Here is a 57,671-nt window from a genome sequence, read left to right on the forward strand (position 1 = left end):
GGCAGGACGCCGGGTTAGCCGCGCTGGGCCAAGGATGGCCCATCGCGGCGGCCCACGGATTCAAGCCTTCGTTACGGCACACCGAGCCTAAGCGAGGTGCCGAGTGTTGGGGCAAGAGCGTTTTGCTTACTTTTGCGCTGTTCAAAAGTGAGCCGCCGTAAGGGCGGAACCAATATCAGCCATCACCGCAGCAACGGATATGTACACAACACACCAGCCCCCCATCACCCCGGCAACGGAATCACCCTCAACCCCCTCACCGACTTATAAGAAAAACTCGAATAAATCTCCTTAACGCAAGGCAACGTCTGCAACACCTCCCGCGCAAACTCCCCAAACGATTCCAGATCCTTCGCCACCACTTCCAATAAGAAATCATACCGCCCCGACACGTTATGACACGCCACAATCTCAGGAATCTCCAACAACCGCTGCTCAAACGCCCGGGCAATCTCCTGGGTATGACTCTCCATCATGATGCTGACAAACGCCGTCACCCCATACCCCAGCGCCTTGGGCGACAGAATCGCCTGATACCCGCTGATCACCCCACTCTCTTCCAGGTTCCGCACCCGCCGCCAGCACGGCGAGGTGGTCAGGGACACGCGGTCGGCCAATTCGGCCACCGTGAGACGGGCATTGCCTTGAAGCGCGTTTAAAAGGGCTTTGTCGGTACGGTCCAGACTGACGGGCATAACGTGCCTCTATTCTTTATTTTTATAAGATTTTCATCCCAGGACGCGGGAATTAGTAGCAAATATTGCAAAGTTCATCTGTGGTTATGAGCATAGCATTGTAGGAAATAAGGAGCGTCCGACATGAACAATAAACACAATGCATTCGGCTTTTCCACCCGCGCCATCCACCACGGCTATGACCCAAAAGACCATCACGGCGCACTCGTCCCTCCGATTTACCTGTCAGCCACCTTTGCTTTCCCAACCGCCGAATACGGCGCCGCCTGTTTTGCCGGTGAAGCGAGCGGCCACTTCTATACGCGCATTTCCAACCCAACCCTGGCGCTGCTGGAATCACGCATGGCCACCTTGGAAAACGGCGAGGCCGCAGTGGCGTTCAGTTCCGGCATGGGCGCAATCGCCGCGACGTTCTGGACCCTGCTGCGCCCTGGCGATGAAGTGATCGTCAGCCAGACCCTGTACGGCTGCACCTTTGCCCTGCTTCACCATGGCATCGGCGAATTCGGTATCAAGGTGCGGCATGTCGACCTGACTGATCTGGCGGCCCTGCAAGCCGCATTTAGCCCCGCCACCCGCATGATCTACTGCGAGACCCCGGCCAACCCCAACCTGCGACTGGTGGATATCGCTGCCGTGGCCGCCCTCGCCCACGAGCAGCCGAACGTCACCCTGGTGGTCGACAACACCTACTGCACGCCCTACCTGCAACGCCCCCTCGACCTGGGCGCCGATGTGGTGGTGCATTCGGCCACCAAGTACCTCAGCGGCCACGGCGATATCACGGCGGGCATTGCGGTGAGTAGCCAGGCACTGGCCCAGCGCATTCGCCTGCAGGGCCTCAAGGACTTGACTGGGGCGGTGATGTCGCCCCAGGACGCTTCGCTGTTGATGCGCGGCCTCAAGACCCTTGCCCTGCGCATGGACCGTCATTGCAGCAATGCCCAGGCCGTGGCCGAAGCCCTGCAGGCGCATCCCGCCGTGCAGTCGGTGACGTACCCGGGACTGCGCTCTTTCCCGCAGTACGAACTGGCGACACAGCTGATGAAACTACCCGGTGGCATGATTGCCTTCGAGCTCAAGGGCGGCATCGAAACCGGTCGGCGCTTCATGAATGCGCTCAAGCTGTTCACCCGGGCGGTCAGCCTGGGTGATGCCGAGTCACTGGCGCAGCACCCGGCGAGCATGACCCACTCCACCTACACCCCGCAGGAACGTGCAGCGCACGGTATCAGCGAAGGGTTGGTGCGCTTGTCGGTGGGGCTTGAGGATGTGGCCGACCTGTTGGCGGATGTGCAGCAGGCACTCGCCAAGTGCACGCCTACCCTCACACGTCCTTCTAAGCTTGTGAGTTTTTAATCCGATTATTTAAGATTGGATCCCCTTCCCGTCGCCAGGCTGTACTAGCATAGGTCCGGCGGGAAGGACTATCACGGTAGGTTATTCGCATTGGCTTGCACCTTAATCCCCGCTGCTATAAAGCCGAATACCTGCACGCCTCATGGACGAAATGATGAACTCACAGCTGTTCCCTCATATTGGCAAAGTCATCGCCAGCACCGGCAGCCGCCATTTCCCACGCATGCTGCATGACCTGATCCTCACCCAACTGGCGGTGGACGCCACTCATATCACGCAATTGCAGGTCAGCGCCGACGGGCAAACCCGCCGCAAGATCAGCCCGGTCTACACCGATTCGGTTGAGGCGTTGGGCGACGAACAACCGGCCGCACAATTGCACCTCACCCGCCGCAAGGATGACGTGCGCTACGTCTTGTCGGTGTATCGCTCGCACCAGTCCGAAAGCTTTTCGCCCCAGGAGCGCAGCATGTTGCAGGACTTCTCCACCTTGCTGCTGCCCATGGTGGAAAAGCACATCGCCGCGATCCAACCGTGCCGTCAGGACAGCGACGCGGTGGTGCTGGAAAACCAGGGCCTCGAAACCCTGCGCAGGCGCATCGAAGAACGGTTGGTACAGTCGGGGCTGACCCTATCCAACCGTGAGCTTGAGGTGTGCGTGGGCCTGCTCGCCGGGCGGACCGCGCCGGAGTTGGCGGAGCAGTTGGCGTTGAAGGTCAACACCATCGAGAGCTACCTGAAGCGCGCGTCGATCAAACTGGGAATCAGCGGGCGGCATTCGTTGTTGCGATGGATGTATGCCACTGAGGACAACACAGGCTTTTAAGACATACCTGTTCAAAATGTGGGAGCGGGCTTGCTCGCGAATGCAGTGTGTCAGTCAACAGATTCATTGGCTGAACTACCGCATTCGCGAGCAAGCCCGCTGCCACATTTAATCTCTATTGGCTGACAAACCTCAATCTCTGGCAAGCGCCTCGATCGGGTCCAGCCGCGCCGCATTCCTGGCCGGTACAAAGCCAAACACAATGCCGATCAACGTCGAACAGGCAAACGCCGTGATGATCGAGCCCAGGGAAAACACCATCTCCCATTCCTTCACAAACAACGAAAACAGAAAGCCCAGGGCATAGGACAGCGAGATCCCGATCAGCCCGCCGATCAAACACACCATCACCGCCTCCACCAGGAACTGCTGGCGGATATCCGACTGCCGCGCCCCTACCGCCATGCGAATGCCGATCTCACGGGTGCGCTCGGTGACAGACACCAGCATGATGTTCATCACGCCAATGCCCCCCACCAGCAACGAGATCACCGCGATCAACGACAGCAGCAACGCCAGGGAGCGACTGGTTTTCTGCACGGTCTGCATGATGCTGTCGAGGTTGTTGGTAAAGAAGTCCTTGGTGCCGTGGCGTTGCAGCATGAGTTTGTTGACGTTGTCTTCGACCACCTTGCTCGGCTGGCCGTCCTTGATGCGCACGGTGATGCTGTCCAGATGGCGCTGCCCCAGCAAGCGCCCTGCCGCTGTTTCATAGGGCACCCACACGTTCAGCGCCTTGCTGGCGGCGAACATGTTCTTGTTATCAGCGGTGACCCCAATCACGGTACACGGCAGGTTACCCACCAGGATCACCTGGCCCAGCGGGTCGACGTTCGGGCCGAACAGTCGGTGACGCGTGTTGTGGTCGATCACCACCACCTGGGCCTGGCGCCGCGCATCGCTTTCGCTGAAGGCGATACCGGCTTCGAGCTTCAAGCCCTTCACTTTGAAATAGCGGTCACTCACCCCATTGACCTGCGCATCCAGGTCGATATTGCCAAAGCGCAGCAACAGGTTGCGGCCCACCACCGGCGTAGCACTGTCGACGTAATACAACTGATTCAACGCGTCCACATCCGAAGGCATCAAGGTCTCGATGGCCGAGGCGCGGCTATCGCCAAAACTGGTGCCGGAAAAAATGTCGATGGTGTTGCTGCCGATCGCCTGAATGTCCTTGAGCACATAACGCTTGGCGCCTTCACCGATGGCCGAGATCGACACCACCGAAGTAATGCCGATAACGATACCGAGCATGGTCAACAACGTGCGCATGCGGTGAGACACCAGCGCGACCCAGGCCATGTTGAAGGCCTCCTTGAACAACCCCAGGCTCGCCACCAATCGCCGGGCGCCACTGCGTTTTGGCTCGATGGGCGTTTCGCTGGGCAACTCCAGGCCAGCACTCTCATTGGCCTTGTCGCTGACAATCTCGCCATCACTGACCTCGACGATGCGCTGGGCGTTCGCCGCGACCTTGGGGTCATGGGTGACGATAATCACCGTGTGCCCCGCCGCGTGCAGCTCGGCGAGGATGCGCATCACCTCTTTGCCACTGTGGGTGTCGAGGGCGCCGGTGGGTTCGTCGGCGAGGATCACTTCGCCGCCGTTCATCAAGGCACGGGCGATACTCACCCGTTGCTGCTGGCCACCGGAGAGCTGGCTGGGACGGTGGGTGGTGTGACCGGACAAGCCCAGCCGCGCGAGCAACTCCCGTGCGCGGCTGTGGCGTTGGGTTTCCGGTGTGCCGGCGTAGATCGCTGGCATTTCCACGTTGTGCAAGGCACTCAGATGCGCCAGCAAGTGGTAGCGCTGGAAGATAAAACCGAAGTAATCACGGCGCAGTTCGGCCAACTGCTCATCCCCCAGGGAACGGGTTTCGATGCCGTTGATCTTGTAGCTGCCGGCCGTGGCGTAATCCAGGCCGCCGAGGATGTTCATCAGGGTCGATTTGCCTGAGCCTGAGGCGCCGATGATCGCGACCATTTCCCCAGCATGAATCGTCAGGTCGATGCCCTTGAGCGCGATGAATTCACGCTCGCCGGCCATGAAGCTACGGGTGATGCCCTTGAGTTCCAGCAGTGGCTGAGTCATCCGTCAGTTCCCCGCCACAGCGGGCGTGGCGTCGCCGATCACCACTTTGTCGCCTTCGGCCAGGCCTTCGAGGATCTGCACCTTGACGTTGTTGTTGATCCCGGTCTTCACCTCCCGCGACACTGCCTTGCCTTTCGCGTCCAGCACCCGCAACGAGTAACTGCCGTCGTTGTTGCGCGCCCCCAGTGCCGCCACCGGTACCATCAGCGCGGCCTCGGCGGTGTCGAGCACGATACGTACCTGGGCGGTCATGGCGATGCGCAGACGGTGGTCGGGGTTAGGCACATCGAACAACGCGTTGTAGAACACTGCAGTGTTCTGCTTCGGCGTGCCGGCGGTCTGGGTTTCCAGGAAATTCTGTGGCGCCGGTTCCGTGCCGCGCAGCTTGGCGTAGTAACGCTTGTCGGCCTCGCCGAGGATGGTGAAGTAGACCTGCTGGCCGGGGCTGATGTGAATCACATCCGCCTCGGAGACCTGGGCCTTGACGGTCATGGTGTCCAGGTCCGCCAGCTTGAGCAGCACCGGCGCCAGTTGGTTGGCGATGACGGTCTGGCCTTCCTGAGTGACGATGCCCACCACATCGCCATCGATGGGCGCGACGATGCGGGTGTAAGCCAGGTTGACCTTGGCGGTGTCGATCTGGATGTGGGCGCTTTTTATCTGCGCGTCCAGGGACAGCAAGTTGGCCTGTTGCACCTGGAAGGTGGATTCGGCATCTTCGAAGTCTTGGCGGGAGACTGACTCGTCAATCTGCAGGCCTTTGTAGCGTTCGTATACGGACTTGGCCTGCTTGAGCTGCGCCGCTGTGGCGCGGCGTTGGGCCTGGAGGTTTTCTTCGTCGACCTGGGCTTTGCGCAGGGTGTTTTGCAGGATCAATGGGTCGATTTCGGCTAGCCATTGACCCTTTTTGACCTTGTCGCCGACTTTGACCTTGAGGGATTTCAATTGGCCGGAGACTTGGGCGCCGACGTCGACCTGTTTGATGCCTTCGAGCAGGCCGGTGGCGAGGACGGCGTTTTCGATGTTGCCGCGTTCGGCGGTGGCGGTGAGGTATTGCGGTGCGTCGGCGGGAGCTTGGACCGTGTAGATGATCAAGCCTATGGCGATGGCCAGTGTGGCGAGCATTCCTAGTTTGCGTAACTTTGACTTTTCCATGGGTGGCCTTTGGTCGTTTACATATCCGTTATTTAGGTAACGGCTGATATGGGTTCCGCCCTTACGGCGGGTCACTTTTGAAAAGAGCCCAAAAGTAACCAAAAGGCTCTTGCCCCAACACTCGGTGCCTCGCCTAGGCTCGGCATGCCCTCACTCCGGCTTGAATCCGTGGGCCGCCGCGATGGGCCATCCTTGGCCCAGCGCAGCTAACCCGGCGTCCTGCCGGGTTACCCACGGATTCAAGCCTGCGTTCGGCCAGCGTGTTTGACGGGGCGCCTAAGATCAAAATCAAAAGCACAGCGGCCTGACAGCCGGCTTGAGTGGTTAAAGCAAATGCAACAGCAAACACGGACCCTGTAGGAGCCGGCTTGCCGGCGATGGTCGTTAACGATGATGCAGTACATCTGGATAAATGCGGCGCTCTCGGGTTTTTCGCCGGCAAGCCGGCTCCTACAGAAGACGAAAAGCGTATCCACGATGCGAAGCGAGTCGCTTTTGATCTTGCTCTTGATCTTCGGCGCCCCGTAAAACCACGCTGGCCGAACGCAGGCTTTGGAGCGTGGGTAACCCGGCAGGACGCCGGGTTAGCCGCGCTGGGCCAGGGATGGCCCATCGCGGCGGCCCACGCTCCAAAGCCGGAGTGAGGGCACACCGAGCCTAGGCGAGGTGCCGAGTGGTGGGGCGAAGACCTTTTGGTTACTTTTGGGGCGTTTGCCAAAAGTGACCCGCTGTAAGAGCGGAACCCAAAGTAGCCGTTACCGCAGGAATGGATATGTACTCGACATACAGCCCTCAAGACACCACCTCCCCAACAACAACCCCATCCACCCACCAACGCGCCAACCCAACCACATTGGGCGCCTTGAGCAACGTAAAGTGATTCCCCCCGCCATACCAAACCTGCAACCCACTCCCCTGCCGCCGCCACCCCTCAACCATCTCCCCCTGCTCCCGCTGATTCCCCGCCGCATCCAACGCCGGATCCTCAGCCAGCACCAACCTCACCACCCCGTTAAAGCGCAAACCAGGCCGATACCGCGTGCGCAACGCCGCCGCATAAGTCCGCGCCGGCCCATCCATCGCATCCACAGCCGACCGCCCCGGCAACAGACCAACGCCGACCATCCCTGCATGCAACTGCCGCCGCTGCGCCACCTCATCACTCCCGGCAAAATTCTCCAGATCTATCCCCAGCGATTGCCCCGCCGACAACTGCATCGCCTCAATCAACCGCACCAACGCCGCCGTCGTCGTATAAGGCCTAACGGCGCGCTCCGGAGACTCACTGTCAATCACCGTCAACGAAGCCACCTCCCGCCCCGCCGCCTGCAACCGCAACGCCATCTCCAGCGCAACCCAGCCCCCAAACGAATGCCCCACCAAATGTACCGGCCCCTGCGGACACTCCTGCTCCAACGCCTTCAAGTAACAAGCCGCCGCCGCTTCCACCTGGCTATGGGGCACCGCCTCACCGTCCAAGCCGCGCGGCTGCAAACCAAACAACGGCCAATCGCGTCCCAACGCCTCACTCAAACCGATAAACCCGGTAACGCTGTCCCCCGCCCCCGGCACACAGAACACCGGCGCAGACCCTGCCCGGCCACTCTGAATCCGCAGCAAGGGCTGATGCGGGGCCTGAACCTGCGGCGTGCATGTCACCAAGGCCTCAGCCATCGCCTGGCCCAATGCCTGGATGTGCGGCGCCTGCATCATGCTCTGGTGATCCCCCGGCACCGCCACCTGGCGCAATTGCCCCGGCGCCAACACCTCATTCCACCCCAAGGTTTCACTGCGCCGCGACAACTCGGTCGGCCGCTCACACGCACTGAACAGATGCACCGCGATCGGCAACGGAAACAGGCTGTAATGCGCCAGCGCATGCCCGTGCCCCACTTCCCGCTCGATGTAGTTCAAGAGGTCCGCGTCCGTCGCCGCTGCCATTTGCGCGTGCAGCACACCTTCATTGCGACAACGTTGCAGCAGGCCTGCAAAGTCCAGCTGTCCAACCTGCGCCTCCAACTGCCCAAGGCTCGCCAACTCATCCACACCTCCCTGTGTTTTCCAGTACGCCGTGCACTGCAACAGCAAGTGCCGCTTGAGCGCGTCCGGCCCGCTCCAGCGCGCCTTGCCCTGGTCAGTCATGCGCGGCAGGTAGCTGTCGATCAAACCGAGAAACTCCACCGGTTCATCCAGCCCCAGCAGTTGCATCGCCACTTCATAGGCCAGCACCCCGCCAAACGACCAGCCGGCAACCCGGTAAGGCCCATGGGGTTGAATGCCTCGGATCAACCCGACCAGCCGCGCAGCCAGACCTTCCATCGTGTTCAGATGCGCGTCGCCGAGCGCCACGCCCGGTAAGCCGTAGATCGGATAGTCACCCGGCAAATGCTGACCCAGCGCCGGGAAGTACACGTCCATGCCGCTGAACTCATGGACCAGAAACAGCGGCGCTTGCGAACCACCCCTGCGCACCGTGATCACCGACGTGTCACGCACCGGCTCATCCGTACGCTGGCGCAGCATCGCGGCAACGGACGCCACACTGGCATGCTGGAACAGCTCAGCCAGGGACACCTGCAACCCCGCGTCTTCCATCAGGTTGACCAGCCGGATCGCCAGCAATGAATGCCCGCCCAACTCGAAGAAGCTGTCATGACGACCGACCTGTTCCAGCTTCAACACCTCGGCCCATAGCTGGGCCAGGGTGTGTTCCAGCCCATCGGCCGGCGCCTCGAACTCACGGCGGTTGAACGTTTCCAGGGCCGGCACCGGCAAGGCCTTGCGGTCGACCTTGCCGTTGGCGGTCAACGGCAGGTGATCCAGCGGCACAAAGGCCGACGGCACCATGTATTCCGGCAATTGGCCTTGCAGATAGGCGCGCACGCTGTCGAGGTCGACAGGCTGATCAGCCCAGGTGAAATAGGCCGCCAAGCGCTTGTCGCCCGGCGCATCTTCGCGAGCCAGCACCACCACGTCCTGGATACCGGGAAAGGTCGCCAGCCGCGCTTCGATCTCGCCCAGCTCGATGCGGAAACCGCGGATCTTCACCTGATCGTCATTGCGCCCGATGCAGTCCAGCAGGCCGTCCGCCGTCCAACGGCCAAGGTCGCCGGTGCGGTACATCAAGGCGTGCAAATTCAACGGATCCTGCACAAACTTTTCAGCGGTCAGATCAGGTCGATTCAGATACCCCAGCGCCACGCCATCCCCGCCGATGCAGATTTCACCGGTCACGCCCACGGGCACCGGCTGCAGGTGCGCATCCAGCACATGAATCTGCGTGTTGGAAATCGGCCGACCAATCGGCACGCTGTCGGCGTCCTCAGCCAGCGCGCGCACCTCATAGGTGGTGGAGTAGGTGGTGGTTTCGGTCGGCCCATAGCAATGCACCAGACGCAACGCGGGCGCCTGGGCCAACAGGTTGCGAAAGGCGGCCGGGTCGGCACGCTCGCCGCCGCACAGGAGGATGCGCAAACCTGCCAGGGCCTGGGGAATCAATTGCACGTACTGGTTAAACAAGGCCGTGGTAACGAACAACACCGTTGCGTCCGCCAAGGCTACGCCTAAGGCTGCAGGATCCAGCAAGGTGGCGTGGTCGATCACCTGCACCTGGCCGCCGTTGAGCAGCGGGCCCCATACGTCCATGGTGCTGGCGTCGAATGCCGGGTTGGAGGCGAAGGCCACGCGGTCGCTGGCATTGAAGTCGGCGTAGCCATTGTTGATCACCAACCGCGTGATGCCGCGATGAGGCACCAACACACCCTTGGGCGTGCCGGTGGAACCGGAGGTGTACATGATGTACGCCACGCTGTCCGAGGACTGCGACAGGTCGGGGTTGTGGCTGGGTTGTGGGTCGAGGACCAAGGTGTCCAGGTCCAACCGCTGTACACCGTAGTCGACGGCAATATCGCTGCGGGTCAACAACCAGGCCGCGCCGCTGTCCTGCACCATGAAGCCCTGGCGTTCGGCGGGTGCGTTGATGTCCAGCGGCACATAGGCGGCGGCGCATTTGAGCACGGCCAGTTGGCTGATCAGCAGGTCCAGGCAGCGCGGCAACAGGATCGCCACGTTATCACTGGGACGCAGCCCAAGGCCCAGCAGGTGATGGGCCAAGCGATTGGCGCGGGTATTCAGCTCGCCATAGCTCAGTGACTGCCCGCCATGCAGCGCCGCCAATGCGCCAGGACGCGCCTGGGCCTGGGCTTCGAACAGGCGTTGCACCGTGTGTTCACGCGGGAATGGTCGCGTGGTGGCGTTGAACTCCAGTAGTTGCTGGCATTCGGCAGCAGGCAGGATTGGCAAGTGGCTGATGCCCATCGCGCTGCCCTGCTCCAACGCCTGCACCACCTGTTCCACGGCAACCTGCAAGTAGCCGCACAACCGGCGCGCGCCCTGCCCCACGATTTTCAGGAAGAAACCGTCGCCCAGGTCATCCACGCTCACTGACAGGCCATAGTTGCTGCGTTCTTCAGCCTTGAGCATCCGAATGCCTTGCCACGCCTCGTTGGCAGCCTGCGGCGCACTGTGACGATAATTGAACAACGTGTCGAACAACGGCGTCGCCGCCGGCACGCCGCTGCAACGCTGGGCCAACGCCAGCGGCGCCTGCTCATGGCTGAGCAATTGACTGAGACGTGCGTGGGTGGCCCGCAGTGCGTCGCGCACCGAGTGCTCACCCAGGTCGACCCGCAGCGGCAAGGTATTGATAAACACACCCATGGCCCGCTCGGCGCCTTCACCGCCTTGCAGGCGGCCGAGCATCACGCTGCCGAACACCACGTTGTCGCGGCCCGAGACCTTGCCCAGCACCTGGGCCCAGGCCAGGTGCATCAGGCTGGCGGCGCTGACGCCGGATTGCCGCGCTTGGGTACGCAGGCGTTGGCTCAATTGCGCATCCAGTGGGCGTTGAATCTGCTCATTTTTGCCCAGTCGTTCGACCTGGGTCGGCTCATCAATATCACCGAGCATTTCGCGGAAGAACGCTTCGTGGTCCTCTGCACCCACGCGGGTCTGGGCCACATAGTTGCGATACGGCACAGCCACGCCCAAGGTGTGTTGAGTGCCCATGAGGAACGCCTGCATCTCCTGTTGCAAAATTTCCAGGGCGATGTGGTCCATCACCAGGTGGTGAAACAGCAACGTGGCACTGTCCGCATTGACCACCAGGCGCATCAACGGGGCTTGCGCCAGCTCGAGCCGCTCCGGCACCACGCCGCGTTCGACACGCAGCGACGCCTCGCGCCACACCACCTGCACCGGTTCTTCCAGGCCGTCCCAATGGAACGACGAACGCAGGATGTCGTGGCGCTGGACCACCGCCTGCAAGGCCAGGGCGAACGCCTCCAGGCGCTGTTGGCTGTCGAATGCAAACTGCGCGCGCAGCACATAGTCGTCAGCACCCTGTACCGCACGATGGTGATACAGCATGCCGGCCTGCAACGGCGCCAACGGGTAGATGTCCTGCACATTGGCTGCGCCGCCTGGAATGCAGGCGACGATACGCTCGATGGATGGCTGATCCAGTTGAACCAACGGCAACATATCCGGCGTGATCGCGGTGCAATCAGCGGCAATGCGATTGGCCGGCACCGCCACTTCCCGACCACCGCCCAAGGCCGCCGCCAAGGCTGACAAGGTCGGCTGGCCGAACAACACCTTCACATCCGCCGACAACCCGAGGCGGCGCATGCGCCCCATCAGGCTCACCGCGAGCAACGAGTGCCCGCCCAATTCGAAGAAGTTGTCGTGACGGCCCACGCGCTCCACGTTGAGTAACTCGGCCCACAGGCTGGCCAAGGCGATTTCCGTGTCGCCCTGGGGCGCTTCGTATTCGCGCACCACCACCGACTCCAGGCCCGGCGCAGGCAAGGCCTTGCGGTCGAGCTTGCCGTTGGGGCTCAGGGGCAAGGTGTCGAGGTGCACGAAAATGGCCGGCACCATGAACTCCGGCAAATGCTGCAACAGGTGCGCGCGCAACGCGTCGATCTCGCTGAACACCCCGGTGTAGTAGGCGATCAAACGATTGTCGCGAGCGATCACAGCGGCTTCGTTGACCGGCGGATAGTCGGTAAGGCGCGACTGGATTTCCCCGAGTTCGATGCGCAGGCCACGGATTTTCACCTGGTCGTCATTGCGTCCCAGGTACTCGATCGTGCCATCCGCCAAGTAGCGGCCCACATCGCCGGTGCGGTACAGGCGACCGTCGGTGAACGGGTCCTTGAGGAAACGCTCGGCGGTCAATTCAGGGCGGTTCAGGTAACCGCGTGCCACTTGCACGCCGCCGATGAACAACTCGCCGACCACACCCAACGGCACCGGCTGCATCTGTGCATCGAGCACGTACATGCGGGTGTTGGCGATCGGTTTGCCGATCGGCGTGTTGTCCGGCGTTACCGGCCCGGCGCAGTTCCACGCGGTCACATCGACGGCGGCTTCGGTCGGGCCATACAGGTTGTGCAGTTCGCTGCCCGGCAATTGTTGCTTGAAGCGCCGCACCAGGCTGCCCGGCAAGGCTTCGCCGCTGCACATCACACGCACCAACCCTTTGGCTTGGCTGACATCGCCATGGGCCAGGAACACGTCCAGCATCGACGGCACGAAGTGCAGCGTGGTGATCTGCTCGGCCGCAATCACGTCGCACAGGTACGCCGGGTCTTTATGGCCGCCAGGACGCGCCATCACCAGGCAAGCGCCGGTGAACAGCGGCCAGAAGAACTCCCACACCGACACGTCGAAGCTGAACGGGGTTTTCTGCAAGACACGATCATGGGCTTGCAAGCCATAGGCGTCCTGCATCCACAACAGGCGGTTGACCACGCCTGGATGGTCGTTGATCACGCCCTTGGGTTGGCCGGTGGAGCCGGAGGTGTAGATCACGTAAGCGCTGACGCCTTCTACACCGGGGTTGTCTTGACGTTGGTGCTGCCAGGTCGGCCGATCCAGATCGACCACCGGCACATCCCCCAACAACCCGCGTGTCGCGCCCTGGGCCAGCACCGCGACCGGCGCGCTGTCCTCCAGCATGTAGGCGATGCGCTCCAGCGGATACGCCGGGTCCAGCGGCACATAGGCGGCACCCGCCTTGAGGATCGCGTACAGGCCGATAACCATATCCAGGCCGCGTTCTACACAGATAGCGACCCGTGAATCGGGCTGAACGCCGATTTCCAGCAGGTGATGTGCCAGCTGATTGGCCTGCGCGTTCAGCTCGGCATAGGTCAATACAAGGTGATCAGCCTTGACGGCGACGGCATCCGGTGTCCGCGCCACCTGCTGTTCGAACATACCGTGCAAGGTCTGGTCGAGGTCGTAGGCCACCTCGGTGGCGTTGAAGTCGAACAGCAAATGCTGACGTTCACGCTCTTCCACCAGCGGCACCTGCTCCAGCACCGCCTGGTCGTTATCGACCATGGCCTGCAACACGCGGGTGAAATAGCCGACGTAACGCTGCACCGTCGACTCATCGAACAGCGCCACCGCGTACTCCAGCGCGCCGATGATCGTGCCCTGCACTTCGCTCAAGTCCAGGGACAGGTCGAACTTGGCAAAATGGCTGTTCTCGACGATGCCTTCCAGGGCCAGGTCGCCCAAGGCCAGGGTCGGCGCGCTGCTGTCCTGCCAGGTCAACAGCGTCTGGAACAGCGGGCTGTGGGCCAGGCTGCGCGGCGGACGGGTAATTTCTACCACCTGCTCAAACGGCAGGTCTTGATGGGCCTGTGCTTCCAGCGCCAGCGCCTTGACCCGCGCCAGCAGCGCCTCGGTGCTCAACTCGCCGGAGGTGTCGATGCGCACGGCCAGGGTGTTGACGAACAGCCCGATCAGCCCTTCCACCTCGCTGCGTGTGCGATTGGCGACGGGAGAGCCGATCACCACGTCCTGCTGCCCGGACAGCCGCGCCAGCAAGGATGCCCAGGCGCTCATCAAGGTCATGTACAAGGTGGTGCCGTGGCGTTGGCTCAAGGCCTTGAGCCCGGCGGTGAGGCGTTCGTCCAGGCGCACCTCGACACTGCTGCCGGCGTAGTCCTGTTGCGCAGGGCGCGGTCGGTCAGTGGGCAAAGTAAGCAAGGCCGGCGCGCCGGCCAGCGCCTGCTGCCAGTAGGTGCTCTGGCGATGCAGCACTTCGCCGCTGAGCCACAGGCGTTGCCATACGGCGAAGTCGCCGTACTGGATCGGCAGCGGCGGCAATGGATCGGGCTGGCCGTGGCTGAAGGCTTGATACAACGCCATCAACTCGCGGGTGAGCACGCCCATGGACCAGCCATCGGAAACGATATGGTGCAGGGTCAGCAGCAGCACATGATGATCGTCGGCCATGACCACCAGGCGCCCGCGCAACAGCGGGCCACGCTCCAGGTCGAACGGCGCCGAAGCCTCGCCGTGGATCAACGCATCCAGCGCCTGCTGGGGTTGCGGGTGGCGGCGCAGGTCCTGCACTTGCAGGGGCAGCACGTCTTCGGCGGGCACGATCAGCACCTGGGCGTCATCGCCATGCTGGGCGAAGCGGCTGCGCAGGGTTTCGTGGCGCGCGACGATACGGGCGAGCGCCCTTTGCAGCGCCTCGACATGCAACTGCCCACGCAAACGCAGGCCGATAGGAATGTTGTAGGCGGTGTTGGCGCCTTCCATCAGCGCCAGGAACCACAGGCGCTGCTGGGCGAAGGACAGCGGCACCTGTTCATCACGATTGGCCGGCAGGATATCCGGCAAGGTGCTGCGGCCGGACCGGGCCAGCACCTCGGCGACGGCCGCCAGTTCGGCATTGGCAAACAAATCGCCGAGCAGCAACTCGACGCCCAGGCGCTGGCGGATCTGCGAGACCATGCGCATCGCCAACAACGAGTGCCCTCCCAGTTCGAAGAAGTGATCGCGACGCCCGACGCGCTCGACGTGCAGCACATCGGCCCAGATGTGCGCCAGCACGCTTTCGATTTCGCCTTCGGGAGCGGCGTATTCGCGGGTAAACACAGCAGCCATGTCCGGCGCCGGCAAGGCCTTGCGGTCAAGCTTGCCGTTGGCAGTCAGGGGCAACGCGTCCAGCTTCACGTAGGCGACCGGCACCATGTAGTCCGGCAGGTGCGCCACCAGATGGGCGCGGATGTCGCCCACAGCCAATGGGTCGAGTTGACGGTTTTCGGTGAAATACGCCACCAGCCGCTCTTCACGCACCAGCACCACGGCTTCCTGGATACCTGCCACTTGGTTGAGCTGGGTTTCGATTTCACCCAGTTCGATGCGCATGCCGCGAATTTTTACCTGGTCATCATTGCGTCCCAGGTACTCGATGTTGCCGTCCGGCAACCAACGCGCCAGGTCGCCAGTGCGGTACATGCGCCCGGCGTTGAACGGGTCTTGCAGGAAGCGTTCGGCAGTGAGTTCCGGGCGGTTCAGGTAACCCCGCGCCACGCCTTTGCCGCCCACGTACAACTCCCCTGCTACGCCCAATGGGACGGGGCGCTGTTGCTCATCGAGCAAGTAAACCGTGGCGTTGGCGATGGGCTTGCCGATATGCAGCGGCTGGCCGGCCTCGACCTTGCCCGAAGTCGCAACCACCGTGGCTTCGGTAGGCCCGTAGTTGTTGATCAAGTCAAAGCGCTGCGCCCGGTTGTACTGGCGCAGGCGATCGCCACCGATCAGCAAGGTGCGCAGTGTCGGGTGTTCGATCTGCTGACTGAAGGCGTACTCGGCCACTGGCGTGGGCAGGAAACACACGTCCAACGGCTGCGCACACCACCAGGCCAACAGCGCGTCGATATCTTCGGCGCCGTCATGGGCCGGGGGCAGATGCAGCGTCGCGCCCACACACAGCGCCGGCCAGACTTCCCAGGCCATTGCATCAAAGCCGAACCCAGCGACACTGGCCGTGTGGCGCCCGGCGCGCAGGTCAAAGGCGTTGCAGTGCCAGTCCACCAGGTTGGCCACGGTGTGATGCTCTACCATCACGCCTTTGGGCAGGCCGGTGGAGCCGGAGGTGTAGATCACATAGGCGAGGTTGGACGGGTTGACCGTTACCTTGGGGTTGCTCGCTGAATGATGCTGCCAGGTGTAGCGGTCAAGGTTGATCACCGGCACTTCAAGGGCCGGCAAGCGCTCGAGCAAGGCATGCTGGGTCAGCACCGCCACCGGGGCGCTGTCGGTCAGCAGGTACGTGAGGCGCTCGGCCGGGTGCGACGGGTCTACCGGCACATAACAGGCGCCGGCCTTGAGGATTGCCAGCAGGCCGGCCAGGGTGTCCAGGCCACGGCGCGCAACGATGGCGACCCGGTCGTCCGGCTTGACCCCCAGCGCCAGCAGGTGATGGGCCAGCAGGTTGGCTTGCTGGTTGAGTTCGGCATAGGTCAGTTGACGGCCCGAATGCACAGCGGCAATCGCGTCCGGCGTGAGCGCGGCCTGGGCTTCGACGCGAGCGTGCAGGGTGGTGTCCTGGGGGAAATCCGCTTGGGTGGTGTTGAAGTGTTCCAGCAGCAAACGCTGTTCATCTACAGGCAGCACCGAGAGCTGGTTGAGCGCGGTGTGTGGCGCCTGCTCCAACGCGGTCACCAAGTTATCCAAGGCGGTTTGCAGGTAGGCACAGACGCGTTGCGGATCGACCTGGGTGGTCGCCAGCAGACGCAGGATAAACCCATCGCCCAGGTCATCCACGCTCAGGGTCAGCGGGTAGTTGGTGCGCTCATCCGAACGCAATGTCTCGATGCCCTGCCACGCCGCCACGGCTTCGCTGCTGGTACCGGTGCCGCTGTGGCGATAGTTGAGCAACGCGCTGAACAACGGCGTCGGCGCCACCACCCCGCTGCACCTTTGCGCCAACGCCAGGGGCGCGTGTTCGTGGCGCAGCAGCGCGGTGAGTCGCGTGTGGGTGGCCTTGACCGCGCTGCGCAGGTCGTCGCCAGCCACGTCCACGCGAAACGGCAAGGTGTTGATGAAAATCCCCAAGGCACGGTCCGTGGCATGCCCGCCTTGCATGCGGCCCATCAGCACGGTGCCGAACACTACTTGGGATTTGCCGGCCAGCACGCTTAGTACCTGGGCCCAGCCCAGGTGGAACAGGCTGGCAACGCTGACGCCCAGCGCTCGAGCCTGGGCGCGCAGGCGCTGGTTGAGTGCGTCCGACAGCGGCCAATCCAGTTCATTGATGTCACGGCCATCGCCCTGCACATCCTGCAAGCCGAAGGGCAAGGTCGGCTCGACCACATCTCCGAGCATCTGCTGGAAAAACGCCTCGTGTTGCTGCTCGCTGACACCCAGCCGCGCCTGCGCAACATAGTTGCGAAACGGCACGGCGTGACCCAGGTGCCCGGCGTGGCCTTGCAGGAACGCCTGCATTTCATGGCGTACCACTTCCAGGGCACTGTGGTCCAGGGCCATGTGATGAAACAGCAGCATCGCGACAATGCGCCCCTGCGCCGGGTCCTTCGCCCAGGCCAGGCGCAGCAGCGGCGCCTGGTTCACGTCCAGCCGGAAATGGCGAGCATCGAACCGCGCGTGCAGTTGGGCAGCAATATCACCGTCAGCCGGGTCCAGTTCCAGCGCCTGTACCGGCAGACGCGCGCTGCGCCACACCACTTGCGACGGCTGTTGCAACCCCTCCCAGACCACGCCGGTGCGCAGGATGTCGTGACGGTCGATCACCCCTTGCAGGGCCAGGGCAAACGCGTCGAAACGCTCGGCGCTGTCGAAGGCGAACTGCGACTGCATCACATAAGGGTCGCCCTGCTCGGTGCTGACGTGGTGAAACAGAATGCCTTCCTGCAGCGGCGCCAGCGGGTAGATGTCCTGGATATTCGCCACGCCGCCGTCGACCGTAGCGACGATGCGGTCGATCTCCTCCTGGCTCAGCTCGGACAGGGTCAACATGGCCGGCGTGATCCGTTCGGCGTTGGCCGGGATGCCATTGGCCGGCACCTCGTTGGCGGCCGAATACTCGCCGGCCTTGATCAGTTCGATCAACGCCGGCTTGTGTTCGCGCAAGGCGGCAAGAATCACCGGATCGCTCAGCGCTTGTTTGTTGCCTAGCACCGACAACTGCTCACCCTTCAGCGCGAGTTGTACGTCCTTGGTTTTCAGCGTCGCCAGCAGTTCGTGAATGCTCACAGGACGATCTCCATTCGTTCAGTCATCGCGGCGTAGCCAGCCAGGGTCGGCTGTTCGAACAACGCACGCACATCGGCTTCCATGCCTTCCTGGCGCAAGCGCCCGATCAAGCTCACGGCGAGCAGCGAGTGCCCGCCCAATTCAAAGAAATTGTCCTGGCGCCCTACCCGCTCCACGCCGAGCAGTTCGGCCCAGAGCTGCGCCAGGAGCATTTCGGTATCGCCCACCGGGGCCTCGTACTCGCGCACGGTCAAGGCTTCGTTGCCCGGCGCCGGCAGCGCCTTGCGGTCGAGCTTGCCGTTGGGGCTCAACGGCAACGCGTCAAGGTGCACGAACAGCGCGGGCACCATGAAGTCCGGCAGGTGTTGCAGCAGGTGTTCGCGCAGGTCCGTTACCCGAACGCCGGTGTAGTAGGCGACGAGCCGGTCATCGCGGGCCACCACCGCGGCTTCGTTGACCTGCGGATGTTCCAGCAGTCGCGCCTGGATCTCGCCCAGCTCGATACGCAGGCCACGGATCTTCACCTGGTCGTCGTTGCGGCCCAAGTACTCGATAGTGCCGTCGGGCAGGTAACGCCCAAGGTCGCCGGTGCGATACAGGCGCCCATCGGTGAACGGGTCCTTGAGGAAACGTTCGGCGGTCAACTCGGGACGATTGAGGTAGCCCCGCGCCACCTGCACGCCGCCGATGAACAACTCGCCCACCACGCCCAGGGGCACCGGCTGCATTTGCCCATCCAACACGTACATGCGGGTGTTGGCGATGGGTTTGCCAATCGGCGTGTTGTCCGGCACGTCCGGGCGCGCGCAGTTCCAGGCGGTCACGTCGACGGCGGCTTCGGTCGGGCCGTACAGGTTGTACAGGCCGATGCCTGGCAGTTGCTGCTTGAAGCGCCTCACAAGACTGCCCGGCAACGCTTCGCCGCTGCACATCACCCGTTGCAGGCCGGCCGCCTGGCTGACATCGCCGTGGGCCAGGAATACGTCGAGCATCGACGGTACAAAATGCAACGTGGTGATCTGTTCAGTGGCGATCACCTCGCACAGATAGGCCGGGTCTTTATGCCCGCCAGGACGCGCCATGACCAGGCAGGCACCCGTGAACAGCGGCCAGAAGAACTCCCACACCGACACGTCGAAGCTGAACGGGGTTTTCTGCAACACCCGGTCGTGGGCCTTGAGGGCGTAGGCGTCCTGCATCCACAACAAGCGGTTGACCACGCCGGGATGGTCGTTGATCACGCCCTTGGGCAGACCGGTGGAGCCGGAGGTGTAGATCACGTAGGCGCTGAGGGCCTGTACGTGGGGATTGTCGATGGCGTGGTGTTGCCAGGTCGGGCGGTCCAGATCGATCACCGGCGCGTCGCCCAGCAAACCACGCGTAGCGCCTTGGGCCAGCACCGCAACAGGCGCGCTGTCTTCCAGCATGTAGGCGATACGTTCCAGCGGATACGCCGGGTCCAGCGGCACATAGGCCGCACCGGCCTTGAGGATCGCGTACAGGCCGACCACCATGTCCAGGCCACGCTCCACGCAGATCGCGACCCGCGAATCGGCTTGAACGCCCATTTCGATCAGGTGATGCGCCAGCTGGTTGGCTTGCGCGTTCAGTTCGGCGTAGGTCAATGCCAGCTCACCTGCCTTGACGGCGATGGCGTCCGGTGTGCGCATCACTTGCGCTTCAAACAGGCCGTGCAGGGTCTGGTCGAGGTCATAGGTCACCTCGGTGGCATTGAAACCCGACAGCAATTGCTGACGCTCCTGAGCCTCCAGCACCGGTAGGCGATTGACCGCCAACTGCGGCGCCTGCTCCAGCGCGTCGACCAGCCCTTGCAAGGTCACCTGCAGGTAACCGCAGAGGCGTTGCGCGCCAATCGACTTCGCGGTCATGGAAGTGAGGCGGAAGCCGTCGCCCTGGTCGTCCACGTTCAGCGTCAACGGGTAGTTGGTGCGCTCCTCGCTGGCCAGGGTCTGGATGCCTTCCCAGGCCTGGGACACCGGCGCCTGCTGGCTGTCGCTGTGGCGATAGTTGAGCATCGCGCTGAACAACGGCTGCGGCGCGGCGACACCGCTGCAACGCTGGGCCAGGGCGAGGGATGCGTGTTCATGCCCGAGCAATGCGGTCAGTCGCGCATGGGTCTGTTTGACCGCCACGCGCACGCCGCTGCCATCAATGTCCACGCGCAGCGGCAAGGTGTTGATGAACATACCCAGCGCGCGATCACTGCCTTTGCCGCCTTGCATGCGCCCCAGCAACACGGTGCCGAACACCACGTTTTCCTGGCCTGAAGTGCTGGCGAGGACTCGCGCCCAGGCCAGGTGGAACAGGCTGGCGGCACTCACGCCGAGTAAACGCGCCTGGGTCCGCAGGCGCTGGTTGAGGGTCGGGGCCAAGTTCAGTTGGACCTCTTCGATGGCATTACCGTCGCCGCGCACGTCCTGCAGGCCGAATGGCAAGGTCGGTTCGCTGATATCACCGAGCATTCCACGGAAGAACTGCTCATGTTCCTCCTCGCTGACACCCAATCGCGCCTGGGCCACGTAGTTGCGGTAAGGCGTCGCGTCACCGGCAGGCTGTGGCAACCCGAGCAGGCTGGCCTGCATCTCGTGGCGCACGCCTTCGAGGGCAGTGTGGTCGAGGGCAATGTGGTGGAACAACAGGATCGCGACCACGCGCTGGTTGGCCGGGTCCGGCGCGTACACCAGGCGTATCAGCGGCGCCTGATTCATCGGCACACGGTACTGGCGCGGGTCGACGCGCTGGTGCAACTGGTCGATTACGTCCGCCTGCACCTGCAAGCGGGCCTTGCGCCACACCACTTGCAGCGGCTGGGCCAGGCCTTCCCAGACTACGGCGGTGCGCAGGATGTCGTGACGGTCGATCACCTGTTGCAGCGCCTGGGCGAAGGCATTCAAGCGGTCGAGACTGTCGAACGCCAGGTGCGATTGCAGCAGGTAAGGGTCGCCCTGCCCTGCGCTGATGTGGTGGTAGAGAATGCCCTCCTGCAGCGGCGCCAGCGGGTAGATGTCCTGCACATTGGCGGCGCCACCGGGCACCTGGGCGACGACGTGGTCGATGGTCGATTGGTCGAGTTGCACCAGGGACAAAAGATCCGGGGTAATACGTTGGCAACCCGCCGGAATACGATTGTCCGGCACCGACACATCGCGCCCACTGCCCACGGCGGCCGCCAGCGCCGCCAGGGTCGGCTGGCTGAACAGCACGCGCACATCGGCACTCAGGCCGACCTGGCGCATGCGTTCGATCAGGCTGACGGCGAGCAACGAATGGCCGCCCAGTTCAAAAAAGTGGTCATGGCGCCCGACCTGCTGCACGTGCAGCACCTCGGCCCAAATACGCGCCAGGGTGCTCTCAACCTCGCCTTGGGGGGCTGCGTACTCGCGAGTCAGCAACGCCGCCTGATCCGGTTCCGGCAACGCCTTGCGGTCGAGCTTGCCGTTGGCAGTCAGGGGCAATGCGTGCAGCTTCACATAGGCGACCGGCACCAGCGCATCCGGCAACTGGGCTTGCAGTTGCGCGCGCAGGGTGTCGATATCCAATGGTTGCTGTTCGGTGAACCAGGCAATCAAGCGCCCTTCGCGCACCAGCACCACTGCCTCACCGACGCCGTCCAGTGCGGCCAGACGGCTTTCGATTTCACCCAGTTCAACCCGCACGCCACGCACTTTCACCTGGTCATCATTACGCCCCAGGTATTCGATATTGCCATCCGGTAACCAGCGCGCCAGGTCGCCTGTGCGGTACATGCGGCCCTCGTTGAACGGGTCTTGCAGGAAGCGTTCGGCGCTCAGGTCCGGACGGTTCAGGTAACCGCGCGCCACGCCGCTGCCGCCGACGTACAACTCGCCCGCCACCCCCACCGGCACCGGACGCAAGTGCGCGTCCAGCAGGTAGACGCTGGCATTGGCGATGGGCTGGCCGATATGCAGCACCTGCCCGGCGCGCACGCGGCCGGAGGTGGCAACTACCGTGGCTTCGGTGGGGCCGTAGTTGTTGATCACTGCAAAGCGGCGTTCCTGGGTGAACTGGCGCAGGCGATCACCGCCAATCAGTAGAATGCGCAACGTGGGGTGTTGCAGGTTCTGGCTGAAGGCGTATTCGGCCACAGGCGTTGGCAGGAAGCTGACGTCCAGTGGTTGCGCCAGCCACCAGGCGAGCAGCTCATCGATGTTTTCATTGCCCACATCGGCCGGTGGCAGATGCAGGGTGGCACCCACGCACAGCGCCGGCCAGACCTCCCAGGCCATCGCATCAAAACCGAAACCGGCGACGCTGCTGGTGTGGCCCGTCGCATCCAGGCCAAAGGCCTCGCAGTGCCAGTGCACCAGGTTTTCCACGGTACGGTGCTCCACCATCACACCTTTGGGCTGGCCGGTGGAACCGGAGGTGTAGATGACATAGGCCAGATGGGCCGGGGTCAGCACGCTGAGTTGCGGATTGTTGACGGCGTGCTGCTGCAAGCGCGGATCGTGCAGGTCGAGGGTGGCAACCCCGCCCAATAGATCGCGAGTACTGGCTTCGGCCAACACCGCCACAGGTGCGCTGTCTTTCAGCAGGTAGGCGATGCGCTCGGCAGGATACGCCGGGTCGACGGGCACGTAACCGGCACCGGCCTTGAGGATGCCGAGCAAGCCCACCAGCATCTGCGGGCCGCGACGGCAGCACAGGGCGACACGATCATCAGGCTGTACGCCCTGTTGCAGCAGATGATGGGCCAACTGGTTGGCACGTGTGTTGAGCTGTTGGTAGGTCAGCGATTCGCCGTCTTGCACCACGGCGATGGCATGAGGTTGGCGCTCGGCCTGGATCTCGAAAGCCCCATGCACCGTGTGGCCCGTGGGGAAATCGCTGGCGGTGGCATTGAACTCGCGCAGTAGGGTTTCGTGCTCCGCTGCCGGCAGGATCGGCAATTGACTGAGTGGGGTCTGGGGTGCGCTTTCCAGCGTCTCGACCAACTGCTCGATGGCGTTATGCATGTAGGCACACAGCCGCTGGGCGCCGATCTGCGGCAGCGCCAATACGGTCAGGCCGAAGCCTTCGCCCAGGTCATCCACACTCAAGGTCAGCGGGTAGTTGCTGCGCTCCTCACCACCGAGCAGTTGCACCCCTTCCCAGATGCCATGGCCGTCGCGAGCCATTTCTCCAGGCGTGCTGTGGCGGTAGTTGAGCAAGGCACTGAACAACGGCGAAGCATTCGCCACGCCGCTGCAACGCTGGGCCAGCGCCAGGGATGCATGTTCGTGGCCAAGCAAGGCGCTCAAGCGCCCATGAGTCGCCTTGACCGCAACCGCAGCCGGCGCGGCTACATTGACCCGCAGCGGCAAGGTGTTGATGAACATGCCCAGCGCACGGTCCGCGCCGTCACCGGCTTGCATGCGGCCCATCAATACGGTGCCGAATACCACGTCGTCACGCCCAGACACCAGACCCAGTACCTGCGCCCAGGCCAGGTGCATCAGGCTCGCCGCGCTGATGCCCAACTGCCGCGCCTGTTCGCGCACCCGCCGGGCCAGGGCTGTATCCACCGGCCATTCGGCTTCTTCGATGTCACGTCCATCGCCCTGTACATCTTGCACACAGAACGGCAGGGTCGGCTCATCCACGTCAGCGAGCATGTCGCGGAAGAACGCTTCGTGCTCCTCCATGCTGACACCCAGGCGCGCCTGGGCCACGTAGTTGCGGAACGGCGCCGCCTCGGGCAAGTCCTGCGCCTGGTTGAACAGGAACGCGCGCATCTCCTGGCCCACTACTTCCATGGCGGTGTGGTCCAGCGCCAGGTGGTGGAACAGCAGGATCGCCGCGACGCGGGTGTGTTGCGGATCCTGGGCGTAAACCATGCGCAGCAGCGGCGCCTGGGTGATATCCAGGCGGTAATGGCGGGCGTCGAAGCGCGCGTGCAATTGTTCGATGACGCCGCCGTCCGCCGGGTCCAAGGCAACCTCCTGGACAACCAGCTGCGCCTGGCGCCACACCACCTGCACCGGGCTGTCCAGCCCTTCCCAGACCACCCCGGTACGCAAGATGTCATGGCGGGCCACCACCTGTTGCAGCGCGCCCATGAACGCGTGCAGGCGCTCGATACTATCGAATGCCATGCGCGATTGCAGCAGGTACGGATCGCCCTGTTCGGCACTGATGTGGTGGTAAAGAATGCCTTCCTGCAACGGCGCCAACGGATAAATGTCCTGCACGTTCGCCGCACCGCCCGGCACGTTCGCGACGATTCGTTCGATGGCCACCGGGTCGAGCTGCACCAGGGTCAGCATCGACGGCGTGATCTGGGTGCAACCCGCTGGAATGCCATTGGCCGGCACCACGACTTCCCGGCCACTGCCCACGGCGGCGGCCAGCGCCGCCAGGCTTGGCTGGCTAAACAACACACGCACGTCGCAGCTCAGGCCGACCTGGCGCATGCGCTCGATCAGGCTGACTGCCAGCAACGAGTGCCCGCCCAACTCAAAGAAGTGATCGTGACGGCCAACGCGGTCGAGCTTGAGCACGTCCTGCCAGATCTGCGCCAGCTGGGTTTCCACTTCGCCTTCCGGTGCTTCGAAACCACGGCTGAGCAGCGCGCTCTGGTCGGGCACCGGCAGGCCTTTGCGGTCGAGCTTGCCGTTGGCGGTGAGCGGTAACAGCGCCAGCCACACGTAGGCCGACGGCACCATGTAATCCGGCAGTTGGCCTTGCAGGTGGGCGCGCAGTGTTTCGATGTCCAACGGCTCACGGGCGGTGTAGTAGGCCACCAGACGCTTGTCGCCAGGTTCGTCTTCACGGGCCAGCACCACGGCGTCTTTTACACCCGGGAAGCTGGCCAGGCAGGTCTCGATCTCGCCCGGTTCGATACGGAAACCACGGATCTTCACCTGCAGGTCATTGCGCCCCTGGTACAGCAAGGTGCCGTCGACCTGCCAGCAGGCCAGGTCACCGGTGCGGTACAGCAAGCCTTCACCAAACGGGTTCGGGATGAATTTTTCGGCGGTCAGTTGCGGCTGGTTCAGATACCCCTTGGCCACGCCCGCGCCACCGATGTACAGCTCGCCCACCACGCCCAACGGTACGGGTTGCTGGCGTGGGTCCAGCACATAGGCCTGGGCATTGGCAATCGGCCGGCCGATGGGAATGCCACCCTGGCCCACCGAGGTCATCTCAAAGGTGGTGGAAAAGGTGGTGGCTTCGGTGGGCCCGTAGCCATTGAGCAGGTGCTGGGGTTTGCCGTGTTCAAGTACGCGGCCAATCACCTGCGGGTCGAGCACATCGCCGCCAACGATCAGGTAGCGCAACTGGCGGAACACCGGCATCAGCGCGTCGGCGTACTGGTGGAACAACCCGGCGGTCATCCACAACACGCTGACGGATTGCTCCTGCAATAACGACGCAAACGCCGCCTGGGACAGCAGTACCGCATGCTCGACCACCACCACGCAGCCACCGTTGAGCAACGGCGCCCACACGTCGAGGGTGCTCGCGTCGAACGCCGGGTTGGAGGCGAACGCCACGCGATCACGCGCATTGAAATCGGCGTAACCGTTGTTGAGTACCAGACGCGAGATCGCACGGTGCGGCACTTGCACGCCTTTGGGCGCCCCGGTGGAGCCGGAGGTGTAGAGGATGTAGGCGACGCTTTCGGCAGACTGCCGCAGTTCAGGGTTACGCGGCGACTGGGCGTCCAGGTTCAGGTCGGCCAGGTTGTTGAGCACCCGGTGCGCACCGCTGTCCTGCACGATAAACGCCTGGCGCTCGACCGGCGCGTTGACGTCCAGCGGCACATACACCGCGCCGCACTTGAGGATCGCCAACTGGCAGATCAGCAGATCGAGGGAACGCGGCAGTGCGATCGCCACGCTTTCCCCCGGTTGCACGCCCTGGTTGAGCAAGTGGTGGGCCAGGCGGTTGGCACGCCGGTTGAGGTCGCGGTAGCTCAAGGACAGCTGCCCATGCACCGCCGCCACGGCTTCCGGACGGGCCAGCGCCTGGGCTTCGAACAACTGGTGTACGGTGAGCTGCGACGGGTATTCACGGGCGGTGGCGTTGAAGTCCACCAGCAACTGATGGCGCTCGGCAGCCGGCAGGATCGAGACTGCCTGCAACGGTGTGGTCGGCGCCTGCTGCAATGCGGCCACCAGGTTGCGCAGCGCGGTGAGCATGTAGTCGCCCACGCGTTGCACATCCAGGGTCGCCACACCTTGGACGGTCAGCGCAAAACCTGTGCCCAGGTCATCGACGTTGAGCACCAGCGGGTAATTGCTGCGCTCTTCGGAACTGAGAATCTGGATGCCGGAGGCGGCGAATGGGCTGTCCCCCGGCGCCTCCCCCGGTGCACTGTGGCGATAGTTGAGCAAGGTGCTGAACAGCGGCAGCGAACCCGGTACGCCGCTGCAACGCTGGGCCAGGGACAATGAGGCGTGCTCATGCCCGAGCAATTGCGCCAGGCGTGCATGGGTGGCACGCACGCCGGCTTGCACACCGACAGTGCCGAGGCTGACCCGCAGCGGCAAGGTGTTGATGAACATGCCCAGCGCACGGTCGGCGCCCTCGCCGCCCTGCATGCGGCCGAGCAACACGGTGCCGAACACCACGTCCTGCTGGCCGGACACCTGCCCCAGCACCTGGGCCCAGGCCAAATGCACCAGGCTGGCGGTGCTCACTCCCAGTTGCCGCGCCTGTTCGCGCAAACCCAGGCTGAGCGCCGGCTCCAGCGGCAGGTGGGCGTCAAGGATGCCACTGCCGTCGCCATTCACGTCCTGCAGGCCGAAGGCCAGGGTCGGCTCATCGATATCGCCGAGCATTTCGCTGAAGAAAGCTTCGTGCTGCGCCTGGCTGACCCCGAGTCGCGCCTGGGCTACATAGTTGCGGTACTGCACGGCGTCAGGCAATTGCGCACTGTTGCCGGACAGGCTGGCGCTCATTTCGTCCACCAGCACCTGCAACGCGGTGTGGTCCAGCAGGATGTGGTGCAACAACAGGATGCCGACCAAACGGCCCTGCTCTTGCGAGTAGGCGAAGCGCATCAGTGAAGCGCGGCTCAAATCGAGGCGGAAGTGACGCGGGTCGAAGCGTTGTTGCAGTTGGGCAAGAGACTCGTCGCTACGCTCAACGGCCAGTGTTGCCTGGCGCAAGACCACCTGCACCGGCTCGTTGAGGCCTTCCCAGAGAATCGCGGTGCGCAGGATATCGTTGCGCTCGATCACGCTGTGCAATGCCTGGATGAACGCGTCCACCGCCGCCTGATCATTGAAACTGAACTGCACCTGCAATACGTAGGGATCACCCTCGGTGGTCGCCAGGTGGTGGTAGAGAATGCCGGCCTGCAACGGCGCCAGGCCGTAGATATCCTGCACGTTGCTGATGCCGCCGGGTACGTTCTCGATGATGTGGTCAAGCGCCGCCTGGTCCAGTTCCACCAAGGGCACCATGTCCGGGGTAATGTGCTGGCTGGCCTGGGTAATCAGGTTGGCCGGGACCTGCACCTCCTGTTGCCCACCCACAGCGGCGGCGAGTGCCGCCAGGGTCGGTTGGCCGAACAGCACGCGCACGTCGGCGCTGAGGTCGACCTGGCGCATGCGCTCGATCAGCTTGACCGCCAACAACGAATGGCCGCCCAGTTCGAAGAAGTTGTCGTCACGGCCCACCTGATCGAGCTTGAGCAGGTCTTGCCAGATCGCGGCGATGGCGGTTTCCACCGCACCTTGTGGCGCTGCGTAGCCGCGACGGGCCAGGGCGTCGGCATCCGGCGCGGGGAGTGCCTTGCGGTCGAGCTTGCCGTTGGTGGTCAGCGGGAATTTGTCCATCTGCACAAAGGCGCTGGGCACCATGTACTCGGCCAGGCTCAGCAGCAGGTGGTCACGCAGGTCGGCGGCCTGCCATTCGCCTTCGGCGATCACGTAGGCCACCAGGCGCTTGTCGCCCGGCTCGTCTTCACGGGCGATGACCACCGCGTCACGCACGCCAGGGGCAGTTGCCAGGCGGGCCTCGATCTCGCCCAGTTCGATGCGGAAACCGCGGATCTTCACCTGGTCATCGTTACGGCCCAGGTATTCGACACTGCCGTCGGCCAGCAGGCGGCCGAGGTCGCCGGTCTTGTACAGGCGCTGGCCGGTGACCGGGTCGGCCAGGAAACGCTCGGCGGTCAGCGCCTCACGGTTGAGGTAACCGCGCGCCACCCCGGCGCCGCCGACGTACAACTCACCGACCACCCCCAACGGCAGCGGCTCGCGACGCGCATCCAGCACGTACAACTGCAAATCGGGAATGCGCACACCAATCGGGCTGACGCCGACCAATTGCGCATCCGCCGCCTCCAGGGCGCGATAGGTCACGTGCACGGTGGTTTCGGTGATGCCATACATATTCACCAATTGCGTGCCGGCGTTGATCGTCCGGGCATACCACGGCTTGAGCATGCCCGGCTCCAACGCCTCGCCGCCGAAGATCACCTGGCGCAGGGAATGGGATTGCGGGTGCTGGCTCTGTGCTGCAATCAATTGGCGGAAGGCGCTCGGCGTCTGGTTGAGGATGCTCACGCCCGCCTCGCACAGCAGCGAATAGCATTCATCCGGCGAACGGCTGACCAGTTGCGGCACGATCAGCAACTGGCTGCCGTGCATCAGCGCGCCCCAGATTTCCCACACCGAGAAATCGAAGGCGAACGAATGGAACAACGCCCACACATCGTTGACGTTGAAACCGAACCAGTGCGCGGTGGCCGTGAACAGTCGTGCGACCTGGCGGTGTTCAATCATCACGCCCTTGGGCTGGCCGGTAGAGCCGGAGGTGTAGATCACGTAGGCCAGGTGAGCCGGGCTGACAGTGACTCGTGGGTTGACGAGGGACTCACCGCGCAAGCCATTGAGGTCGATCTGCGGCAGGTCGCCGACCAGATGACGGGTGTTGGCTTGCACCAGCACGGCCACAGGCGCGCTATCCGCCAAGGTATAGGCGATGCGCTCCAGCGGGTAAGCCGGGTCGATCGGCACATAGCCCGCGCCAGCCTTGAGAATGCCCAGCAAGCCGATGATCATCTCCGGGCCGCGTTCCACGCAGATCGCCACGCGGTCGTCCGGGCAGATGCCTTGGGCCAACAGGCGATGGGCAACCTGGTTGGCGCGCTCGTTGAGTTGGCGGTAGGTGAGGCGCTGGTTGTCGAAGCGCAAGGCGATGGCTTCGGGCTGGGCGGCGGCGTGGGTTTCGACTTGCTGATGGATCAGGGCGGTGTCGGCGTAGTGCGCGGGGCTTTGATTGAGGCTGTGCAGCAAAGTGTGGCGTTCGGTGTCGGGCAGGATGTTCAGGCCGCTGAGCGGCATGTCCGGTCGTTGCTCCAGCGCGTCGGCCAGGCTTGCCAGGGCGGTGTGCAGGTAAGTGGCAACCCGTTCGGCACCGATGGACGCGTCGACCATCACGGTCAGCGCAAAGTCTTCACCCAGGTCATCGACGTTGACCGTCAGCGGGTAGTTGGTGCGTTCCTCGGCGCCCAGTACACGGATGCCCTCAGCGACTTCGATCACCTCGGCCATGTCCGTGGCGGCGCTGTGGCGGTAGTTGAGCATGGCGCTGAACAACGGCGTCGGTGCCGCCACGCCACTGCAACGCTGAGCCAGCGCCAGGGATGCATGTTCGTGGTTGAGCAAGGTGGTGAGGCGTTCATGGGTGGCCTTGACCCCGGCACGCACGCCCTGTTCGCCCACATCCACACGCAGGGGCAAGGTGTTGATGAACATGCCCAAGGCCCGTTCACCACCCTCGCCGGCGCCCATGCGGCCGAGCATCACGGTGCCGAACACCACTGCGTCACGCCCGGAGACCACGCCCAAAACGCGGGCCAGCGCCAGGTGCATCATACTGGCCACGCTGACGCCAAGGGGTCGTGCCAGGGTACGCAGGCGGCGGCTCAGTAGGCTGTCGACGGGGATGCGTGCCTCGTCAATGCCCAGGCCGTCACCCTGCACGTCCTGCAAACCGAAAGGCAGCGTCGGCTCGTCGATGTCCGCCAGCATCTCGCGGAAGAACGTCTCGTGGGCCTGCTCGCTGACGCCATGACGTACCTGGGCGATATAGCTGCGAAACGGCACCGGCTCCCCAGCCTGGGCGTGCTCGCCGGCCAGGTACAGCTGGATTTCATGGCGCACCACGTCCAGGGCGGTGTGGTCGAGAATGGTGTGGTGGAACAGCAGGGTCGCGGCCACCCGCCCAGTGAGCGAATCCTCGGCAAACACCAGGCGCAGCAACGGCGCCTGGCCCAGGTCCATACGATAACTACGCGGATCGAAATCAACCGCCTCGCATGACAGGACCGCCTTGCGCCACACCACCTGCAACGGCTCATCGAGACGTTCCCAGACCATGGAGGTACGCAGGATATCGTGGCGATCGATCACCCATTGCAGCGCCTCGGCAAAGGCCTCCAGACGCCCACGGCTGTCGAACTCGAACTGCGCGTGCAACACGTACGGATCGCCCTGCTCCGCCGACAGATGGTGGTAAAGCATGCCTTCCTGGAGCGGCGCCAGTGGGTAGATATCCTGCACGTTAGCCGCGCCGCCGGGGATGGCGGCGACAATTCGGTCGATGGCTGCCTGGTCGAGGCTGACCAGCGGCAGCATATCCGGGGTGATGCGGTAGGCCGGGCTCAGCCAGTCGCCGCCATGTTCGGCCACCAGCTCGAGCAACCGGGGCTTGTGGGCGATCAATTGATCCCACAGCGCATCGTCCAGCGCTTCGTCATCGCCCAGGATGATCAGGTCGCCTTCTTCCAGTTGCAGACGGATCGCATGGGTGGAAATCGCTGCCAATAATTCGCTGAACTGCATGGGGTAACCTGCCTGATAAGTCACGGTGGAGAAGAAAGTCCGTTTTCAGCTGCCGCTTGAATCGGGTGCTGTGCGCCCCGCATCAAAAAAAAGCGGGCGCAGCCGGGGGCCTGGAGAGGCTTCCGGCAGGCTTGGAAAATTAAGGGATTTGGCAGGCGGGGGGTGACATGGGAAGCGGGGACAAGGGGGAACCGGGTTGGTTCAATCGCAATTGGGGAACGCCGTGTTCCTGTGGTGAGCGGGCTTGTTGTAGTGAGCAACCTTGTTGTTGTGGTGAGCGGGCTTGCCCCGCGCTGGGGCGCGCAGCGGCCCCAACACAGCCACCGCGTTCTTTCAGGTAAAACGAGGCGGCCGGATTAGGGCCGCTGCGCGCCCCAGCGCGGGGCAAGCCCGCTCACCACAGCAAGTCCCACTCGCCATAAAACGCGCCCGGTTCCAAAATCAGGGGGTTTTCAGCTTCAGGTGACGCGCATACCACGGCCGCTTCGGCACCCGTTTGAACAGGCCCCGCAACATACCCTCGTCTTCGCCAAAGGTAATGCGCAGGGCCAGCTTCATGACCTCCGGGTCCATCTCCATCGACTTGCCCACCTGCAACCCCGGCGTGGTGCTGCAGCCATGGGTATCCGGGCCTAGCCAGGGATCGCCGACTTCCACCCAACGGCCCGGTGCGAACCAGGCCACGCCGTTGACTTGCAGGCGCTGGACTTCGCCCGGATTGAAGCGCTCATGGGCGCGAAACCAGTCTTCGATGCGATCGTCGATCCAGCCATGGAAATGCCAGAACACCGGATTGACATGAGATGAGAACGGGTCGCCGAGGAAGTCGTTTTCCGCTGCATACCAGCGCGCTGCGAAATCAGCGGGGTCACGGGCCATGGGCACGGGGGCGCCGTTGGAGGGGTCGCGCGGCACGGAGGCCCAACGCATGTGCAGCCAGTCGTGCAGGCCCAGCTCCATTTCGGAGCCCAACTGGCCCAGGGTGAATTTGGCCAGGTAGCGCGGGTCGCGGTATTGGGACTCCCACACCTGGAAGTTGCTGTGATAGGTCTCGGCGGCCTTGATGTCGCTGACCCACTGAGTGTATTCGGTGTCGTCCGGCGCCGACCAGGTGGGCGGCAGCGCGAAGCCGTCGTGGTTGTCGAAGTAACGCAGAAAGCCCAGGCGATCACGCTCCAGGGCCGGTTGCGGTTCGGGAAATTGCGGCCATGAAGGCAGATCCTGCATGGAGCGCGCGGTGCCGAGCATGTGGCGGTGCATGAAGAAGAAGTCGATACCCGAGCCGTTGCGGTCCTTGCGTTTACCCCGGGCATCGCGTTCCTGGCCGCGCGGGCCGGGTTGCCAGCCAATACCACGCAGGGCGTCGCGTTTTTCCTCGGAGAGTTTGTGCCACTGGTCACGGGTGGCGTGCCACAGTTGATGGAACAGGCGGTGTTCGGGCGCAATCAGCCAAGCCAGCAAGGTCGGGTTGAGGCCGATGCGCTGGCGGGCTTCGGGGAACCACTGCTTGTGGGCGATGAAGCGATTATCGCGCTCAACCCATGCAAGTGGCCGATCCAGGTCGAGGATCTGCCCACTGAGGGTGCTGCTGCCAGCGTTGGCAAAGGCCGCCCAGACCTCATCAAGGGTCATCTTGAATTCATAGGCGGGTGTACCGTCGACCGAATCACGGTCGATCAGGCGCCAGTAGAGCACAGCGCTCTCCCCCGTCAGCAGGTCACCCAGCACACGGTAACGCGGCTCGCCTTCGGCGCGCAGGTGGGCGGCGGTGTCCAGGTAACCGCGCAAACCGCGCCCACGGGGCGCGATGTCGAGCAGCAGTTGCAAATCTTGCAGTGGCAGCCCTTTGAGGCCGGCGTCGCGACCTTCCAGGCGCAGGTCCCACACCCCACGCAGGGTGTTTGCCAGGTGCTGACCGGCAGTGTCGGCCAGGTCCACCGTGGCTTCGCCGGGGGTGATGGGGAATTCTTCTTCGCGCGTCAACTCGCGATGGGCATAGAAAGCGGCAGGCACGGCAGCGCCTGTCAGCGCCAGGCCTGCGATGAACCCACGTCGAGAGATGGTCATTGTCTACCTTAGGAAACGGCTTTATCAGAGCTAGAACGTTTGCCCGCCGGGGAAATTTACCGAGGCGCCCTCGCCGCCTAAATTTTGCCGCCGATCACTCGTTCTTCCCTGATAGCGAAGGCCTCAACTGACTGAGATGGCAATGACAAAACCACGTTCGAAAAAGGCGCTGTACATCGGCCTGCCGCTGGCACTGGCCATCGGTGCCGGAGCCGGTTTCCTGGTCTGGGATCACTGGTTCAAGGGCAATGCCGGCTACCCGCTGGCGGTGATCAAGCAGGCCAACGAAATGCAGGACCGGCTGCTGTCGTTCGACAGCCATATCACCGTGCCCGTGGATTTCGGCACCGCCGGCAACGAGGCGGACAAGGACGGCGAAGGTCAGTTCGACCTGGTCAAGGCGGCACGCGGGCGCTTGTCCGGCGCAGCGTTGACCATCTTCGGCTGGCCGGAAATCTGGAACGGCCCCAACGCCCCGCACAAACCCACCGACGGTTTTGTCGAGGCCGCGCGCAACGAGCAGGAAGTGCGCTACAAGATCATCAGCGGCATGGTGCGCGACTTCCCCAATCAGGTCGCCATCGCCTACACCCCGGATGACTTCCGGCGCCTGCATGGCGAAGGCAAGTTTGCGATCTTTATCAGCATGCTCAACGCCTACCCACTGGGCAACGACTTGAACCAGTTGGACCTGTGGGCGGCGCGCGGCATGCGCATGTTCGGCTTCAGCTATGTGGGCAATAACGCCTGGTCGGACTCATCGCGACCACTGCCGTTTTTCAATGATTCCACCGACGCCCTTGATGGCCTGTCGGACATCGGCAAACAAGCGGTGCACCGCCTCAATGACCTGGGGGTGATCATCGATGTGTCGCAAATGTCGACCAAGGCGTTGGAGCAAGTGGCGCAATTGAGCCGCACGCCGATGGTGGCGTCCCATTCGGCGCCGCGCGCCTCCGTGGATATCCCGCGCAACCTGAGCGACAAAGAGCTGCAACTGATCAAGAACAGTGGCGGCGTGGTGCAGATCGTAGGCTTCTCCGCCTACCTGCGCCCGCTGAGCCAGCCGACCCAGGACAAACTCAACGCCCTGCGCGCACGCTTCGACCTGCCGCCCCTGCCTAACCTGGCCGTGGCCCTTATGCCGGGCGACGCGATCATCGCCGCCTGGCCGGAACACAAGTTCGGCGAGTACGCCAGCGCGCTGTACGGCATCCTCGATGAAGAACCGAAGGCCACCCTCAAGGACCTGGGCGATGCCATCGACTACACCGTGCGCAAGATCGGCATCGACCATGTCGGCCTGTCGTCGGACTTCAACGATGGCGGCGGCGTCCAGGGTTGGAACAACGTCGGCGAAATACGCAACGTCACCGCCGAACTGATCCAACGCGGCTACTCCGAAGCCGATATTGCCAAGCTGTGGGGAGGCAACTTCCTGCGGGTGTGGGACCAGGTCCAAAAAGCCGCCAAGCCCTTGGCCAACCGTTAATCATCTAGAAGCCCGTCCATGACCGACCGCCGTACCTTTCTCAAGCAGGCTGGGGTACTTGCCGCCAGCCTGCCACTAGGCGCCGCCCTGCTTCCGCAGGCCATCGCCGCCAACGCAGCAACCGATGACCCATGGACGGGACTCAAGCAACTGTTCAACCAGGACCCGGACTACCTGCATTTTTCCAACTTTCTGGTGGCAACTCACCCCAAGCCGGTGCGCGAGGCCATCGAGCGCTACCGCGCGCAGATCGACCGCAACCCAGGGCTGGCCATGGACTGGGACCTGCAGGAAACCTGGAAGCGCGAAGGCCAGGTGCGCGAATGGGCCGGCCGTTACCTGAAGGCCACCCCACCGCAAATCGCCCTGACCGGAAGTACGTCCGAAGGTTTGGCGATGATTTATGGCGGGATCAAGGTACGGCCTGACCAGGAGATCCTCACCACCGTCCACGAACACTACGCCACCGAGTTCAGCCTGGATTTCCGGGTGCGCAAAGAGCAGACCCAGGTCCGCAAGATTCGCCTGTTCGACAACGCCAACCGCGTATCGGCCGACGAGGTGCTGGGCAACATCCAGCGCAATATCCGCGCCAACACCCGCGTACTCGGCATGACCTGGGTGCAGTCCGGCAGCGGCGTGAAGCTGCCCATCGGCGAGATCGGCAAGCTGGTGGAAGAACACAACCGCAACCGTGACGACAAGGACCGCATCCTCTATGTAGTGGACGGCGTGCACGGTTTCGGCGTGGAAAACCTCGATTTCCCGGACATGCACTGCGACTTTTTCATCGCCGGCACCCACAAATGGATGTTCGGTCCACGCGGCACCGGCCTGGTATGCGCCCGCGACTCGCAAAACAAGTATGTGACACCGATGGTACCGACCTTTTCCGAAGACAAGGACTTCGCCACCATCATGACCCCGGGCGGCTACCACGCCTTCGAGCATCGCTGGGCGGCGGACGAGGCCTTCAAGCTGCACCTGCAACTGGGCAAGGCGCAGGTGCAGGCGCGGATTCACGCACTCAATACCGAACTGAAAGAGCAATTGCTGGCCCACCCGAAGATCGAACTGGTCACCCCGCACAGCCCTGAACTGTCCGCTGGTTTCACTTTCTTCCGCGTCAAAGGCCAGGACAGTGATGCCGTGGCGGCCTACATGATGAAAAACCGCGTGGTGATCGACGCGGTGGACCGCGATGTCGGCCCGGTGATCCGCACCGCCCCCGGCCTGCTCAATTCCTCCGCCGAGATCCAGCGCTTCATGGCCTTGCTGAGCCAGCGGGCGTGACGCACACCTTTTCCCCTTTGAATGAGAGGCCCACATGAACAAACCCCTCACAGCCCTGGCGCTCACCGTCCTGTGCGGCGCCTTGCTGCCCAACCTGGCCCAGGCCGCCGCGCCGCAACCCGGCAAGGTGTTCAAGGATTGCAAGGACTGCCCGGAAATGGTGGTGCTGCCCGCCGGCACCTTCACCATGGGCACGCCCGAGGATGAAGTCGGCCGCGAGCCGGATGAAGGCCCGATGCATGAGGTGACCTTCGCCAAGCCGTTCGCCATCAGCCGCTTCCACATCACCGCCGGCGAATGGGACAGCTACGTGCGCCAGACCGGCGTGAAGATCGCCGATGGCGACACTCGCCCCGGCCGCGAATGCATCGCCAGCAAGCCGCGCTATCCCCAGGGCCCACGCCAGCCTGCGGTGTGCATGGACATGGACGACATCAAGAACTATGTAGCTTGGCTATCGAAAAAGACCGGCCAGCAGTACCACATGGTCAGCGAGTCCCAGCGCGAATACGCCGCACGCGCCGGTTCTACCGGGCCGTTCCCCTTCCCGTTCGATGAAGGCAAGGACTACAGCATTGCCAAGCACGCCAATACCTATGGTCCCGCAGATGGCTACAGCTACTCGTCGCCGGTCGGCAGTTACCCGCCGAATGCGTTTGGCATGTACGACATGCATGGCAACGTCTACGAACGAGTGGCCGACTGCGAACACCCCAACTACATCGGCGCGCCTACCGATGGCAGCGCGTGGATGGAGCCGAACTGCGAGGGCTACATGATTCGGGGCAATGACTGGGGTGAAGCGCCGGTGTTTTCGCGCTCGGGGAATCGCAACACCATCTATCCGCAGACGCGGGGGGATTGGATTGGGTTCCGCGTAGTGCGCGACCTGTAACACCCAGGGGATTTAATGTGGGAGCAAGCCCGCTCCCACATTCTTAACCGTGCCCGCTTAGATTCCCTTCTGCGCCAGCAGCGCCAACCCTTCATGCAACGCCGGGAACAGGCTGTTGTTGAAGTTGTTCCAGCGCAATTCGAGGATGGTGTCTTCCGGCGTGATCTCGGTCTTGAGCACGTCGTGGAACACCTCGCCCGAATCAATGCCGTTGTCGACGTAGTGGAACGAGGCGCCGGTGAGGTACAGCGGTTCCGAAGGCGTGGTGGCCTTGGTCGCCCAATCCGTAACCGTCAGACCACGTGCGCCATACAAGGCGTTCCAGGTGGCGTAGGCACCACGGCGCTCGTACGGCGATTCAATACGGGTAATGCCCGGATGGATGTTCATGATGCGCCGGGCAAACGGCGCACCAGGGCGCACCAGCTCATCCAGGATCACCAGCAGGCCGTCCAGTACCACGATATCGGCCTTCAACTCCACCAGCGTGTCATGCAGGCGGCGTTCGAAATCCTGCTTGCCGGCGATATGTTCCGCACTGCCCCGTGGCAGGCGTCGATAGGTCGACGGCACGCTCAGCAGCAAGTCATTGACCAGGCGCCCCTGCACGCGCAGGTCGGCCGGATACAGCCACTGGCGACCCGGCTGGTAGGCAAAACCGTAGTCGGCCACCAATTGCTGATCCCGCGGGTTCTGCTCGTCATCGTCATACACCACGCCCACCAGGTTGTAGGCCTCGCCCAGCGGCGTGTCGTTCAGCGCCCCCACCAGGGATTCCAGCACCGACATCATGTAGCGCTCATGGTCCTTGTAGGCCACCGGCTGCCCGGCCTTGTCGGCCGCGGCATTGCGCAGGGACCACACGTACACCAGATTCTTTTTCGTCATTGTTTCGCTCTCGCTGGATAGATCAGGCACGCCAATACGCGTGCGCCTACACCACAAGAACGAACCAGCCCCCTTGCAATTTATCCACCCCCGTCACCGCCCGGCACACCGAGCTAAATAGTCGCGCCAATCCTTCGTTTGTCATGGGTAAGGGTCTGTGTGCCCAGCCCCCTCTTTTTTCACTTTCCGGGAAGTATTTATGACCGACCCCAAGCGCGGCGCCTTCAACGGTCTGCTCGCATTGCTCAGGCCCTTTCGCACCATCGTGACGGTCTCCGTCGCCCTGGGCATGGCCGGCGGCCTGGCCATCACGTTGCTGCTGGCGACGATCAACAACGCCCTGCACTCTACGACCGGGATGACGCAGGGGGTGATCCTGACGTTTGCGGCGTTGTGCCTGTTGGCCCTGACCAGCTCGATCGTCTCGGACATCGGCACCAACTACGTCGGCCAGCGAATTATCGCGGCCCTGCGCAAGGACCTGGGTGAAAAAGTGCTGTCGGCGCCCATCGAACAGATCGAACAGTACCGCTCCCACCGCCTGATTCCGGTGCTGACCCATGATGTCGACACCATCAGTGACTTTTCCTTCGCGTTCACTCCGCTGGCCATCGCAACGACGGTGACCCTGGGCTGCCTGGGCTACCTGGCCTACCTGTCGGTGCCGATGTTCCTGATGATGGTGGTCGCCATCATCATTGGCAGCAGCGTGCAATTCATCGCCGGTGCCAAGGGCATTCGCGGTTTCGATGAGGCCCGCGACCAGGAAGACGAGCTGCAACGCTACTATTCCGCAATCGCCTCGGGCGCCAAGGAATTGCGCATCCACCGGCCCCGCCGCTACCGCATGAACACCCACCGCATCCAGGAAACCGCCGACCGTATCAGCGATATCCAGGTGCGCTCGGTGAACATCTATATCGTCGCCAAAACCTTCGGCTCGATGCTGTTTTTCGTGGTCATCGGCCTGGCCCTGGCGATGCAGGCCTACAGCCCCAACCCGGACCCGGCGGTGATCACCGGCTTCGTACTGGTGCTGTTGTACATGAAAGGCCCCTTGGAGCACGTGGTGGGTTACTTGCCAATCATCGGCAAGGCGCGGATTGCCTTTGCGCGCATCACCGAATTGTCCGACCGTTTCTCGTCGCCCGAACCCCACCTGTTGATGGATGGCAGCGAAGCCCCCACGCCGGTGGTCAACAGCCTGGAACTGCGCGGCGTCAGCTACAGCCCGCCGCCGGTGGAAGGCAGCCAACCCTTCCACCTTGGGCCGATCAACCTGAGCATCAAGCAGGGCGACATCGTGTTTATCGTGGGCGAGAACGGCTGCGGCAAGACCACCCTGATCAAGCTGTTGCTGGGCCTGTACCAACCCCAGGCCGGGGAAATTCGCCTCAATGGCGAAACCGTGACCGATCCGGCGCGCGACGACTACCGCCAGTTGTTCACCACGGTGTTTGCTGACTATTACCTGTTCGATGACCTGGTCCAAGGCAGCGCCACCCAGTCACTGGACAGCGCGACCAAGTACCTGGAGCGCCTGGAAATCGCGCACAAGGTCAGCGTCAAGGACGGCGTGTTCAGCACCACCGACCTGTCCACCGGCCAGCGCAAGCGCCTGGCCCTGGTCAATGCCTGGCTGGAAGAACGGCCAGTGCTGGTGTTCGACGAATGGGCCGCCGACCAGGACCCGGCCTTCCGCCGCGTTTTCTATACCGAGTTGCTGCCGGACCTCAAGCGCCTGGGCAAGACCATCATCGTGATCAGCCACGACGACCGCTATTTCGACATCGCCGACCAGTTGGTGCGCCTGCGCGCCGGCCAAGTGGTGCACGAAATGGAACCGGCGTGAATTTCTTTTCCGGTTTCTGCAGGTAGGAACGTCTCACTAGTGGTAATGAGAACCAACCCCAACAAATATTTAAAATCTGCCCACTAAATACCTAGAAGAGAATTCACCCATGCCAGCAACATTTGGTCTGAGTCCCTTGAGCAAGGCACTCTCCATGCGCCGCCTCTTGAACACCCACGTGCGACCTGGCGCGATTGCCGTTGCGCTGACGCTGCCAGTCGCCGGTTATGTTCAGGCGCAGGAGATCGAGCTGAATGTCCCTGCACAGTCGCTGGGTAGTGCTCTTCAAGAGTTTGGTAAGCAGGCCAACCTGCAAGTGCTGTACAGCCCGACCGACGTCGAAGGTAAGCGCAGCCACAAGGTCAAGGGCAAGTTGCAGCCTGGCCAGGCCATGACGACCCTGTTGACCGGCACCGGCGTCGACTTTGACCTGCAGGGCAACACGATGACACTGACTGCCGGCCGCTCGTCCGCCCTGGAGTTGGGCGCCACCCAGGTGACCGCCAACCAGCTCGGCACCATTACCGAAGGTTCGGGTTCCTATACGCCCGGGACCATCGCGACCGCGACCCGCATGGTGCTGACGCCACGGGAGACGCCGCAATCGATCTCGGTGGTGACCCGCCAGGCCATGGATGACTTCAACCTCAAGTCGATCGACGACGTGATGCGCCATACCCCCGGCATCACTGTTGCCGCGTATGACAGCGAACGCACCAGCTACTTCTCCCGTGGCTTTGCCATCCAGAACTTCCAGTACGACGGCATTCCCATCCTGCAAGACGCCCAGTATTCGTCCGGCCACACCCTGACCGACACAGTGATCTACGACCGCGTCGAAATCCTCAAGGGCGCGACCGGCCTGCTGACCGGCGCCGGTGGCCCTGGCGGCACCATCAACATGGTCCGCAAGAAGCCGACCTCGGAATTCAAGGGCTACATCGACCTGGGCGCCGGTTCCTGGGACAACTACCGCTCGGAAGTGGATGTGAGCGGTCCGCTCACCGAATCCGGAAACGTGCGTGGCCGTGCGGTGGCGGCCTACCAGGACAAACACACGTTCCTCGATCACTACCAGCGCAAGACCAACGTGTACTACGGCATCCTGGAATTCGATCTGGCGCCGGACACTCTGCTGACCGTCGGCGGTGACTACCAGGACAGCGACCCACAAGGCTCCAGCTGGTCAGGGGCGGCGTCGCTGTATGACTCCGTGGGCAACCGCATCAGCACCTCGCGTTCGTTCAACAACGGCGCCAAGTACAGCAAGTGGGCCCAGTACACCCGCACCGGGTTCGCGACCCTGGAACATACGTTCGATAACGGCTGGGTTGGCAAGGCGCAGTACAACCACCAGATCAATGGCTACAAGGCACCGTTGTCCGCCCTGCTAGCACCGAACGCAGCCACCGGCAAGGCTTCGCTGCTTACGCGTACCTACAATGGCGAGACCACCAGCGACACCGGCGACCTGTACGCCACCGGGCCGTTCAGCCTGTTCGGCCGCGAGCATGAACTGGTGGTCGGCGCCTCGGTCTCGCGCTCCCGCTGGCTGGGCCGCGACTACACCAACGCCACCAACTACAACAACAGCCACGATTACTTCGATTGGGACGGCGACGCCCCCAAGCCTGACCGTGGCCCGCAGACCAAGCGCAACGACGAGCTGACCCGCCAGAGCGCCCAGTACATCACCGGCCGCTTCAGCCTGGCCGATGACTGGCACCTGATCCTGGGTACCCGAGTCAACAACTACGAGGTCAGCGGCACCAGCCAGGTCAAGGACACCGGCAAGGTCGTGCCTTACGCCGGCCTAACCTACGACTTCACCGAGAACCTCTCGGCCTATGCCAGCTTCACCGAGATCTACCTGCCTCAGGACGACTACCGCGACCGCAATAACAAGCCGATCGAACCGGATGAAGGCAAGAACTATGAGGTCGGCTTCAAGGGCGAGTTCTTCGATGGCCGCCTCAACGCCAGCCTCGCCTACTTCGAAGTACACGAGAAAAACCGTGCCATCGACGACAATGACTACATACCCGACAGCTACCCTGGTCTTGACTACGCGTCCAAGGGCACCGAGGCCAAGACCAAGGGCTATGAAGCGGAAGTCTCCGGCGAGCTGGCCCCCGGCTGGCAGTTGCAGGCGGGCTACACGCACAAGATCATGCGCGACAAAGACGGTGAAAAACTCTCGACCTGGGAGCCGGAAGACCAAATCAACCTCTACACCAGCTACAAGCTGACCGGCGCCCTCGACAAGCTGACCCTGGGCAGCGGCGTGCGCTGGCAGGGTACGGGCTGGAAGGTGCTGACCAACAACTACGCCACCGGCAGCCAGGATAAACTCTCCCAGGATCCGCTCTGGCTGGTGGACCTGATGGCCCGTTACCAGGTCACCGAGAACGTATCGGCCAGCCTCAATGTCAACAACATCTTCGACAAGAAGTACTACACCAACATCGGCTTCTACAATTCGGTCTACTACGGTGACCCGCGTAACATCATGCTCAGCACCCGCTGGAACTTCTGATGCATAGACGCTAGCCGTTCCAACCAAGCCCCTGGCCATGCGCAATGACCAGGGGCTTTTTAGTGCGCGCCTGCCCGTACACCCGGCACAAAAAAACCCCTGGCCGTAGAGGCCAGGGGCTTGGGTTGCTGCCGACCGTTACTTCATCGCATCGGCGAAGCTCTGCACAAACGCAGCGTTATCGATGATGCGATCGTGGGTGGAGTCGATCAGCACCGACTGTTGGACACACCCCTGGCCCACCACCTGCTCCATGGTCGCTTCAATCAATTGGCGATGCTGGCCTGCACGGCTGCCGGCGGCCCACCAGCAGCGGAGCGGCGCTTTGAGCGGTTTGAAGTCGGCGTCCTTGAGCCGCTGGCCCAGGGTGCGGTCTAGCTCCCAGGAGATCTGCGCTTCATCCCCTTCAAGCAAGCTTGCCTTGATTTCCCGGAACGTCTCGCCCAACGCCTCTTCAGCCCAGGCACCCAGTGCCTGCCATTGCTGCGCTTCATCACTGAAGAATGCCTGGCTGTCCAACCAGGCGGTGCGGATCTGCTGGCTCGACGCCGGGAACATCACCTGCAACAGTTCAACGCGGCGCTGGTTGACCGACAGATCATCGTCATCCGCAATCACCGCTGCGTCCCAGTAAGCCTTGAGCCAGTAAGGCGGCGAAGCATCGATCCAGCCGACCACTTCCACCTCACGCCCGGCTTGCTCCAAGGCATAGGCGACTTCCATGGCCAGGTTACCGCCCATGGACCAGCCCGCGAGACGATAGCGCCCCTCAGGCAACGCATCGAGCAATTGCCCGGTGTAGTCCTCGACCATCGCTTGCCAGCTCGGTACGGCGCTGCCCTCCTCGGCCAACGCGCGGCAGATCACGCCCATCACCGGCCGCCGCTCGCGCAGTGCCAGTCCGATGGCCTTGTAGCAATGCACCGAGCCGTAGCTTGGGTGGAACAGGAACAGCGGCGTGCCTTCGGTCTGGCTGTTGAGCTTGACGATCAGCGACTGCCCCGCGCCGTTGCCCAGGCAATTCACCTGCCCTGCGACCGTGGGGTTAAGCATCAATTGGCTGACCGACAGCGTCTTGCCGGTGGCCTTGCGGATGCGTTCCTTGAGCATCAATACCAGCAGCGAGTGACCGCCCAGTTCAAAGAAGTTGTCATCCAGGCCAACGCGCTCGACATCCAGCACCTCGCCCCAGATCGTTGCAAGGCGCTGTTCCTGCTCGGTGTGTGGCGCGCGGAACACCTGCTGGTGCTGAGACGCGTCGGGCTTGGGCAAGGCCTTGCGGTCCAGTTTGCCGTTCGGGCTCAGGGGCATCTGTTCCAGCAACACCCACTGCGCCGGAATCATGTAGTCGGGTAAATGCGCCGCAAGGTGCGCACTGAGCGGTTCGCGCCAGTGCTCACCGGGCGTTTGCAGCACCAGGTAGCCGACCAGATGCTTGCCATCGACCACCTGCACCGACGCCTCTTGGACTTCAGCGGTTTCGAGGATGCGTGCTTCGATTTCACCCAATTCAATACGCAAGCCACGCAACTTGACCTGATGATCCAGGCGCCCGAGGTATTCGATCACACCGTCGGCGCGCTGGCGCACGCGGTCACCCGTGCGGTACAAGCGCGCCCCCAACTCGAACGGCGAGGCAATGAAACGTTCAGCAGTCAGCGCGGGACGGCGATGGTAGCCGCGCGCCAAGCCCAGGCCGCCCAAGTACAACTCGCCCGCCACGCCGACGGGGACCGCTTGCAACTGGGCATCCAACACGTAGGTCTGCAGATTGGCGATCGGCTGGCCGATGGGTACCGTGTCGCGTTGTTCATCGATGCAGGTCCAGTGGGTCACGTCGATGGCCGCTTCCGTCGGCCCGTACAGGTTGTACAGGCTTGCCGCAGGCAATTTGGCAAAGACCTGTTGCTGAGCATCCACCGGCAGCGCTTCACCGCTGCATACAATGCGGCGCAAGCTCTGGCAACTGGAGACCGCCGCATCCTGCATGAACGCCTGCAGCATCGATGGCACAAAGTGCAGCGTCGTCACCCGTTCGGCGTTGATCAGCGCCACCATCCTCGCCGGATCACGGTGATCCCCCGGCGCCGCGACCACCAGGCGCGCACCGGTCATCAACGGCCAGAAGAACTCCCAAACCGACACGTCGAAGCTGAACGGTGTCTTCTGCAACACCGTATCGCGAGGGGTCAAGTGGTAGGCCTCTTGCATCCAGCACAAGCGGTTGGTCAACGCCCAATGGCGGTTGCCCGCGCCCTTGGGCTGGCCGGTGGAGCCGGAGGTGTAGATCACATACGCGAGGTTCTCGCCGTCCAGCGCAAGGCCGGGATTGGTGTCAGGGAAGTCTTCGAACCCAGAGCCGCCCAGCAACAGGCATTCGATGCCTTCGGCACGCGGTAGTTGTTCCAGCAGGTGGGACTGGGTCAACAGCAGCTTCACGCCGCTGTCTTCAAGCATGTACGCCAGGCGCTCAGGCGGGTAATCCGGGTCCAGCGGCACATAGGCACCGCCGGCCTTGAGCACGGCGAGCAGGCCGACCACCATCTCGATGGAACGCTCCACGACCAATCCGACCAACACGTCCGGCCCGACGCCAGCCTGGATCAAGCGATGGGCAAGACGGTTGGCGCGCCGGTTCAAGTCGGCATAGCTCAGGCGCTGCGCGGCGAAGACCAGTGCGGGGGCATCCGGCGTCTGCGCAACCTGCGCTTCGATCAATTGATGCACCGGCTGTTGTGGATAGTCGCGCGCCGTGGCATTCCATTGCCTTACGAGGGTCTGCTGTTCGACAGGCTCCAGCAGCGGCAACTGGCTGACCCGCTGTTGCGGATCATCCAGCATGCCCCACAACAGGTTCTGCCAATGGGCCAGCATGCGCTCGAGAACGGCGGGCGCAAACAGGTCGGTCGCGTACGTCAGGGTGGCGTGGATACCCTCCGCCGAAGCCTGGGTGTCCAGGCTCAGGTCGAACTGCGCGGTCTGGCTGCCCCAATCCAGCCCTTCTACGCGCAAGTCCGGCAGTGACTGCCCCGACGTCATCAACCCCGCCTCACTCTGGTGGTTGAACATCACCTGGAACAGCGGGTTATGGCTGAGGCTGCGCTCTGGTTGCAGGGCCTCCACCAACTGCTCGAACGGCAGGTCCTGATGGCTCTGGGCGTCCAGGCTGCGGCGCTTGACCTGCTGCAACAATTGGCCGACAGAGAGCTGCCCATCGATATCCGCCTTGAATACCTGAGTGTTGACGAAGAACCCGACAAGGCGTTCCACCTCAACCCGGCTGCGGTTGGCGATTGGCACACCGACGCGGATGTCCTGCTGGCCACTGTAGCGGTACAGCAGACTCTGGAAAGACGCCAGCAACACCATGAACAACGTGACGCCTTCACGCTGCGCCAGAGCATTGAGCCCGGCCGCCAGCGCGGGCGGCAATTCAAGTTGCAGGCTGGCGCCACGGTAGCTTTGCAGCGCCGGCCGCGCATTCGCAGTGGGCAGTTCCAGTACCGGCTGTTCGCCGCCTAACAGTTGCTGCCAATACGCCAATTGACGTTCGCGCTCGCCCGCCGCCATCCACTGGCGCTGCCAGTGCGCGTAATCGGCGTATTGCAGCGCCAGTTCCGGCAACTGCGGCGTCTGGCCCTGGCTGTAGGCGGCGTATAGCTGTACCAACTCATCGACCATCACTTGCATCGACCAGCCGTCTGTCACGATGTGATGCTGCACCAGCACCAGTACATGTTCATCGTCAGTCAGACGCAGCAAGGTGACGCGCAGCAGTGGGCCACTCTGCAAGTCGAAGGGCCGGGCAATCTCGGCTTCGACCTGCTGTTGAAGATGGACGGCGTCGGCATCTGCCCGTGCAATCACCAGCGCAGTGGCTGGGCGAATCACTTGAACCGCACGCTCGCCATCCTGGTAGATCTGGGTACGCAGGCTCTCATGACGCATCACCAGTGCGTCGAAGCTGCGCTGCAAGGCCTGTTGGTCCAAGTGCCCGTTCAGGCGTAACACGCTGGGAATATGGTAAGCCGCGCTGTGCGGGTCCAGTTGCCAAAGGAACCACTGGCGTTCCTGAGCAAACGACAGCGCCAACGGCTGGTCACGCCCGACCGCCAGCATCGGCGGCGCCAGCGTCTGGTCCGCAGCCTGCAAGGCCAACACAAAGCCTTCCAACTGCGGCGCCTCGAACAAGGTGCGCAAGGCGACCTCTCGTCCAAGCAGTTGACGCACACGCGAGATCACCTGCATGGCCAGCAACGAATGCCCGCCAAGCTCGAAGAAGTGATCGTTCAGGCCGATACGCTCGGCCCCCAACACCTGCGCCCAGATCGCCGCGACCTGCTGCTGCAACGGCGTTACCGGCTCAACCCAGACGCCTTGCGACTGCGCGGTGTCCGGCTGCGGCAGGCCCTTGCGGTCGAGCTTGCCGTTGGGGGTCAGCGGCATCTGCGCCAGGAACATGAAGTGCGCGGGCACCATGTAATCCGGCAGATGGGTTTTCAGCGCACGGCGCAAGGTTTCGCGCAATTGGGTTTCATTGGCGAGCGGGCCCTCGGCCGGCACGACATACGCCACCAGTTGTTTGCCGGTCGGACCGTCCTGGGCGACCACCACGGTTTCGCCAACGTTGTCCTGCTCACGCAGGCGCGCTTCGATCTCGCCCAGTTCGATGCGGAAACCACGGATCTTCACCTGATGATCGACACGCCCAAGGTAATCCACCACGCCATCCGGACGGCCACGGGTCAGGTCGCCGCTGCGATACACGCGGCTGCCAGGTTTGCCGAATGGGTCCGGCACAAAACGCTCGGCAGTCAGTGCCGGCCGTTCCAGATAACCCCGTGCCACGCCTTCGCCGCCCAGGTACAACTCGCCAGCTACGCCGATGGGTTGCAGGTTGAGTTGCGAGTCCAGCACGTAGCCGCTGCGGTTGCCCAGCAAGGTGCCGATGGGGGCATAAACCGCGCCGCAGGGATCGCCACGGCGGGCTTTCCATAGCAACGGTGTGACCACGGTTTCAGTCGGGCCGTAGCCGTTGAACAGGTAATTCGGTTTGAGTGCGCGCCAGGCCAGGTCGTAGCTGGCCTGGGCTACCGCATCACCGCCAAAGCAGTACACACGCACTTTGGGTGGGTTGCCGTCACGCTCGGCATGCTCGGCCAACTGTTGCAGGTACACCGGCGGGAACACCGCCATGGTCACGTTGTGACGATGCATTTGTGCGTAGGTGTATTCGGGCAGCCACAGGCTGTCGTCACGGACCAGCACGCTGGCGCCGTTGATCAGCGGGTGCATCCAGCCTTCGTGGGAGCCGTCGAAGGCGAACGACATGAAGTGCAGTTCGCAGTCAGCCGGGCTGGTTTCATAGCGCTCGCCGGTCGCGATGATGTGCGCCACCAACGGGCCATGGGACACTGCCACGCCTTTTGGCATGCCGGTGGAGCCGGAGGTGTAGATCACGTAGGCCAGGTTATCGCCGTCCAGCTTCACGTCCGGCGCAGTGTCGCGGTAATCGGCCCAGTCTTCGGTGCGATCAATCGCCAGGGTGTCCAAGCCCTCGGGAATCGGCAGTTGCTGCAACGCGCGGCTATGGGTCAGCAACAATTGCGCACGGCTGTCTTGCATCATGTACAGCAGGCGGTCACGCGGGTATTCAATGTCCAGCGGCACATACACGCCACCGGCTTTCATCACCGCGAGGAACGCCACCAGGCTTTCGGCACTGCGTGGCATGGCAATCGCCACGCGCACTTCCGGGCCGACGCCACGGGCGATCAAGGCGTGGGCCAGGCGGTTGGCCTGGCTGTCCAGCTCGCCATAGCTCAGGGTTTGCGCGTCGAATTTGACCGCGACCGCGTCCGGATTTTCCCTGGCGCGGTCAGCCACCAACTCATGCACAAGACGCTCGGCCGAGAAGCCTGCATCTACCTGGTTCCACAGTTGAAGAATGTGTTGCTGCTCATCAAAGTCAAGCAGGTTCAGGTGCGCGATGGTTTGCTGTTGATCGGCAACCATCGCCTGCAACAGGTTCTGCCAATGCCGCGCCATGCGTTCGATGGTCGACGCTTCGAACAGGTCGGTGGCATACCCCAGCGAAGCCCAGAGCCCGTCCGGACTTTGCTGGACATCCAGGTCAAGGTCGAAATGGGCGGTAAGCCGGTCCCACGCCAAGCCTTCGATGCGCAACTGCGCCAGCGCCTGGGGTTTATCACCGGTACGACCTTCGGCCTGGTAGTTGAACATCACCTGGAACAGCGGGTTGAGACTCAGGCTACGCTCGGGCTGCAAGGCTTCGACCAGTTGCTCGAACGGCAGGTCCTGGTGCGCCTGGGCTTCCAGCGCGCGCTGCTTGACCTGGGCCAGTAACTGGGCAACGGTGGTTTGCCCATCGATATCGGCCTTGAGCACCTGGGTATTGACGAAAAAGCCGATCAGCCGCTCGGTCTCGACCCGGTTGCGGTTGGCGATCGGCACACCGACCCGAATGTCCTGCTGGCCGCTGTAGCGGTGCAACAAGGTCTGGAACGAGGCCAGCAGCAACATGAACAGGGTCACGCCCTGCGCCTGGGCCAAGGCCTTGAGCTCGGCGGCCAGGGTGGTCGGCAGCGCTACGTCCAGGCGCGCGCCGCGATGGCTCTGTTGTGCCGGACGCTGATGGTCGAACGGCAATTCCAGCACGGGTTGTTCACCGCCGAGCAGGTCACGCCAGTAATCGAGCTGGCGGGCTTTTTCCCCAGCCTCCATCCAGGTGCGTTGCCACACGGCATAGTCGGCGTACTGGATCGGCATACCCGGCAGGTCTGGCGCCCGGCCCTGGCTGAATGCGGCATACAACTGCACCCACTCATCGACCATCACTTGCATCGACCAACCATCGGACACAATGTGATGCTGCACCACCACCAACACATGGTCGTCTTCGGCCAGGCGCAGGAGGGTCACGCGCAACAACGGCCCCTCTTGCAAATCGAATGGCCGGGCGATCTCGGCCTCGACCTGGGCCTGGAGATCGGCCTCGTTGACCTCGCCCAACCTGATCGGCAAGGCGGCGTCAGTTCGAATCACTTGCCGCGCGCCCTCCGGCTGCACTTGCACATGGGTGCGCAGGCTTTCATGGCGCGCCACCAGGGCCTCGAAACTGCGCTGCAGCGCCGAGACATCCAAAGCCCCCTTGAGGCGCAAGGCGCTGGGGATATGGTACGCAGCGCTGTCCGGGTCCAACTGCCAGAGAAACCACTGGCGCTCCTGGGCGTAAGACAGCGGCAGTGGGTGTTCGCGGCCGACCGCCAGCAGCGGCGGCGCCTGCTCACCTTCCGGCGCCTCCAGTGCGTGCAGTGTGGCGGCAAAACCTTCAAGGCGCGGTTGCTCGAACATCAGTTTCAGCGGGACTTCACGCCCCAGTGCATGACGCAGGCGCGACACCACCTGCATCGCCAACAACGAATGCCCGCCCATCTCAAAGAAATGGTCAGTCAGCCCTACCCGCTCGGCGCCGAGAATATCGGCCCACACTGCGGCGACTTGCTGCTCCAGTTCGGTGACCGGCGCGACCCACACCTGCTGCGATTGGCTGGCATCCGGCTTGGGCAGTGCCTGGCGGTCCAGCTTGCCATTCGGGTTCAGCGGCATGCGTTCAAGGAAGATCAGGTGCGCAGGCACCATGTAATCCGGTAATTGTTCACGCAGGATCGACTTGAGCGCTTCGGCGTCGTTTTGCTCGGCAACCAAATAAGCAACGAGCTGGTTGTCGGCCGCCAACACCAGCGTCTCACGCACGCCCGCCTGGGCCAGCAACAGCGCTTCGATTTCACCCAGCTCGATGCGGAAACCGCGGATTTTCACTTGATGGTCGACCCGGCCGACGTACTCGATTACTCCGTCAGCGCGGTAGCGTGCCAGGTCGCCGGTACGGTACAGACGCTCGCCGGCCTCACCGAAAGGGTCCGGCACAAAACGCTCAGCCGTCAGCAACGCACGGTTCAGATAGGCACGCGCCAGGCCACAGCGGCTGCCGATATACAACTCGCCCACGGCGCCCAACGGTGCCAGGTTCAGATCGCGATCCAGTACATACAACGCGCGACCTGGCAGCGAGCGGCCAATCGGGCTGGCGGTGGCGCCGATCAGTTCGGTGCCCGCCGTGCAGTCCAGCACGCTCGATACCACGGTGGCTTCGGTCGGGCCATAGGTGTTGAGCAAACGCACATGGCCGAGCCCGGCGTTCAACCACTGTGCCGGACCGTCCAGCGGCATGGCTTCGCCGCCGATGTGGATCTGGCGAAGCGCGCCGTAGGAGCGCGGGCCGGCGGCCAGGCAGTCGAGCAGGAACAGGTTCCAATAGGCGGTCGGCAAGTCGGCCAGGGTAATGCCCTGGGCGATGATTTCATCGTACAACCGCGCGCTGTCCCACAACTCCGGACCGCGCAGCACCACGGTGGCGCCGTGGGTCAATGCCGGGTACAGCTGCTCGACGAAACCGTCGAAGTTGAGGGTCGCGAATTGAAGCACGCGATCCTCACGGGTCAACCGTGAATAACCCGCGGCAATGCTGGAAAACTCGGTGAGTGCCGCATGGTTGATCGCCACGCCCTTGGGCTTGCCGGTGGAGCCCGAGGTGTAGATTACGTAGGCCAGGTTTTGCGGCGAGACCGCTACCTGCGGGTCGCGCTCAGGGCACAGCGCCAGGCGCGCATCCGCCAGGTCCAGCGTCGCCATGCCTTCGGGCAATGGCATCGGCACATGGGCCTGGGTCAGCACCAGGCGCACGCCGCTGTCTTCGAGCATATGCAGCAGGCGTTCACGCGGGTATTGCGGGTCCAGCGGCACGTAGGCGCCGCCAGCCTTGAGCACCGCCAGCAGGCTCACCACCATATCGAACGAGCGCTCGACCGCTACGCCCACCAACACTTCCGGGCCAATGCCCAGACTGATCAAGTGATGGGCCAGACGGTTTGCCTGACGGTTCAGCTCAGCGTAACTGATGGACTGATCGTCCAGGCACAAGGCAACCGCGTCGGGATGCTGCTGAACCTGGGCTTCAAACAATCCCTGTACACCCACAAGGTCCTCAAACGCCGCCGCGCTGTGGTTCCAGTCTTGCAACAACCGGCGTTGCTCGTCGTCGACCAGCATCGCGAGTTGCGCAATGCGATTGCCGGCGCGCCCGACCACTGAACGCAACAACGTTTGCCAATGCTCAGCCATGCGCTGCAGGGTCGCCACGTCGAACAGGTCAGTGGCATAGGTCAGCGACGCCCAAATGCCTTCGGGCGATTCCTGGGTATCCAGGCTCAGGTCGAACTGCGCACTCAGGCTGTCCCACTCCAGGGTTTCCACCGCCAGCCCCGGCAACTGCTGCTCACCACGTACCCGACGGCCTTCGGTCTGATGGTTGAACATCACTTGGAACAGTGGGTTGTGGCTCAGGCTGCGCTCGGGCTGCAAGGCCTCCACCAACTGTTCGAACGGCAGGTCCTGATGACTCTGGGCCTCCAGCGCACGTTGCTTGACCTGGGCTAGCAACTGACGGAAGGTCATTTGCCCGTCGATGTCGGCCTTGAGTACCTGGGTATTGACGAAAAAGCCGATCAACCGCTCGGTTTCCGACCGATTGCGGTTGGCAATCGGCACGCCAATGCGGATGTCCGACTGCCCGCTGTAGCGATACAACAGGGTCTGGAACGACGCCAGCAACAACATGAACAGCGTCACGCCTTCGCGCTGGGCCAACGCCTTGAGGCCCGTGACCAGTGCTGCGTCCAGGCCAATGTCCAGGCGCGCACCGCGATAGCTCTGCACGGCCGGACGCGGGTGATCAAGCGGCAACTCCAACACAGGCTGCTCGCCGCCTAACCGCTCGCACCAATAACCGAGCTGACGCTCTTTTTCGCCGGCTTCCATCCAACTGCGCTGCCACAAGGCGTAGTCCGGGTATTGAATCGGCAAGTCCGGCAGGCGCAGGTCTTGGCCCTGGCTGTAGGCGACGTACAACTGCACCAGTTCGTCGACCATCACCTGCATCGACCAACCATCGGAGACGATGTGGTGCAACACCAGCACCAACACGTGATCATCGGGCGCCACCTGCAGCAACTTGACCCGCAGCAGCGGGCCTTGTTGCAGATCAAAGGGCTTGGCGACCTCCGCTTGCACCTGCGCTTCAAGCTGCGCGGCGTCACCCGTTTCGAGGGGGATATCCAGCTGCAATTCAGGCCTGACCACTTGCAGCACCTGGTCAAGATCCTCATGCAAGTAGGTGCGCAGGCTTTCGTGGCGGGCGATCAGGCTGTCGAAGCTGCGTTGCAAGGCCGCCCGGTCAAGGCGGCCTTTCAACCGCAGGGCGCGCGGCAGGTGGTAGGCCGGGCTTTGCGGCTCCAACTGCCACAAAAACCACTGGCGCTCCTGGGCATAAGAGAGTCGAAGGGGTTCACCTTCCTGACGCTTGAAAACCGGGGCAATCTCAAACAGGTTGATGCCTTGCTGCTTGAGCATTACCGCTAACGCTTTCTTTTGTTGCGCCGAAAGTGACCCTACCGACTCGATTAATGCTTGCACGCCACGCCCCTCAGGAAATCAATTTATCCAAATCTTCTGCTGATAGACGTTTGAGGGCCTCCAAGGATTTAGCCAATGCGTCCTGCACCGGCGAATTATTTGTTTGCTGGGCGGCGACATGGGCACTGAACTCGGCCAGGGTCGGCGTGGTGAAAATCGATTTGACGTCAAATTCGGCGTGCAACTGCTCACGCAGGCGCACCACCACCTGGGTTGCCAGCAGGGAATGCCCGCCCAGCTCGAAGAAGTTGTCGTGCAGGCCCACCCGCTCCACATCCAGCACTTCGGCCCAGATCGCGGCAATCTGTTGCTCCAGTTCGCTGTTCGGGGCGACGTACTCTCGGGCTTGCAGGCTGGCGTCGGCTTTCGGCAGGGCTTTGCGGTCCAGCTTGCCGTTGGGGCTCAGGGGCATCTGCTCCAACACCATCCACTGGGCCGGGACCATGTAGTCCGGCAGCTGTTGCGCAAGATGGGCGCTTAGCACATCGCGCCAGTCGTCATCGGCGTTTTGCAGCACCAGGTAGCCCACCAGGAACTTGCCATCCACCGCCAGTACGGCGGCCTCACGCACCCAGTCGTGTTCCAGCAGGCGCGCTTCGATTTCGCCCAACTCGATGCGCAGGCCACGCAGCTTGACCTGATGGTCGATACGCCCGGCGTACTCGATCACACCGTCTTCGCGGTAGCGCGCCAAGTCGCCCGTTCGGTACAGGCGCTCGCCCTTGACGAACGGGTGGGCAACAAAACGCTCGGCAGTCAGTGCTGGACGACGATGGTAACCCCGCGCCAGGCCGATGCCGCCCAGGTACAACTCGCCCAGCACGCCGACCGGCACCGGCTCGAAGTTGCTGTCGAGGATGTAGCACCCGAGGTTGGCAATCGGGCGACCAATCGGCACTGCATCGCGGCCTTCATCGACACAGGTCCAGTGGGTCACGTCGATGGCGGCTTCGGTCGGGCCGTACAGGTTGTAGAGCCCGGCCTGGGGCAGCTTGGCGAAGACCTGCTGCTGGGCATCCACCGGCAAGGCCTCGCCGCTGCACACGATGCGGTGCAGGGTCTGACAGGTCGCAACCGTCGGGTCTTGCAGGAAGGCCTGCAACATCGACGGCACAAAGTGCAGCGTGGTGACCTGTTCTGTATTGATCAGCTTGATCAACTTGGCCGGATCCCGGTGAGCGCCCGGAGCCGCAACCACCAGGCGTGAGCCAGTCATCAGCGGCCAGAAGAACTCCCACACCGAAACGTCGAAGCTGAACGGGGTCTTTTGCAACACGGTATCGCTCACATCCAGGCCGTAAGCCTCCTGCATCCACTGCAGGCGGTTGGCCAGGGCCGAATGACGGTTGCCGGCGCCTTTGGGTTGGCCGGTGGAGCCTGAGGTGTAGATCACATAGGCGAGATTTTCGCCGTTCACCACAATTTCAGGATTGGCGTCGCTGTAGCCTTCGAACGCGGCTTCACCCAGCACCAGGCTATTCAAGCCTTGCGGAATCGGCAGTTGCTCAAGCAGATGCGCCTGGGTCAGCAGCAGTTTCACGCCGCTGTCGTCGAGCATGTACGCCAAACGATCACGCGGGTATTCCGGGTCCAGCGGCACATAGGCGCCACCGGCCTTAAGCACCGCAAGCAGGCCTACCACCATTTCAATCGAACGCTCTACCGCCAGGCCCACCAGCACGTCCGGGCCCACACCGGCCTCGATCAATCGATGAGCCAGGCGATTGGCACGCCGGTTCAGCTCGTCATAGCTCAAGCGCTGCTCGGCAAACACCAGCGCAGCAGCGTCCGGCGTGCGCGCCACCTGTTGTTCAATCAGTTGATGCACACAGTGCTGTAACGGGTAGTCCTGCGCCGTGGCGTTCCAGTCAACGACCACTTGTTGACGTTCAGCCAGCTCCAACATTGCCAGGTCGCCCAGGCGTAGTTGGTCGCCGTCGAGCATGGCTTGCAGCAGGTTGACCAGGTGGCGGCCATAGGTTTGCACTGTGACTGCGTTGAAATGCGCACGCGCAAAGCTGAATTGCACAGACAGCGTGTCACCGACATCCACCAGCACCGTCAGCGGAAAGTTGGTTTGTTCGCGAGAATCCGGCAGGCCGAAACGGATGCCACTGCCACCGCCCTGCTCCAGGGCCTTGGACACCGGATAGTTTTCAAACACCAGGATGTTGTCGAACAAGGCTTCACCGCCCTGCCCGGCCCAGCGCTGGATATCGTACAGCCCGGTGTGTTCATGCTCACGCAACGCCAGGTTCTGCGCCTGCACCGCTTGCAGCCAGTCGGCCACGGTCTGCTGGGCGTCCACCGCGCAGATCACCGGCAGGGTGTTGATGAACAGCCCGATCTGCTGCTCCACCCCCGCCAACTCTGCCGGGCGCCCGGCCACGGTGGCACCGAAGGACACCACCGGCTGCCCGCTATGGCGCTGCAACAGGACCAGCCACGCCGCCTGGATCAGGGTGTTGAGCGTGACCTTGTGAGTGCGCGCGAAGGCTTCAAGCCGTTCAGTCAGTGCGCGATCCAGGCTGAGCTGATGCTCGCCATGCCCCTCCGCCGCCGTCGGCTGGCTGCTGCCCAGGCGCGTGGGTGCTTGCAGAACGCTCAGTTGTTCGCGCCAGAAAGTTTCAGTCGCTGCGGCATCACGCTGCTGCAGCCAGCCGATGTAGTCGCGATAACGCCCGGCCGCTTCAGGCACTGCGACACCGGCATAACGTTGCAGCACTTCGCCGAACAGCCGCGAATTGCTCCACCCATCCATCAAGATGTGATGGCTGGTGTAGATCAGTTCATGGCGTTGCTCATCGGTGCGCACCAGCACCAGGCGCACCAGGGGCGCCTTGGCCAGATGGAAGCCCTGGCGGCGCTGGGCCTCCTGAAGGTTCTGCAATTCCAGTTCGCGCTCCGGCATCGCGCGCCAATCGAGGTGTTCGATCGGCAACCGAGCCTCGCGATAGACCACTTGGCACGGCCATTCGAGCTGGCCCTCCCAAAAGAACCCGCTGCGCAGTACATCGTGGGCTTGCACCGTGGCATCCCAAGCTTGCTGGAACCGCGCCACGTCCAGGCCATCGGCCGTCACGCGGATCTGGTTGATGTAGTCGCCGGCAGTCTGTTCATACAGGGTGTGGAACAACATGCCCTGCTGCATCGGCGACAGGGTGTAGATGTCTTCAACGGCATCGGCGACCAACGGCAGGGATTCCAACTGCTGCTGGTTCAGGCGCGACAACGGGAAGTCGGACGCCGTCACGCCGTTGTTGCCAGGCGTGCAGCAGTGTTCAACCAATGCGGTCAGTTCGCGGGTGAAGGCCTGGCTCAAGGCTTCGATCTGCGGCGCCTCGAACATCAGCGGGCTGAAGGTCCAACCCATTTGCAGTTCGCCGCCGTACACCTGGCCGTTGAGGGTCAACCAGTTGCCCAGTGGCGCATCCGGGCTCTGTTCGGCGCCAGCGTGTTCCGAAGCCGGTGTGAACAGGCCGTCCGGCTGGTCAAAGCTGCCGTCGAACTGGCCCAGGTAGTTGAAGGTAATGCGCGGCCCCGGCAGCGCGCTGAACGCCCGGCGCGTGGCGTCGTCACCCAGGTAACGCAGCGCGCCGAAACCCAGGCCTTTGTCCGGCACGGCACGCAGTTGCTCCTTGACCTGTTTGATCGAGGTGGCCAGGGATTCGGCCGGGGTCAGGCGCACCGGGAACAGGCTGGTGAACCAGCCCAGGGTGCGGGTCAGGTCGATGTCGTCGAACAGGTCTTCACGGCCATGGCCTTCCAGCTGGATCAGGCTGGAGGCTTGCCCGGTCCATTGGCAGATGACGCGTGCCAAGGCGGTCAGCAGCAGATCGTTGATCTGAGTGCGATACGCCGTGGGCGCCTGTTGCAGCAATTGCCGGGTGCGCTCGGCATCCAGTTGGCTGACCACCGTCTGGGCCAGACGGCCGGGACGTGCGCCTTGCGGATCACGGCAGGGCAAATCGGCAGGCACGCCTTGCAGCTGTTGCAGCCAGAAGGCTTTTTCCGGCTCGATCGATTCGCTGCGGGCATGCGCCTGCAAACGCTCGGCCCAGGCCTTGAACGAAGACGTTTTGGCCGGCAATTTCCGCTGGCGATACAGGCTTTGCAGGTCCTCGAGGAACACCCGCCAGGAGACACCGTCCACTACCAAGTGGTGCATGATCAACAGCAGACGCTGGGAGCCGTCAGCCATTTCTGCGAGTACCGCACGCAATAATGGGCCTTGTTGCAGGTCGAGGCTGCGCTGGGCGCGCTCGCACAGGGCTTGCAGTTCGGCGGCGTCCTGCACGCTGGCCTGCCATAGCAGCGTTGCAGGTTGCGCATCATGCCGCGCAGTCCAGCCTTCGGCTTGCTGGCTGAAACTCAGGCGCAGCACGTCGTGGTGCAGGGTGAGCACTTGCAGCGCAGCTTCCAATGGCTCGGCCAGCAGAGGCTGGCGTGGCGTCAGCAGCAAGGACTGGTTCCAGTGATGACGGTCCGGCAGGTGCATGTCGAAGAACAGTTGCTGGAACGGCAGCAACGGCGTCGCGCCCTGCACCGGGCCCTGGTCGATCACCTGTGCCGTCTGCAACTGCGCCACGCGGGCCAGGCTGCGCACCGTCTGGTGCTGGAACAGCGCCTTGGCGGTGAAATGGATACCGGCCGCCCGAGCGCGGCTGACCACCTGGATGGAGATGATCGAATCACCCCCACGCTCGAAGAAATTGTCGTTCAAACCCACCTGCTCAACGCCCAGCACGTCAGCCCAAATCGCGGCGATCTGTTGCTCCAGCGCACTGTGCGGCGCTTCGTAGTGGTGAGTGGCTTCGGGTTTGGGCAGCGCCTTGCGGTCCAGCTTGCCGTTGGGGCTCAGGGGCATCTGCTCCAGCAGCACCCATTGCGCGGGCACCATGTAGTCCGGCAAGTGCTGGCCAAGATGGACGCCCAGCACGTCACGCCAGTCATCGCTGGCATTTTGCAGCACCAGGTAGCCGACCAGGTATTTACCGTCAACCGCCAGCACGGCGGCCTCACGCACCCAGTCGTGCTCCAGCAGGCGCGCTTCGATT

General features: G+C 63.1%; 16 protein-coding genes (1 of these 16 running past the window's edge). 7 read left to right on the plus strand and 9 right to left on the minus strand.

Features of this window, described 5'->3' with window-relative positions; all coding sequences use genetic code 11:
• Positions 1 to 224 precede the first annotated feature (224 nt).
• Positions 225 to 695 carry an Lrp/AsnC family transcriptional regulator gene (locus ACP7C6_RS24755; RefSeq protein ID WP_028615836.1) on the minus strand — a complete coding sequence of 157 codons (471 nt, stop codon included), beginning with the start codon at positions 693 to 695 and terminating at the stop codon, positions 225 to 227.
• A gap of 123 nt (positions 696 to 818) precedes the next feature.
• Between ACP7C6_RS24755 and ACP7C6_RS24760 the strand changes: the two genes are divergently transcribed.
• Positions 819 to 2,054 carry a methionine gamma-lyase gene (locus ACP7C6_RS24760; protein WP_426109349.1) on the plus strand — a complete coding sequence of 412 codons (1,236 nt, stop codon included), beginning with the start codon at positions 819 to 821 and terminating at the stop codon, positions 2,052 to 2,054.
• Between the two features lie 154 nt (positions 2,055 to 2,208).
• Positions 2,209 to 2,880 carry a helix-turn-helix transcriptional regulator gene (locus ACP7C6_RS24765; protein WP_028615834.1) on the plus strand — a complete coding sequence of 224 codons (672 nt, stop codon included), beginning with the start codon at positions 2,209 to 2,211 and terminating at the stop codon, positions 2,878 to 2,880.
• A gap of 132 nt (positions 2,881 to 3,012) precedes the next feature.
• On the opposite strand, the gene ACP7C6_RS24770 is transcribed toward ACP7C6_RS24765, so the two are convergent.
• The 5 genes from ACP7C6_RS24770 to ACP7C6_RS24790 all read right to left on the minus strand — a co-directional run bounded on the left by ACP7C6_RS24770 (position 3,013) and on the right by ACP7C6_RS24790 (position 33,104).
• Complete coding sequence (locus ACP7C6_RS24770) at positions 3,013 to 4,971, minus strand: MacB family efflux pump subunit (RefSeq protein WP_028615833.1); 1,959 nt, start codon at positions 4,969 to 4,971, stop codon at positions 3,013 to 3,015.
• Positions 4,972 to 4,974: 3 nt separating this feature from the next.
• Positions 4,975 to 6,126 carry a macrolide transporter subunit MacA gene (macA, locus tag ACP7C6_RS24775; protein ID WP_426109350.1) on the minus strand — a complete coding sequence of 384 codons (1,152 nt, stop codon included), beginning with the start codon at positions 6,124 to 6,126 and terminating at the stop codon, positions 4,975 to 4,977.
• 792 nt (positions 6,127 to 6,918) lie between these two features.
• Entirely contained in the window at positions 6,919 to 18,213 is an 11,295-nt protein-coding gene (locus ACP7C6_RS24780) for an amino acid adenylation domain-containing protein (RefSeq protein ID WP_426109351.1), read from the minus strand.
• Entirely contained in the window at positions 18,210 to 31,037 is a 12,828-nt protein-coding gene (locus tag ACP7C6_RS24785; RefSeq protein ID WP_426109352.1) for an amino acid adenylation domain-containing protein, read from the minus strand. The genes ACP7C6_RS24780 and ACP7C6_RS24785 overlap by 4 nt, the downstream gene beginning before the upstream one ends.
• A 441-nt stretch (positions 31,038 to 31,478) precedes the next feature.
• Entirely contained in the window at positions 31,479 to 33,104 is a 1,626-nt protein-coding gene (locus tag ACP7C6_RS24790; protein WP_426109353.1) for a PvdJ/PvdD/PvdP-like protein, read from the minus strand.
• Between the two features lie 142 nt (positions 33,105 to 33,246).
• On the opposite strand from ACP7C6_RS24790, the gene pvdM reads away from it, so the two are divergent.
• The 3 genes from pvdM to ACP7C6_RS24805 are packed head-to-tail and all read left to right on the plus strand — an operon-like array spanning position 33,247 to position 36,784.
• On the plus strand, positions 33,247 to 34,596 hold the full coding sequence (gene pvdM / locus ACP7C6_RS24795; protein WP_068934225.1) for a pyoverdine-tailoring dipeptidase-like protein PvdM: 1,350 nt from the start codon (positions 33,247 to 33,249) through the stop codon (positions 34,594 to 34,596).
• An 18-nt stretch (positions 34,597 to 34,614) separates the two neighbouring features.
• Positions 34,615 to 35,889: an aminotransferase class V-fold PLP-dependent enzyme gene (locus ACP7C6_RS24800; protein WP_305384832.1), complete on the plus strand. Its 1,275-nt coding sequence runs from the start codon at positions 34,615 to 34,617 to the stop codon at positions 35,887 to 35,889.
• 34 nt (positions 35,890 to 35,923) lie between these two features.
• Positions 35,924 to 36,784: a formylglycine-generating enzyme family protein gene (locus ACP7C6_RS24805; protein ID WP_426109354.1), complete on the plus strand. Its 861-nt coding sequence runs from the start codon at positions 35,924 to 35,926 to the stop codon at positions 36,782 to 36,784.
• A gap of 57 nt (positions 36,785 to 36,841) precedes the next feature.
• Here ACP7C6_RS24805 and ACP7C6_RS24810 read toward each other — a convergent pair whose 3' ends face one another.
• Positions 36,842 to 37,672, minus strand: a complete 831-nt coding sequence (locus ACP7C6_RS24810; protein WP_068934232.1) for a N(5)-hydroxyornithine transformylase PvdF — start codon at positions 37,670 to 37,672, stop codon at positions 36,842 to 36,844.
• A gap of 199 nt (positions 37,673 to 37,871) precedes the next feature.
• Here ACP7C6_RS24810 and ACP7C6_RS24815 point away from each other — a divergent pair, with 199 nt between their 5' ends.
• Together ACP7C6_RS24815 and ACP7C6_RS24820 are read left to right on the plus strand one after the other, a co-directional pair.
• Complete coding sequence (locus ACP7C6_RS24815; RefSeq protein WP_016977212.1) at positions 37,872 to 39,524, plus strand: cyclic peptide export ABC transporter; 1,653 nt, start codon at positions 37,872 to 37,874, stop codon at positions 39,522 to 39,524.
• A gap of 154 nt (positions 39,525 to 39,678) precedes the next feature.
• Positions 39,679 to 42,060 carry a TonB-dependent siderophore receptor gene (locus ACP7C6_RS24820; RefSeq protein ID WP_028615823.1) on the plus strand — a complete coding sequence of 794 codons (2,382 nt, stop codon included), beginning with the start codon at positions 39,679 to 39,681 and terminating at the stop codon, positions 42,058 to 42,060.
• A 138-nt stretch (positions 42,061 to 42,198) separates the two neighbouring features.
• Here the strand turns inward: ACP7C6_RS24820 and ACP7C6_RS24825 are convergent, their stop codons facing one another.
• Positions 42,199 to 52,614 carry an amino acid adenylation domain-containing protein gene (locus ACP7C6_RS24825; protein WP_426109355.1) on the minus strand — a complete coding sequence of 3,472 codons (10,416 nt, stop codon included), beginning with the start codon at positions 52,612 to 52,614 and terminating at the stop codon, positions 42,199 to 42,201.
• A gap of 10 nt (positions 52,615 to 52,624) precedes the next feature.
• Positions 52,625 to 57,671, minus strand: partial view of an amino acid adenylation domain-containing protein gene (locus ACP7C6_RS24830; protein WP_426109356.1) — the 3' portion only. Its footprint extends 2,735 nt past the window's final position; 5,047 of the gene's 7,782 nt are visible here — the last part of the coding sequence; its start codon lies off the right edge, out of view; the stop codon is at positions 52,625 to 52,627.

The organism is Pseudomonas sp. TWR1-1-4 (genome assembly GCF_049897165.1).
Taxonomy (GTDB): Bacteria; Pseudomonadota; Gammaproteobacteria; order Pseudomonadales; family Pseudomonadaceae; genus Aquipseudomonas; species Aquipseudomonas canadensis.

Bases quoted from the DNA above. Each gene is read 5' to 3' on its own strand.
- ACP7C6_RS24805 (WP_426109354.1), top strand. From the start codon at position 35,924: ATGAACAAACCCCTCACAGCCCTGGCGCTCACCGTCCTGTGCGGCGCC.
- ACP7C6_RS24765 (WP_028615834.1), top strand. From the start codon at position 2,209: ATGAACTCACAGCTGTTCCCTCATATTGGCAAAGTCATCGCCAGCACC.
- ACP7C6_RS24800 (WP_305384832.1), top strand. From the start codon at position 34,615: ATGACCGACCGCCGTACCTTTCTCAAGCAGGCTGGGGTACTTGCCGCC.
- ACP7C6_RS24790 (WP_426109353.1), bottom strand. From the start codon at position 33,104: ATGACCATCTCTCGACGTGGGTTCATCGCAGGCCTGGCGCTGACAGGC.
- ACP7C6_RS24820 (WP_028615823.1), top strand. From the start codon at position 39,679: ATGCGCCGCCTCTTGAACACCCACGTGCGACCTGGCGCGATTGCCGTT.
- ACP7C6_RS24815 (WP_016977212.1), top strand. From the start codon at position 37,872: ATGACCGACCCCAAGCGCGGCGCCTTCAACGGTCTGCTCGCATTGCTC.
- ACP7C6_RS24810 (WP_068934232.1), bottom strand. From the start codon at position 37,672: ATGACGAAAAAGAATCTGGTGTACGTGTGGTCCCTGCGCAATGCCGCG.
- ACP7C6_RS24755 (WP_028615836.1), bottom strand. From the start codon at position 695: ATGCCCGTCAGTCTGGACCGTACCGACAAAGCCCTTTTAAACGCGCTT.
- ACP7C6_RS24770 (WP_028615833.1), bottom strand. From the start codon at position 4,971: ATGACTCAGCCACTGCTGGAACTCAAGGGCATCACCCGTAGCTTCATG.
- macA (WP_426109350.1), bottom strand. From the start codon at position 6,126: ATGGAAAAGTCAAAGTTACGCAAACTAGGAATGCTCGCCACACTGGCC.
- ACP7C6_RS24785 (WP_426109352.1), bottom strand. From the start codon at position 31,037: ATGCAGTTCAGCGAATTATTGGCAGCGATTTCCACCCATGCGATCCGT.
- ACP7C6_RS24760 (WP_426109349.1), top strand. From the start codon at position 819: ATGAACAATAAACACAATGCATTCGGCTTTTCCACCCGCGCCATCCAC.
- pvdM (WP_068934225.1), top strand. From the start codon at position 33,247: ATGACAAAACCACGTTCGAAAAAGGCGCTGTACATCGGCCTGCCGCTG.